This is a genomic window from Mycolicibacter sinensis (genome assembly GCF_001667945.1).
Lineage (GTDB): Bacteria > Actinomycetota > Actinomycetes > Mycobacteriales > Mycobacteriaceae > Mycobacterium > Mycobacterium sinense_B.
The window spans coordinates 1-45,690 of record NZ_LZJK01000138.1 but is presented as its reverse complement, the minus strand read 5'-3'; the positions used below and the strand labels follow the sequence as shown (position 1 = coordinate 45,690).

Annotated in this window: 43 protein-coding genes, 2 tRNA genes and 2 pseudogenes; 26 read left to right on the top strand and 21 right to left on the bottom strand. The window is 68.2% G+C overall.

Translation table 11 applies throughout. The features are described from left to right. Positions 1 to 196 (bottom strand): annotated as a pseudogene (locus A5694_RS22830) (DoxX family membrane protein); the annotation flags it as partial. Between the two features lie 69 nt (positions 197 to 265). On the opposite strand from A5694_RS22830, the gene A5694_RS25335 reads away from it, so the two are divergent. Continuing rightward, positions 266 to 442 carry a hypothetical protein gene (locus tag A5694_RS25335; protein ID WP_428844286.1) on the top strand — a complete coding sequence of 59 codons (177 nt, stop codon included), beginning with the start codon at positions 266 to 268 and terminating at the stop codon, positions 440 to 442. Between the two features lie 20 nt (positions 443 to 462). On the opposite strand, the gene A5694_RS17975 is transcribed toward A5694_RS25335, so the two are convergent. Then, positions 463 to 801 (bottom strand): PH domain-containing protein, encoded by a 339-nt coding sequence (locus A5694_RS17975; protein ID WP_064923656.1) that lies wholly within the window; start codon positions 799 to 801, stop codon positions 463 to 465. Between the two features lie 155 nt (positions 802 to 956). Between A5694_RS17975 and A5694_RS17970 the strand changes: the two genes are divergently transcribed. The 6 genes from A5694_RS17970 to A5694_RS17945 all read left to right on the top strand — a co-directional run bounded on the left by A5694_RS17970 (position 957) and on the right by A5694_RS17945 (position 7,634). Further along, the gene (locus tag A5694_RS17970) at positions 957 to 1,586 is read left to right on the top strand and encodes a TetR/AcrR family transcriptional regulator (RefSeq protein WP_064923646.1); all 630 of its coding nucleotides are present in this window, start codon (positions 957 to 959) and stop codon (positions 1,584 to 1,586) included. Between the two features lie 9 nt (positions 1,587 to 1,595). Continuing rightward, positions 1,596 to 2,453 (top strand): metal-dependent hydrolase, encoded by an 858-nt coding sequence (locus A5694_RS17965; RefSeq protein WP_064923644.1) that lies wholly within the window; start codon positions 1,596 to 1,598, stop codon positions 2,451 to 2,453. 207 nt (positions 2,454 to 2,660) lie between these two features. Continuing rightward, a complete protein-coding gene (locus tag A5694_RS17960) occupies positions 2,661 to 4,526 on the top strand; it encodes an acetolactate synthase large subunit (protein ID WP_064923642.1) in 1,866 nt (621 codons plus the stop codon). Beyond that, positions 4,526 to 5,038, top strand: a complete 513-nt coding sequence (gene ilvN / locus A5694_RS17955; protein ID WP_064923640.1) for an acetolactate synthase small subunit — start codon at positions 4,526 to 4,528, stop codon at positions 5,036 to 5,038. The genes A5694_RS17960 and ilvN overlap by 1 nt, the downstream gene beginning before the upstream one ends. A 61-nt stretch (positions 5,039 to 5,099) precedes the next feature. After that, positions 5,100 to 6,101 carry a ketol-acid reductoisomerase gene (gene ilvC / locus A5694_RS17950; RefSeq protein ID WP_185746655.1) on the top strand — a complete coding sequence of 334 codons (1,002 nt, stop codon included), beginning with the start codon at positions 5,100 to 5,102 and terminating at the stop codon, positions 6,099 to 6,101. Positions 6,102 to 6,179: 78 nt separating this feature from the next. Further along, positions 6,180 to 7,634, top strand: coding sequence for a biotin carboxylase (locus tag A5694_RS17945; RefSeq protein WP_064923636.1), 1,455 nt, complete (start codon positions 6,180 to 6,182; stop codon positions 7,632 to 7,634). Positions 7,635 to 7,715: 81 nt separating this feature from the next. Here the strand turns inward: A5694_RS17945 and A5694_RS17940 are convergent, their stop codons facing one another. Then, entirely contained in the window at positions 7,716 to 9,368 is a 1,653-nt protein-coding gene (locus A5694_RS17940; RefSeq protein WP_064923634.1) for a hypothetical protein, read from the bottom strand. A 262-nt stretch (positions 9,369 to 9,630) separates the two neighbouring features. Between A5694_RS17940 and serA the strand changes: the two genes are divergently transcribed. After that, positions 9,631 to 11,217, top strand: coding sequence for a phosphoglycerate dehydrogenase (gene serA / locus A5694_RS17935; RefSeq protein WP_064923654.1), 1,587 nt, complete (start codon positions 9,631 to 9,633; stop codon positions 11,215 to 11,217). Then, complete coding sequence (locus tag A5694_RS17930; RefSeq protein ID WP_064923632.1) at positions 11,214 to 12,230, top strand: 3-isopropylmalate dehydrogenase; 1,017 nt, start codon at positions 11,214 to 11,216, stop codon at positions 12,228 to 12,230. The genes serA and A5694_RS17930 overlap by 4 nt, the downstream gene beginning before the upstream one ends. On the opposite strand, the gene A5694_RS17925 is transcribed toward A5694_RS17930, so the two are convergent. The 4 genes from A5694_RS17925 to A5694_RS17910 are packed head-to-tail and all read right to left on the bottom strand — an operon-like array spanning position 12,227 to position 15,574. Continuing rightward, a complete protein-coding gene (locus A5694_RS17925) occupies positions 12,227 to 13,414 on the bottom strand; it encodes an MFS transporter (RefSeq protein ID WP_064923630.1) in 1,188 nt (395 codons plus the stop codon). The two genes, A5694_RS17930 and A5694_RS17925, sit on opposite strands and share 4 nt — an antisense overlap. Continuing rightward, a complete protein-coding gene (locus A5694_RS17920) occupies positions 13,411 to 14,094 on the bottom strand; it encodes a GntR family transcriptional regulator (protein WP_064923628.1) in 684 nt (227 codons plus the stop codon). The genes A5694_RS17925 and A5694_RS17920 overlap by 4 nt, the downstream gene beginning before the upstream one ends. Next, positions 14,091 to 14,810, bottom strand: coding sequence for a maleate cis-trans isomerase family protein (locus tag A5694_RS17915; RefSeq protein WP_064923626.1), 720 nt, complete (start codon positions 14,808 to 14,810; stop codon positions 14,091 to 14,093). Before A5694_RS17915 ends, A5694_RS17920 begins: the two co-directional genes overlap by 4 nt. Then, positions 14,807 to 15,574, bottom strand: a complete 768-nt coding sequence (locus A5694_RS17910) for a maleate cis-trans isomerase family protein (protein ID WP_064923624.1) — start codon at positions 15,572 to 15,574, stop codon at positions 14,807 to 14,809. Before A5694_RS17910 ends, A5694_RS17915 begins: the two co-directional genes overlap by 4 nt. An 81-nt stretch (positions 15,575 to 15,655) precedes the next feature. On the opposite strand from A5694_RS17910, the gene A5694_RS17905 reads away from it, so the two are divergent. Further along, a complete protein-coding gene (locus A5694_RS17905; RefSeq protein ID WP_064923622.1) occupies positions 15,656 to 16,636 on the top strand; it encodes a D-2-hydroxyacid dehydrogenase in 981 nt (326 codons plus the stop codon). A 12-nt stretch (positions 16,637 to 16,648) separates the two neighbouring features. After that, positions 16,649 to 18,022, top strand: a complete 1,374-nt coding sequence (locus tag A5694_RS17900) for an amidase (protein ID WP_064923620.1) — start codon at positions 16,649 to 16,651, stop codon at positions 18,020 to 18,022. Between the two features lie 14 nt (positions 18,023 to 18,036). Here the strand turns inward: A5694_RS17900 and A5694_RS17895 are convergent, their stop codons facing one another. The 6 genes from A5694_RS17895 to A5694_RS17870 form a co-directional block, all read right to left on the bottom strand. Beyond that, positions 18,037 to 18,528: a DUF3830 family protein gene (locus A5694_RS17895; RefSeq protein ID WP_064923618.1), complete on the bottom strand. Its 492-nt coding sequence runs from the start codon at positions 18,526 to 18,528 to the stop codon at positions 18,037 to 18,039. 10 nt (positions 18,529 to 18,538) lie between these two features. After that, a complete protein-coding gene (gene thpD, locus A5694_RS17890; protein ID WP_064923616.1) occupies positions 18,539 to 19,429 on the bottom strand; it encodes an ectoine hydroxylase in 891 nt (296 codons plus the stop codon). Beyond that, positions 19,429 to 19,833 (bottom strand): ectoine synthase, encoded by a 405-nt coding sequence (locus A5694_RS17885; RefSeq protein WP_064923614.1) that lies wholly within the window; start codon positions 19,831 to 19,833, stop codon positions 19,429 to 19,431. Before A5694_RS17885 ends, thpD begins: the two co-directional genes overlap by 1 nt. Further along, positions 19,830 to 21,107 (bottom strand): diaminobutyrate--2-oxoglutarate transaminase, encoded by a 1,278-nt coding sequence (gene ectB / locus A5694_RS17880; protein ID WP_064923612.1) that lies wholly within the window; start codon positions 21,105 to 21,107, stop codon positions 19,830 to 19,832. The genes A5694_RS17885 and ectB overlap by 4 nt, the downstream gene beginning before the upstream one ends. Positions 21,108 to 21,255: 148 nt before the next feature. After that, positions 21,256 to 21,804, bottom strand: coding sequence for a diaminobutyrate acetyltransferase (ectA, locus tag A5694_RS17875; protein WP_064923610.1), 549 nt, complete (start codon positions 21,802 to 21,804; stop codon positions 21,256 to 21,258). Positions 21,805 to 21,829: 25 nt separating this feature from the next. Next, on the bottom strand, positions 21,830 to 23,104 hold the full coding sequence (locus tag A5694_RS17870) for an MFS transporter (RefSeq protein ID WP_082952734.1): 1,275 nt from the start codon (positions 23,102 to 23,104) through the stop codon (positions 21,830 to 21,832). A gap of 43 nt (positions 23,105 to 23,147) precedes the next feature. On the opposite strand from A5694_RS17870, the gene A5694_RS17865 reads away from it, so the two are divergent. The 4 genes from A5694_RS17865 to A5694_RS17850 all read left to right on the top strand — a co-directional run bounded on the left by A5694_RS17865 (position 23,148) and on the right by A5694_RS17850 (position 25,730). Next, positions 23,148 to 23,945: a fumarylacetoacetate hydrolase family protein gene (locus A5694_RS17865; protein WP_064923608.1), complete on the top strand. Its 798-nt coding sequence runs from the start codon at positions 23,148 to 23,150 to the stop codon at positions 23,943 to 23,945. Further along, positions 23,942 to 25,405: a glutamate--tRNA ligase gene (gltX, locus tag A5694_RS17860; protein ID WP_064923606.1), complete on the top strand. Its 1,464-nt coding sequence runs from the start codon at positions 23,942 to 23,944 to the stop codon at positions 25,403 to 25,405. Before A5694_RS17865 ends, gltX begins: the two co-directional genes overlap by 4 nt. Before the next feature lie 107 nt (positions 25,406 to 25,512). Further along, positions 25,513 to 25,584, top strand: a tRNA-Gln gene (locus A5694_RS17855). 73 nt (positions 25,585 to 25,657) lie between these two features. Next, positions 25,658 to 25,730, top strand: a tRNA-Glu gene (locus A5694_RS17850). Between the two features lie 62 nt (positions 25,731 to 25,792). Here the strand turns inward: A5694_RS17850 and A5694_RS17845 are convergent. After that, positions 25,793 to 26,293 (bottom strand): pyridoxamine 5'-phosphate oxidase family protein, encoded by a 501-nt coding sequence (locus tag A5694_RS17845; protein WP_064923604.1) that lies wholly within the window; start codon positions 26,291 to 26,293, stop codon positions 25,793 to 25,795. A 20-nt stretch (positions 26,294 to 26,313) separates the two neighbouring features. Next, on the bottom strand, positions 26,314 to 27,015 hold the full coding sequence (locus A5694_RS17840) for an IclR family transcriptional regulator (protein WP_064923602.1): 702 nt from the start codon (positions 27,013 to 27,015) through the stop codon (positions 26,314 to 26,316). A 30-nt stretch (positions 27,016 to 27,045) separates the two neighbouring features. On the opposite strand from A5694_RS17840, the gene leuC reads away from it, so the two are divergent. From leuC to A5694_RS17825, 3 genes are all read left to right on the top strand, one after another. Further along, entirely contained in the window at positions 27,046 to 28,464 is a 1,419-nt protein-coding gene (gene leuC / locus A5694_RS17835; RefSeq protein WP_064923600.1) for a 3-isopropylmalate dehydratase large subunit, read from the top strand. Between the two features lie 21 nt (positions 28,465 to 28,485). Beyond that, entirely contained in the window at positions 28,486 to 29,082 is a 597-nt protein-coding gene (leuD, locus tag A5694_RS17830; RefSeq protein WP_064923598.1) for a 3-isopropylmalate dehydratase small subunit, read from the top strand. 197 nt (positions 29,083 to 29,279) lie between these two features. Then, a complete protein-coding gene (locus A5694_RS17825; protein ID WP_064923597.1) occupies positions 29,280 to 29,954 on the top strand; it encodes an HU family DNA-binding protein in 675 nt (224 codons plus the stop codon). Positions 29,955 to 30,001: 47 nt separating this feature from the next. Here A5694_RS17825 and A5694_RS17820 read toward each other — a convergent pair whose 3' ends face one another. The 3 genes from A5694_RS17820 to cofC are packed head-to-tail and all read right to left on the bottom strand — an operon-like array spanning position 30,002 to position 33,854. Beyond that, entirely contained in the window at positions 30,002 to 30,934 is a 933-nt protein-coding gene (locus A5694_RS17820; RefSeq protein WP_064923595.1) for an NUDIX hydrolase, read from the bottom strand. A 41-nt stretch (positions 30,935 to 30,975) separates the two neighbouring features. Then, positions 30,976 to 33,180 (bottom strand): RNA degradosome polyphosphate kinase, encoded by a 2,205-nt coding sequence (locus A5694_RS17815; protein ID WP_064923593.1) that lies wholly within the window; start codon positions 33,178 to 33,180, stop codon positions 30,976 to 30,978. Then, positions 33,177 to 33,854 carry a 2-phospho-L-lactate guanylyltransferase gene (gene cofC, locus A5694_RS17810; protein WP_064923591.1) on the bottom strand — a complete coding sequence of 226 codons (678 nt, stop codon included), beginning with the start codon at positions 33,852 to 33,854 and terminating at the stop codon, positions 33,177 to 33,179. Before cofC ends, A5694_RS17815 begins: the two co-directional genes overlap by 4 nt. Before the next feature lie 93 nt (positions 33,855 to 33,947). On the opposite strand from cofC, the gene A5694_RS17805 reads away from it, so the two are divergent. The 4 genes from A5694_RS17805 (at position 33,948) to A5694_RS17790 (ending at position 39,696) form a co-directional block, all read left to right on the top strand. Then, positions 33,948 to 34,946, top strand: coding sequence for an NAD(P)H-dependent glycerol-3-phosphate dehydrogenase (locus A5694_RS17805; protein WP_064923650.1), 999 nt, complete (start codon positions 33,948 to 33,950; stop codon positions 34,944 to 34,946). 36 nt (positions 34,947 to 34,982) lie between these two features. Continuing rightward, a complete protein-coding gene (locus A5694_RS17800) occupies positions 34,983 to 36,101 on the top strand; it encodes a D-alanine--D-alanine ligase family protein (RefSeq protein ID WP_064923589.1) in 1,119 nt (372 codons plus the stop codon). A gap of 242 nt (positions 36,102 to 36,343) precedes the next feature. Further along, positions 36,344 to 38,509: a hypothetical protein gene (locus A5694_RS24180; RefSeq protein ID WP_064923587.1), complete on the top strand. Its 2,166-nt coding sequence runs from the start codon at positions 36,344 to 36,346 to the stop codon at positions 38,507 to 38,509. Between the two features lie 41 nt (positions 38,510 to 38,550). Continuing rightward, positions 38,551 to 39,696 (top strand): cytochrome P450, encoded by a 1,146-nt coding sequence (locus tag A5694_RS17790; protein ID WP_082952732.1) that lies wholly within the window; start codon positions 38,551 to 38,553, stop codon positions 39,694 to 39,696. On the opposite strand, the gene A5694_RS17785 is transcribed toward A5694_RS17790, so the two are convergent. Both A5694_RS17785 and A5694_RS17780 read right to left on the bottom strand, forming a co-directional pair. Beyond that, entirely contained in the window at positions 39,680 to 41,005 is a 1,326-nt protein-coding gene (locus A5694_RS17785) for a TetR/AcrR family transcriptional regulator (RefSeq protein ID WP_064923583.1), read from the bottom strand. The two genes, A5694_RS17790 and A5694_RS17785, sit on opposite strands and share 17 nt — an antisense overlap. A 36-nt stretch (positions 41,006 to 41,041) precedes the next feature. Then, the gene (locus A5694_RS17780) at positions 41,042 to 41,575 is read right to left on the bottom strand and encodes a DUF3515 domain-containing protein (RefSeq protein ID WP_064923580.1); all 534 of its coding nucleotides are present in this window, start codon (positions 41,573 to 41,575) and stop codon (positions 41,042 to 41,044) included. Between A5694_RS17780 and A5694_RS17775 the strand changes: the two genes are divergently transcribed. Next, positions 41,574 to 42,584 (top strand): thiamine-phosphate kinase, encoded by a 1,011-nt coding sequence (locus A5694_RS17775; RefSeq protein WP_064923578.1) that lies wholly within the window; start codon positions 41,574 to 41,576, stop codon positions 42,582 to 42,584. The genes A5694_RS17780 and A5694_RS17775 overlap by 2 nt on opposite strands. A gap of 6 nt (positions 42,585 to 42,590) precedes the next feature. Beyond that, on the top strand, positions 42,591 to 43,271 hold the full coding sequence (locus A5694_RS17770; RefSeq protein ID WP_064923576.1) for a uracil-DNA glycosylase: 681 nt from the start codon (positions 42,591 to 42,593) through the stop codon (positions 43,269 to 43,271). A gap of 115 nt (positions 43,272 to 43,386) precedes the next feature. Here A5694_RS17770 and rpmB read toward each other — a convergent pair whose 3' ends face one another. After that, complete coding sequence (gene rpmB, locus A5694_RS17765; RefSeq protein ID WP_064923574.1) at positions 43,387 to 43,578, bottom strand: 50S ribosomal protein L28; 192 nt, start codon at positions 43,576 to 43,578, stop codon at positions 43,387 to 43,389. A gap of 199 nt (positions 43,579 to 43,777) precedes the next feature. Between rpmB and A5694_RS17760 the strand changes: the two genes are divergently transcribed. Both A5694_RS17760 and A5694_RS17755 read left to right on the top strand, forming a co-directional pair. Then, positions 43,778 to 45,430 (top strand): DAK2 domain-containing protein, encoded by a 1,653-nt coding sequence (locus tag A5694_RS17760; RefSeq protein WP_064923648.1) that lies wholly within the window; start codon positions 43,778 to 43,780, stop codon positions 45,428 to 45,430. A 2-nt stretch (positions 45,431 to 45,432) separates the two neighbouring features. Further along, a pseudogene (locus tag A5694_RS17755) lies at positions 45,433 to 45,690 on the top strand (ATP-dependent DNA helicase RecG); the annotation flags it as partial.

Below are 45,690 nucleotides of genomic sequence, written 5' to 3'. Positions count from 1 at the left end.
GGTGGTACTCGTGGCCGTCCGGCAGGAAGAAGTCGAAGCGCCCTTGGCTCTGCGCCGACACGCCGGCGAGCACGCCGTTGATCAGATACGCCAGTGCGCCGGCAGCGGCCAGCGGGGTGAACAGTCCGAGCACCAGCAGCAGCCCCGCGGCGATCTGCCCGCCGCCGGCGGCGTAGGTCAGGATGTCGGCGTGCTCGCCGGCGTGTCGGCGCAGAGCCAAGGGCGCTTCGACTTCTTCCTGCCGGACGGCCACGAGTACCACCTCATGCTCATTGTGGTGGCGGTGGCGATCGTGCTGGTCGGGCCCGGCCGGTACGGGCTCGACGGTGACCGCGGCTGGGCCCGGCGCCCGTTCATCGGATCAGTTGCGGCGCTGCTGCTCGGAATCGCCGGCGGCGCGGCGATGTGGGTGTTCCTCAACGGAGCCAACCCACTCGGCTGACCGGCGCATAAAGCTGCTGATCAGCGATACGGGTTGGGTACCCGCCCACCGCTGGCTTCGGTGAGCAGCGGCAAAGTCGCGAAGCTGACCGCCGGCAGGCGCAGTTGCTCACCGTTGTGCAGGTGCGCGCGCGCCCAGGATCCCCGGCTGAACCCCAGTCCTGCGATGGCGTCCCATTTGACCGAGCGGCTGCCGAGCAGCGTGCGCACCGTGATCTGCTGCGCGTCGGCGACCGTCCGCCACCGCACGATCAGCGCCGAGAGCAGCACCGGCAGTACCAGCAGCGGCGCGGTCAGTGGCCAGGTCAGCACCGGAATGAGCAGACCCAGCGCCAGGAAGCCGACGGCGAAGTGTGCCATCGGCGAAACGCGGATGACCAGCGGCGCCGGATCGGGGGAGTGGGAGGCCACCCTCGCATGATGTCACCGCCGGTACCGGCGCGCGCGGACCGGCAGCCTCCGGACCGCGCAGAAAAAATATTGACTACTTATTTTAAGTGGGGCAGGATGGGCCCATGGCGCCCACCAGAGCCCGCCGCACTCAGGCCGAGCGGACCGCGGAGACCCGCCGGGCCCTGCTGGACGCGACGCTCGACGCACTGGTCGAGGTCGGCTTCAAGGGCACCACGACCACCGAGGTCGCCCGGCGCGCCGGGGTGTCGGTGGGGGCGCTGCAAGGTCATTTCCCGACGAAGATCGGGCTGCTGACCGCTGCCATCGAATTCGCGCTGAACCGCCGCATCGAGGAGTTCGAGGTCTTGATGGCCGGGCTGGATCCCTGCGCCGATAAGCTGGACGAGGCCTTTGACCTGCTGTGGTCGATGTTTTCCGGCCCGGCTTTTACCGCAACGCACGAACTGTGGGTGGCGGCTCGCACCGATCCGGACCTGGCGCCGGCGGTCATTGACACCGATCGGCAGTTCGCCGAAGCCTGCGAGCGGGTCTACGCCCAACTGCTGGCCCCGGCCGGTGGCGCCACGCCGCACTCGCGCATCGGCCTGCAGATGGCGTTCGCGCTGATGAACGGTCTGGCGATGTCGCGCTCGATCGACGGCTATGAACCGTTGGCCGCCAACGACATCCTCGACACCTTCAAGGCGCTGGCCCGACCGCTGGTGGCCGACCCAGCAGACCAACAAACATAAGGGGACGTCATGACCGCCGACACGAACGGCCACCACCCCGCGGTCCGCCCGCGCCGTATCCGGTTCAACTACCCGGTCGCCTCGCTGGATCGGCACTACGTCGCCGGAGACCTGGTGATGAGCCACGTCATCGCCCACCTGTCGGCGGTGTTCCCCGAGGGCGAGGACTTCTTCGTGCGCTCGGTGCGCCACTTCGCCGACCAGATCACCGACCCGGAACTGAAGGAACGGGTGAAAGGCTTTATCGGCCAAGAGGTTTCGCATGGCCGCGAGCATCGCGAGCTCAACGATCGGCTGGCCCAGATGGGCTACCCCACCGCCCGCGTGGATCGGATGGTCCGTCGGCAGCTGAAGTTCGTCGAGCGGCGATTGTCGCCGCTGACCTGCCTGGCCATGACCGCGGCCGACGAGCATTTCACCGCGGTGTTCGCCGAGACCCTGCTCAGCGATGAACGCGCCCAGGCCCTGCTCGGGGACTCCGAGGTGCGGTCGATGCTGCTGTGGCACGCCGTCGAGGAATCCGAGCACCGGTCGGTTGCCTTTGACGTTTACCGGGCGGTCGGCGGCAGCGAGAAGCGGCGCATCCGGGTGATGCGGGTCATCCGGCTCACCTTCCCGCTGAGCGTCGTCATCTACTCGCTGATCTCGCTGTTCTCTGACCGCGCTGCCTATCACCCGGTGCGGCTCGTCCGCAGCTTTGCCGCACTGCGGCATTCGCCGTTTCTGACCCGTGCGGTGTTCCGCCGGCTCGGTGACTACACCAGGTACGGGTTCCATCCCGACGACCATGACAACACCGCGCTGTTGGCGCACTGGACGACAGCGCTCTTCGGCGAGCAGGGATCGCTTGTCGACCACCTGCATTGAGCACCCCAATGGACTCATTTGACGCCCGGTCGGTCCAGCGACTACCGTCATCCGCTATGGACAACGGCATGCTCGTAGTAGCCCCCTGCGCGTTGGTTGTTGCCTGAGCTTTCAACCACCAACGCGCAACCCTCGTGCAGCAGCTGAGCTGGCGGGGGTTTTTTGTTGCCACCAGTCCAGATCATCAGAGGAATTGAAGAGGAAACCGTGAGCGCACCCACCACGCGACCGCCGCAGCGGTCGGCCGCAACCGACGGGCCGCAGCCGGCCAACGGGGCTCCTTCCGCCGACAAGGCCCGGACCGCAGCCAAGCGCGTCGCCCCCGAGCAGATGACCGGCGCCCAGTCGGTGATCCGCTCGCTGGAGGAGCTCGACGTCGACGTCATCTTCGGCATCCCGGGTGGCGCGGTGCTGCCGGTCTATGACCCGCTGTTCGACTCGAAGAAGCTGCGCCACGTGCTGGTTCGCCACGAGCAGGGGGCCGGGCACGCCGCCAGCGGTTACGCGCACGCCACCGGGCGGGTGGGGGTGTGCATGGCCACCTCGGGTCCTGGTGCCACCAACCTGGTCACCCCGCTGGCCGACGCACAGATGGACTCCATCCCGGTGGTGGCCATCACCGGGCAGGTCGGCCGTCAGCTGATCGGCACCGACGCCTTCCAAGAGGCCGACATCTCCGGCATCACCATGCCGATCACCAAGCACAACTTCCTGGTTCGCAACGGCGACGACATTCCCCGGGTGATCGCCGAGGCGTTCCACATCGCGGCAAGCGGACGGCCTGGAGCAGTTCTGGTCGATATCCCCAAGGACATTCTGCAGGGTCAGTGCACCTTCGCCTGGCCGCCGAAACTGGACCTGCCCGGCTACAAGCCCACCACCAAACCGCACAACCGGCAGATCCGCGAGGCCGCCAAGCTGATCGCCGCGGCGCGCCGGCCGGTGCTCTACGTCGGCGGTGGGGTGATCCGCGGCGAGGCGTGCGCACAGCTGGCGGAGCTGGCCGAGCTGACCGGCATCCCGGTGGTCACCACCTTGATGGCCCGCGGCGCCTTCCCGGACAGTCACCGCCAGCACCTGGGCATGCCCGGCATGCACGGCACCGTCGCGGCGGTTGCCGGCCTGCAGCGTTCGGATCTGCTGATCACCCTGGGCGCCCGCTTCGATGACCGGGTCACCGGCCAGCTGGACTCGTTCGCCCCGGACGCCAAGGTGATTCACGCCGACATCGACCCGGCGGAGATCGGCAAGAACCGGCACGCCGATGTGCCGATCGTGGGCGACGTCAAGGCCGTCATCACCGAGCTGATCGGCGCCCTGCGTCACGAGAAGCTGTCGCTGGATCTGGCCGAGTGGTGGTCCTACCTCGACGACGTGCGTGCCACCTACCCACTGAGCTACGGGCCGCAGAGCGACGGCAGCCTGTCCCCGGAGTATGTGATCGAGACGCTGGGCCGCATCGCCGGTCCCGATGCGGTGTATGTCGCCGGTGTGGGCCAGCACCAGATGTGGGCCGCGCAGTTCGTCCACTACGAAAAGCCGCGCACCTGGCTGAATTCCGGCGGCTTGGGCACCATGGGCTTCGCGATCCCGGCGGCGATGGGCGCCAAGGCGGGCCGCCCGGACGCCGAGGTGTGGGCGATCGACGGCGACGGCTGTTTTCAGATGACCAACCAGGAACTGGCCACCTGCGCCATCGAAGGCATGCCGATCAAGGTCGCGCTGATCAACAACGGCAACCTGGGCATGGTGCGCCAGTGGCAGACCCTGTTCTACGGGGAGCGCTACTCGCAGACCGACCTGGCCACCCACTCGCACCGCATTCCCGACTTCGTGATGCTGGCCGAGGCGCTGGGTTGCGTCGGATTGCGTTGCGAGCGAGAGGAAGACGTCGAAGACGTGATCAACCAGGCGCGGGCGATCACCGACCGCCCGGTGGTGATCGACTTCCATGTCGGCGCGGACGCACAGGTGTGGCCGATGGTGGCCGCCGGCACCAGCAACGACGAGATCCAGGCCGCTCGCGGTATCCGGCCGCTGTTCGACGACGCCGACAACGAGGGGCACGCCTGATGGCCGCAGAATGGAAGACTCACACCCTGTCGGTGCTGGTCGAGGACAAGCCGGGTGTGCTGGCGCGGGTGGCGGCGCTGTTCTCCCGGCGCGGCTTCAACATCGAGTCGCTGGCCGTCGGCGCCACCGAGACCAAGAACATGTCGCGGATGACGATCGTCGTCTCGGTGGAGGACACCCCGCTGGAGCAGATCACCAAGCAGCTCAACAAGCTGATCAACGTCATCAAGATCGTCGAGCAGGAGGACGACAACTCGGTCTCCCGTGAGATCGCGCTGATCAAAGTCCGCGCCGACGCGACGACCCGCGGCCAGATCGTCGAGGCGGTGAACCTGTTCCGCGCCAGGGTGATCGACGTCTCGCCGGAGTCGCTGATCGTCGAGGCCACCGGCACCCCGGCCAAGTTCGAGGCGCTGCTGCGGGTGCTGGAGCCCTACGGTATCCGCGAGATCGTCCAATCGGGTCTCGTATCGTTGTCCCGCGGTCCGCGCGGCATCGGCACGGCTAAGTAACAACCCGCAAATACTTCATCGAAGAACGAACAGAAAGAAGTGACACAAAGTGGCAGTTGAGATGTTCTACGACGACGACGCCGACCTGTCGATCATCCAGGGCCGCAAGGTCGGCGTGATCGGCTACGGCAGCCAGGGGCACGCGCACTCGCTGAGCCTGCGCGACTCCGGCGTGCAGGTGAAGGTCGGCCTCAAGGAAGGCTCCAAGTCGCGGGCCAAGGTTACCGAGCAGGGCCTGGAGGTCGACACCCCGGCCGAGGTCGCCAAGTGGGCCGACGTGATCATGCTGCTGGCGCCCGACACCGCGCAGGCCGAGATCTTCACAAACGACATCGAGCCCAACCTGAAGGCCGGTGACGCGCTGTTCTTCGGCCACGGCCTCAACATCCACTTCGGGCTGATCAAGCCGGCTGATGACATCACCGTCGGGATGGTCGCGCCCAAGGGGCCGGGCCACCTGGTGCGCCGTCAGTTCGTCGACGGCAAGGGCGTGCCCTCGCTGATCGCGGTCGCCCAGGACCCGCGCGGTGAAGGGGAGGCGCTGGCGCTGTCGTACGCCAAGGGCATCGGCGGCACCCGGGCCGGCGTGATCAAGACCACCTTCAAGGAGGAGACCGAGACCGACCTGTTCGGTGAGCAGGCCGTATTGTGCGGCGGCACCGAGGAGTTGGTCAAGGCCGGCTTCGAGGTGATGGTCGAGGCCGGTTACGCCCCGGAGATGGCCTACTTCGAGGTGCTGCACGAGCTCAAGCTGATCGTCGACCTGATGTATGAGGGTGGCATCGCCCGGATGAACTACTCGGTTTCCGACACCGCGGAGTTCGGCGGCTACCTGTCCGGCCCGCGGGTGATCGACGCCGACACCAAGCAGCGGATGCGCGACATCCTCTCCGACATCCAGGACGGCACCTTCGTCAAGCGCCTGGTGGCCAACGTCGAGGGCGGCAACAAGGAACTCGAGGGGCTGCGCAAGGCCAACGCCGAGCACCCGATCGAGGTCACCGGCAAGAAGCTGCGCGACCTGATGAGCTGGGTGGACCGGCCCATCACCGAAACGGCCTAGTCAGTTCCAGATTGCAGCCACGCAGGCAATGTCCGAGAGGACGCCTGCGTGGCTTCAATTTCGGTGCAGACTTGTGGGATGGAACCGCGCCGTCGGCTGCACGGGCTCTCGGATATCCGCGCGTACTTTCACACCAACACCGTCCCGCTGTACTTCATATCGCCGACCCCGTTCAATCTGCTCGGCATCGACCGCTGGGTGCGCAACTTCTTCTACCTGACCTACTTCGACTCGTTCGAAGGCGAGCACCCGCGGGTGTTCGTCCCCCGGCGGCGCGACCGGATGGACTTCGACTCCATGCAGGACGTGTGCAATTACCTGCTGCGTGATCCGGAGACCCTCGAGTTCATCGCGCGCCAAGGGCCCGGCGGCAAGGCCTGCTTCGTGATGCTCGACGAGGCCACCCAGGCTCTGGCCCACGAAGTGGAGCTGGAGGTCATGCAGCCGGGATGGGAGCTGCGACATCGCCTGAGTTCCAAGATCGTCATGACGCGCCTGGCCCAGCAGGCGGGCGTGTCGAGCGTGCCCAATGTGATCGGACGGGCCGGTTCCTATGACGACCTGTTGACGCTGGCCCGCGGTGCCGGGCTGGGGGAGAACCTCGTCGTCCAGGCCGCCTACGGCGACGCCGGCACGACAACATATTTTCTGCGCGGCCAACGCGACTGGGACCGGCACGCCGAGGCGCTGGTCGGCCAGGAACTCAAGGTGATGAAGCGCATCCGCAATGTCGAGGTGTGCTTGGAGGGCGCGCTGACCCGGCACGGCACCGTGGTCGGACCGGCCATGACCAGCCTGGTCGGCTATTCAGAGCTGACCCCCTACAAGGGCGGGTGGTGCGGCAATGACGTGTGGCGTGGGGCGCTGACCCCGGCGCAGACGCACGCCGCGCGGGAGATGGTGCGCAAGCTCGGCGACTGCCTGGGCCGCGAGCGATACCGCGGCTACTTCGAGGTGGACCTGCTGCGCGACCTGGACTCCGACGAGCTGTATCTCGGCGAGGTGAATCCCCGCCTGAGCGGAGTGAGCCCGATGACGAACCTGACCACCGAGGCCTACGCCGACGTGCCGTTGTTCCTGTTCCATCTGCTCGAATACCTGGACGTGGATTACGAACTCGACGTCGACGAGCTCAACTCGCGCTGGGAGCGCGGCTACGGCGACAACGACGTCTGGGGCCAGCTGATGATCTGGGAGACCTCCTCGCACGTCGAGCTGCTGACCGCGACGCCACGTACCGGGATCTGGCGTCTCGACGACGACGGGCGGGTGTCGTTTGCCCGTCCGGCCAACGACTGGGCGTCGCTGATGGACGAGTCGGAGGCGTTCTACATGCGCATCGCCGCGCCCGGCGACGTGCGTTGCAAGGGCGCCGAACTCGGAGTGCTGGTCACCCGCGGGCACCTGCAGACCAAAGACTATCGGCTCACCGAGCGGTGCCGGCGCTGGGTGGCGGGCCTCAAGGCCCACTTCCGCTCGACCCGGCTGTCGCCGGGGGAGCCGACCGTGCCGCGGCTCGTCGCCCGGGCCTGACTCACGGCTTGCGCCATATAGGGAAAAAGAAAACCCCACCTGACAGCCGCGACAGGTGGGGTTTTCGGTCGGCCGCGGCCTTTAGGCGAAATCGCCCAAGTCGAGGCCGGCGAGGATGTCGCCCGGGTTGAAGACGGCGGTGGCGTCGAAGTTGCCGAACATCCAACTCAGGTCCATGTTGCCGAACGGCGTCACCAGGACATCGGAGATGGTCGCCGGACCGTCGCCGACACCGGGGATGGCCTGGTAGATGTTCGTCCAGCCGAACAGGTCGGTGATGGAGTACACCGTGCCGTCGGCGGGCAGGCCGGCGGTCACACCATCGGCGAACTCGCCGTCGGTGATGGTGAACTGGGTGGTCTCGATCATGCCGAACAGGTTCGCGACGTTCACCACTGTGTCAACCGAGCCGAGCAGGTTGCCGTCGGCGCCGTACACCTCGAGGTCCTGGGGCGCCAACGGCACGCCGGCAAGCTCGCCGCCACCGATCGCCAGCAACGGCGCAACACCGAACATCGGGTTGATGGCGGTGAAGCCGTCGTCGCCCGGGGTGAAGGTGATCCCGTTGATGGTGAAGGCGTTTTCGCCGAGGTTCCCGGCGCCGCCGTCGAGGCCGGTCAGCGCCGCCCCCGGGTCCAGGGGCTTGGTGGCGTCGAAGCCGGCGAACATCGAACTCAGGTCGGTCTTGCCCCACGGCGTCACCAAGGTGTCGGTGATGGTGGCTTTGCCGCCGTCGGCGCCGGGCACCGCGGTGTAGATGTTCTGGATGCCACCACCGAGGTTGACGACGGAGTAGACGGCGCCCTTGACCGGAAGGTCAGCGGCGTCGGCACCCTCGGCCAGTTTGCTGCTGGCGACGGTGAACTGGGTGGCTTCGATGCCCAGCAGGTTGAGGGTGTTGACGTTGGTCTTCACCGTCCCGGCCAGCTCGTCGCCGTCGTACACGTCGAAGTTCTGGGTGTACAGCGGGAGCTGGATGGTGCCGAGGACGGCCATGCCGCCGCCGAGGTTCATCAACGGCGCGATGCCGAAGAGCTCGTTGGCCTCTTTGAATCCGTCGGCCCCGGGGTCGAAGGTCACGCCGTCGATGGTGAAGGCGTTGTCGCTGGATTCGCCGGCGCCGCCGGCCAGGCCGGCGAAGGCATCGCCGGGGTTGAGCCCATGAGTGGCGTCATAGCCGCCGAAGAGCCAGTCCAGGTTCATGTTGCCCAGCGGCGTCACCAGCACGTCGGTGACAGTGCCGGGGCCGCCGTCGGCGCCCGGCGTGGCGATGTAGACGTTCTGGAAGCCGCCACCGAGGTCGGTGATGCTGTAGACCGTCCCGACGGCCGGGAGCCCCGCGGCGCCGGCACCGCCGTCGGCGTCGATGACCCGCAGCTGGACGGATTCGATGCCCAACAGGTTCTGCACGTTGACGTTGGTGTTGACGGTGCCCAGCTCGGTGCCGTCCTTGCCGTAGACATCGAACTCCTGGCGGGCAAGCCCGGAAGAGGTCAGCGCCTTACTGATCGACGCGCCGCCGATGCCCAACAGCGGCGAAAGCTGAGACAGCGGGCTGATCGGCGTGTATCCGTCGCCGCCCGGATCGAAGGTGAAGTCCCCGATGGTGAAGGCGTTGTCGGTGACGGTGCTACCGGTGCCAGTGTCGGCGACGGCAATGGCCGTCGTCAAAAATGCGCTGGTCAGCAGACCACCGCCAGCAGCGCCGGCGGCCCAAAGAATGCGACGGTGCATTCGGAACTCCTCTTCCGGGTCTTTTCAGAAAATTGAATACATTGCCTGGGTGCAACCTGAGCGAACGTAACATACCGACGAGTAACTTACAAGTGTTCTGAGAAAGTTGCGTCCGCGTCGAACATTCGCCCGCACGCTGCATCGCTACCGAGACGGACGGTTTCGCCCGGCTGGGCCAGGCCCATCGCCGCGCCTGTCTAATGGTGGGCGGCCCGCTGCGCCCGACTTCGTCGCGCTGGCGATGGCCCACTACGCTGGCCGGGTGACTCTGCCCGTGGTTTTGATCGCTGACAAACTCGCCCAATCCACCGTGGCCGCCCTGGGTGACCAGGTCGAGGTGCGCTGGGTCGACGGCCCGGACCGGGAGAAGCTGCTGGCGGCGGTACCGGATGCGGACGCCTTGCTGGTGCGCTCGGCCACCACCGTCGATGCCGAGGTGCTGGCGGCCGGCACCAAGCTCAAGATCGTGGCGCGTGCCGGGGTCGGCCTGGACAACGTCGACGTCGACGCCGCCACCGCGCGCGGAGTGCTGGTGGTCAACGCTCCGACGTCGAACATCCACAGCGCCGCCGAGCATGCGATCGCGCTGATGCTCGCCGCCGCCCGTCAGATCCCGGCTGCGGACGCCTCACTGCACAACCGCGAGTGGAAGCGCTCGTCGTTCTCCGGCACCGAGATCTTCGACCACACCGTCGGCGTGGTCGGCTTGGGCCGCATCGGCCAGCTTGTCGCCCAGCGCCTGGCCGCGTTCGGTGCGCATATCATCGCCTACGACCCCTACGTGTCGGCGGCTCGGGCCGCGCAGCTGGGCATCGAGCTGCTCAGCCTCGACGAGCTGCTGGCGCGCGCCGACTTCATCTCGGTGCACCTGCCGAAGACGCCCGAGACCGCGGGCCTGATCGGCAAGGAGGCGCTGGCGAAGACGAAGCCCGGGGTCATCATCGTCAACGCGGCCCGTGGCGGGTTGATCGACGAGGCGGCGCTGGCCGAGGCGATCACCAGCGGCCATGTCCGAGCCGCCGGACTGGACGTGTTCGCCACCGAACCGTGCACCGACTCCCCGTTGTTCGACCTGCCGCAGGTCGTGGTGACCCCGCACCTGGGCGCCTCGACCGCCGAGGCCCAGGACCGGGCCGGCACCGACGTCGCCAAGAGCGTAAAGCTGGCGCTGGCTGGGGAATTCGTGCCCGACGCGGTCAACGTCGGCGGTGGCGCGGTCAGTGAGGAAGTAGCGCCCTGGCTGGACCTGGTGCGCAAACTCGGGCTGTTGGCCGGTGCACTCTCCGACGGTCTGCCGGTGTCGCTGTCGGTGCAGGTGCGCGGTGAGCTGGCATCCGAAGACGTTGGAGTGCTGCGGCTTTCGGCCCTGCGTGGGCTCTTCTCGGCCGTCATCGAGGATCCGGTGACGTTCGTCAACGCGCCGGCGCTGGCTGCCGAGCGGGGAGTGGACGCCGAAATCGGCAGCGCCACCGAAAGTCCCAACCACCGTAGCGTCGTCGAGCTCAGGGCGGTGACCGCCGACGGGGCGGTCGTCACCGTGGCCGGCACCCTGTCCGGCCCGCATCAGGTGGAGAAGATCGTCGAGATCAACGGCCGGCACTTCGACTTGCGGGCCGAGGGTGTCAACCTGATCATCAACTACTCCGACCAGCCCGGCGCGCTGGGCAAGATCGGCACCCTGTTGGGTTCTGCCGGGATCAACATCCATGCCGCACAACTCTCCGAGGACGCCGAGGGGCCGGCGGCGACGATCCTGCTGCGGGTCGACCGCCAGGTGCCCGCAGATGTGTGCTCGGCGATCAGCGCGGCCGTCGGCGCCAACAAGATCGAGGAGGTTGACCTGGCATGAGCGTCAAACTCGCGGTCATCCCCGGCGACGGTATCGGCCCGGAGGTCATCACCGAAGCGGTGAAAGTGCTCGACGCGGTGCTGCCGGGTACGGAGAAGACCACCTACGACCTCGGGGCAAAGCGCTATCACGCCACCGGTGAGGTGCTGCCGGATTCGGTGCTCGACGAACTCCGCGGCCACGACGTGATCCTGCTCGGTGCGATCGGTGATCCCTCGGTGCCGTCGGGGGTGCTGGAGCGCGGTCTGTTGCTGCACGCCCGGTTCGCGCTGGACCACCACGTCAACCTGCGACCCAGCCGGCTCTACCCGGGGGTCGCCAGCCCGCTGGCCGATCCGCCCGCGATCGACTTCGTGGTGGTGCGTGAAGGCACCGAAGGGCCCTACACCGGCAACGGTGGCGCGCTTCGCGTCGGCACCGCGCATGAGGTCGCCACCGAGGTCAGCGTCAACACCGCGTTCGGCGTGGCCCGGGTGGTGCGGTTCGCGTTCGAGAAGGCCCGCGCGCGGCGCAAGCACCTGACCCTGGTGCACAAGAACAATGTGCTGACCTACGCCGGATCGCTGTGGACGCGCACGGTGGCCGAGATCGGCAAGGAGTACCCGGACGTCGAGACCGCCTATACCCACGTGGACGCCGCCACCATCTACCTGGTCAACGATCCCGGCCGGTTCGACGTGATCGTCAGCGACAACCTGTTCGGCGACATCATCACCGACCTGGCCGGCGCCGTGTGCGGTGGGATCGGGTTGGCGGCCAGCGGCAACATCGACGCCACCGGAACCAACCCGTCGATGTTCGAGCCGGTGCACGGCAGCGCCCCGGACATCGCCGGGCAGGGCGTCGCCGACCCGACTGCGGCGGTGATGTCGGTGGCCATGCTGCTGAGCCACATCGGCGAGCACGCTGCCGCGGCCCGGGTCGACAAGGCTGTCGAGCAGCACCTGGCCACCCGCGGCAGCCAGAAGCTGTCGACGGCCGCCACCGGCGACCGGATTCTGGGCCTGCTCTAGTCCGGATCGGCCGGCACGACCGGCAGCGCGGCCAGCGGGAACAGCGCGCAGACCGCGAACGCCACGGGGTAGCCGGCCACGCCGATCAGGGTGCCGAACAACGGTGGCGCCAGCCCGCCCGCGAAGTGTTGACTGGTGTTCTGGGCGCCCAAGGCCCGCCCACTCCAGAACGGGCCGGCGATCTCGGCGATCGCCGTGAAGGCCAATCCGTTGTCCGACACCGTGATCACCGACGCCACCACGATGAGCGCCACACTGATCGGCGATCCGGCCCAGGCGGTCACCGCCAGGGCCAGCATGGTCAGCGCAGCGGCGACGGCGATGGTGCGCACCGGCCGCAACCGGGACCCGACCCGGTCCGACCAGCGTCCGGCACCGATCCGGCCGGCTGCTCCCAGCAGTTGGCTGACGGTGACCAGGGCGCCGGCCGCGCCCGCCGACCAGCCCCGCTCGGACATCAGCCAGACCAGCATGAACGTCCACACCATCACCTGCGGCACCACCAGCAGCACCGACATCGCGTGGATCCGCCACAGCAGCGCCGAGCCGCGGTAGGGGTTGGCCAGGTGTTCGGCCGGTGCTTCGTCGCGCGGTGGACGGGGCGGGTCACTGACCCCCACGGCGCAGGCCAGCGCCGCCGCCGCGCACACCGCGGCCGGGAACAGCAGCGCCACGCCGATGCCGTGGTGTTCGGCCAGGCGCGGAATCACCAACGCGCCCAGTCCGACTCCCAAGGGCTGCGCGGTCTGTCGGATACCCATCGCCAGACCCCGCTGATGCGCGGGAAACCATCCCACCACCAGCCGGCCGCTGGCGGTGTTACTGCTGGCCGCGGCCATCCCGCCCAGCAGCAGGAATGCGCCGGTGGCGGTCAGCGAGCCCCCCGACGATGCGCTCGCCGCCCCGAATGTCGCCAGCGCGGTCAGCGCCGAGCCGGCCACCAGCACCAGCCGCTCACCGAGCCGGTCCACCAGGTAGCCCCAGGCGATCAGCGTCGCCACCAGGCCGAAACTCGGCAGCGACGACAGCAGCCCGGCCCGGGCGAGATCCAGCCCGCGGTCGCTGTGCAGAACGGGGATAAGAAACGCGACACCATTGATGAACACGTTGGCGCACATGGTCGCCGTCAGCGCCAAGCCCAGGATCGACCAGCGACGCGCGCTACCTATCGCGTCGGTCGTCATCTGGTGATCGTCGCACGCCGCGCCAGCAGCCGGCGGACCGCATCGTCCATGTGCTCCTCGATCAGCCGGACCGCGGCGGCCTCGTCGCCGGCGCCGATGGCCTTGCGCAACACCACATGTTCGGTGACCTGCTCGCGCAGGTCGGGGTAGGCCTCTTCCAGTTCGCCCAGCAGGATCCGGGTCTCCGACAACAGGGTGCGCATCGCCCGGTGCAGGCGAGGGCTGCCCGCGCACTCGACGAGCACCTCGTGGAACTCCTGGTCGGCATCGGCCGCCGCGGCCCCGTCGTGCCGGGCGGCGGCAACGCGCATGGCCTCCACCGGTGGGCGTAGTCGGGCGGCGGCAGCCCCGGGATCGCGGCGCAGCACCTCGCTCACGGCGGCCCGTTCAATGGTTTTGCGGGCCTGGTAGACATCGCGCACGTCGTCGTCGGTGAGTTCGACGACGAAGATGCCGCGGTTGCGTTCGCTGCGTAACAGGCCCTCGGCGACCAGCCGCTGCATCGCTTCGCGCAACGGACCGCGGGACACCTCGAACTGTGCGGCCAGGCTCGCCTCGCCGAGCTGCTGGCCCGGCGCCAGCCGGCCGCGGGTGATCGCCTCGCGCAGCCGCTCGGCGATCAACTCCGGCGTTGAGGGTCTGCTCAACGGCTCGAATGCTGCGTCTTGTGAAAGTGTCATCGGCCTTCCTCGAACAATGCGCCGAGTCCCGTTGCGTGCCGGGCTATCCCGGCGATGCGCAAACCCTCCCAAATCGTCACTGCGTTGGCGGTCAGCACCGGCTTGCCGAGCAGCCGCTCAAGCTCATCCACCTGGCCGATGGTGTGCATGGCGGTGTCGGGGATCAACAGCGCCTCCGCCCGGGCGGTGTCGTTGCGCAGCGCGAGGTCTCGGATCTGGGATCGGGTGAGGCGGCCGACCTCCGCTGCGGTGGGAATCCCGGCATCGCCCATCGCCTCGATGGTGATGCCGTGGGCGGCAATGAATCCCGCGAACAGCCCGGCGATGTCACGCGGATAGCTGGCGGCAACCGCAACGCGGCGGCAACCCAGTGCGGCCAGGGCGTGCACGAAGCCGAACGACGTGCTGGATGCGGGCACACCGGCTTCCGCCGCCAGCCGGTCGACCTGGTGCGCGGCGCCCTCGGGCCCGAACACGAAACTGCCTGAGGTGCAGGCCCAGACCACAGCGGCCGGTCGTTGCGGCGCCAGTAGCGCCGCGCCGTGGGCGAGCTTGGCCGGGCTGCCCAGATCCATCAGCTCCGCTACGGCGTGCAGGTCGGTGCCGTAGACGTGCGCGACGGGCAGATCCAGCTGCAGCAGCCGGGCGGCTTGGCCGTAATCGGCCTCCGCGGCATGTCCGGGGTAGATAAAGCCCACGCAGCGCACGCCGCTCATTGCGGGGCTCCGGTGAAGACGTCCCGCAGCCACCGGCCGGGGCCCATCATCGGTAGGTTCATCCGGCCCAGGCACGCCCACATCGTCAGTTGGTTCGCGGTCAGGATCGGCTTGCCGAGCATCTCCTCCAGCGGCGCGATGATGTCGTAGGTGCGTAAGTTGGTGCAGCTGACGAAGATCGCCTGGGCTTCGGGGCGGTCGGCGGCAATGATGCGCTCGGCCACGGTCCGGTAGTTGACCTTCCAGATGCCGCCGCCCAGGCCCAGGTGATCCGAGTGCAGCACCGCCACTCCGAGCTGGTTCAAGAACACCCGCAGCAGCTCGGTGAGCTCGGCATCGTAGGGAGTCAGCACACACACCCGGGAGATCTCCAGGGCGATGATCGCTTCGGCCAGTGCCCCCGAGGTGGTGACTGCAGCCTTGGCGCCCGCCGCCTCGATCGCGGCGACCAGGGTCTTCTCGTAGTCGACACCGTGGATGAAGCTGCCCGACGAGCACAGGTAGGCGACCACCTCGGGTTCGACGTGCAGCACGTCGCGGGTGGCGGCCTGTAAATGGTTGGTATCCGAGACCAGTTCGGCCATCGCCCGGCTCACCGGGACGGGTTCGTAATGGGTGCGCGCCAGGTGCAGCGCCACCTCGGCGGGGATCCAGCGCCACAGCTCACGCTCGATCGCCAGATCGAAGGGCGCGATGATGCCGACATCGCGCTGATCGACCGGCCCGTCGAAGTCCGGCAATTCCGGAAACAGGGACAGATCCATGGGTTTCCCCATACTGACGTTCCACCCCCAGGCGAGCCCTGGATTGTTGACAATCATACGATTTGTTTTTACCGTGTCAATGTGGACGCGCGTCCGGTGGTGACCGTCCAGCACGCTGAGTCGGTTCCCGCCCAACTCGATTCGATCGGCGCAGACGCGGAGCTGCGCATGGTCCCGTCGTCGCGGCTGGGCGAAGCGATCAGCGGCTGTGATGTGCTGTTCGTGTACGACTTCTCTTCTCCCGCACTGGAATCGGTGTGGCCGGCCGCCGGTGCGTTGCGCTGGGTCCAGGTCGCCGCGATCGGGGTGGACGCAGTCCTGTTCGACGACCTGATCGACAGCGACGTCGTGGTGACCAACTCCCGCGGGATCTTCGAAGAGCCCATCGCCGAATACGTGCTGGGCCAGATCCTGGCCTTCGCCAAGGACTTCCGGCGTTCGGAGGACGCTCAGCGTGCGCAGCGGTGGCAACACTTCGACACCGAGCCGATCGCCGGTGCGTCGGTCACCATCGTCGGCCCCGGGCCGGTGGGCCGGGCCATCGCGCGGCTACTGCGTGCGGTCGGTATGACGGTGTGCGGCGTCGGGCGCGCACCGCGCGAGGACCCTGACTTCGGCGCGATCACCACCGACTTGGCGGCCGCGGCCGCCGATGCCGACTATGTGGTGCTGGCTGCGCCACTGACGCCGCAGTCCCGGGGCATGGTCGACGCCGGCGTGCTGGCTGCCATGCGCCCGACCGCGCGGCTGATCAACGTCGGTCGCGGCGAGCTGGTGGACACCGACGCCCTGGTGTCGGCCCTGCAGACCGGCGCCCTGGCCGGTGCGGCGCTCGACGTGGTCGACCCCGAGCCGCTGCCGGCGGACCACCCGCTGTGGAGCGCTCCGGGTGTGCGATTGACCCCGCACCACAGTGGCGATATCACGGGTTGGCGAATCGCCTTGCAACAACAGTTCATCGCCAACTTCCGGCGGTACGTGTCCGGTCAGCCGCTGCACAACGTCGTCGACAAACGCCGCGGCTACGCGCCGTCACCGGCCACGCCGAGTGGAACCGGTTGAGGAGGCGCGCACATGACTCACCCCACCGATCTGACGGCGCTGCAACTGGTCGCGGCCTACACCTCCGGTGAACTGTCCCCGGTTGAAGCAACCGCGGCCGCGATCTCGGCGATCGCCGAGCGTGATGGCGACGTCAACGCCTTCTGCCTGGTCGATGAGCAGGCCGCATTGTCCGCGGCGCGCAAGTCCGAAGCGCGCTGGAGCGGCAACTACACCAAGGGTCTGCTCGACGGGGTGCCGGTCGCCGTCAAAGACGTGTTCCGGACCGCCGGATGGCCCACCTTGCGCGGTTCGCTGCTCGCCGACGCCGCCGGGCCGTGGCCGGACGACAGTCCGGCGGTCGGGAAGATGCGGGACGACGGGATGGTGCTGCTGGGTAAGACCACCACCCCGGAGTTGGCGTGGAAGGGCGTCACCGACAGCCCGCGGACCGGTGTCACCCGCAATCCGGTAGACATCACCCGCACCGCGGGCGGGTCGTCGGGCGGCAGCGCCGCCGCGGTCGCCTCCGGAATGGCGCCGTTGGCGATCGGCACCGACGGCGGGGGCAGCATCCGCATCCCGGCGAGTTTCTGCGGCGTCGTCGGGTTCAAGCCCACCCACGGGCGGGTCCCGATGTATCCGATCAGTCCGTTCGGGCCGCTGGCACACGCCGGGCCGATCACCCGGACCGTCGAAGACGCCGCCGTGCTGATGGACATCATCGCGTTGCCCGATCACCGCGACCCCACGTCGTTGCCGCCGACGCTGACGACCTACCGCGGCGAAGTCCGGCGGGAGGTGGTCGGTCTGGACGTCGCCTACTCGCCGACGCTGGGCTACGTCGACGTCGACCCGCAGATCGAGGCGACGGTAGCCGCGGCGGTGCAGGCGCTGGCCGACGCCGGGCTGAACGTCCTGGTCGCCGATCCCGGCTTCGCCGACCCCATCGATGCGTTCGAGGTGCTGTGGGCGACCGGGGCGGCCGGCAGCCTGCGCGGCCACGAGAAGGACCGCGGACTGGTCGATCCGGGCCTGGCCGAGATGTGGGAACGCGGCCTGGCGGTTTCAGCGGTCGACTATCTGGCCGCGCGTCAGGTCAGCGTCGACCTGGGACTGGTCATGGGGCGCTTCCATGAACGCCACAATCTGCTGATCACACCGACCACCCCGATCCCGGCCTTCACCGCCGGGCACGACGTGCCGATCGATTCGGGCCTGCGCTGGTGGGCTCAGTGGACGCCGTTCACCTACCCGTTCAACATGACTCAGCAACCGGCGCTGAGTATCCCGATCGGTACCACCGCCGAAGGCCTGCCGATCGGCATGCAGATCATCGGGCCGCGGCACAGCGACGATCTGGTGCTGGCAGCCGGGCTGTTCGCCGAGCGGGTACTGGGCTTCTAGACCGCGGGAGGGAACTAAGCTCGCGCGAACGCCAACTGTTCGCCCACCGCGCCGGCCATCCACAGGTCATTGCACGCGGCCGCCATCTCGGTCAAACCCTCTTCGATCGTCGCGAACACATTGCCGGGTACCCAGCCGACGTCGCCGTTGAGCAGCAGGTTGTTGCGGCCGTAGAAGATCGCCAGATCGGTCGCGCCCAGCGGTGAATTCCCTTGCTCCCCTTCGTCGTAACCGTAGGCGGGGTTGCCGATATCGCCGGCGTCGAAGCTGAAGAAGCAGACGTCGCCGGGGATCGGCGTCACCGTGGTGTTCTCCCGGCCCGGCGTGCCCAGCGGCGGCAACAGCGTGTAGACCTCATTGCGGGCGTACTTGCCGTGGTAGGCCTGGCCGGCCACCGGCAACGCATCCCAGACCAGGGCGCAGGTCCGGGGAGCCGCCTCCTCGAGCAGTCGCGCGCGGCATGACACACCACGGCTGGTCAGCGTGATGGACAGGAAACGTGCCACATCGACCGTTCTACACCGGGTCGAAGGTCCGGCTGGCGATGAAGGTCGGCCGCGGAGCCGCGGCGCCGAACGGCTCCACCAGGGTGTTCTCCACGCTGTTGTAGACGATGAAGACGTTCGAGCGCGGATACGGCGTGATGTTGCTGCTCGAACCGTGCATGCAATTGCTGTCGAAGAAGACCGCCGACCCCGCCGGGCCGGTGATCTGACGGATGCCGTGCTGGTCGGCCATCCACGTCAGGCTGTCGTCATCGGGTGTGCCGACCTCTTGTTGCTTCAGCGAGGAGCGGTAGTGATCCGGTGGGGTCTCGTCCGGGCATGAGACGAACCAGCGGTGCGAGCCCGGCATGATCATCAGCGAACCGTTGCTGTCCAGGTTCTCGGTGAGCGCCACCGAGACGCTGATCGCGCGCGGGGTGGGCATCCCGTCCTCGGCGTGCCAGGTCTCGAAGTCGGAGTGCCAGTAGAACTCCCGGCCGTTGAAGCCCGGCTTGAAATTGACCCGGCTCTGGTGCACGTACACCTCGGAGCCGAGCAACTGGCGGACCGGGCCGACCAGGCGCGGGTCGGCGACGAGCGCGGCGAACGCCGGACTGATCCGGTGCACCTCGAAGATCGACCGGATCTGCCCGCTGTCGCGTTCGCAGATCGAGCGCTCGTCGGCCGCCAGCACCGGGTCGGCGCGCAGGCGGTCGAGCTCGTTGCGCAGGTCGGCGACGACGTCGGCATCCACCAGCTGGTCGACGGCCAGGAATCCGTCGGCGTCGAACGCCTCGACGCTGGCGGCGGCCAGGGGCCCGCTGTTGGCCTCCGTTGCCCACACCACCGGGTCACGCCGCGGCTCGATGCCGATTGTGACGTTGTTGCGGGTGGGGTAGTGGTCGGTGACAGCGGTCGTCACTACGCGGTCTCCTGGGTTTCCTCGGTGAGCAGGGGGTAGGCGCCGGTCTCGTCATGCACCTCCTGACCGGTGACCGGCGGGTCGAATACGCACACCATGCGCAAGTCGGTGTGAGCCGTCACGCGGTGGTGTTCGTGCCCGTCGAGCAGGTACAGGGTGCCGTCGCGAAGTGGGTGCACCTCGCCGGTCTCCTCGTTGACCAGCTCGCCTTCGCCGCCGACGCAGTACACCGCCTCGACGTGGTTGGCGTACCACATCGAGGTTTCGGTACCGGCGTACAGGATGGTCTCGTGCATGGAGAACCGCTGCCCGTCCCGGGCCAGCAGCAGCCGCTGGCTGTTCCAGGTCTTGGCCTGCACGTCGCGGTCGGTGCCTTTGATTTCGGCAAGGGTACGGACGATCATCGATTGGCTCCTGAGGTAGTGCCGGCGAGTTCTCGGGTGGCGACGGCCTCGATCGACTGGGCGGCGATCGTCAGGCCTTCGGCCAGATCGTCGTCGTCGATAACCAACGGTGGCATCAGTTTTACCACCTCGCCTTCCGGTCCCGAGGTCTCCAACAGCAGCCCGCGAGCGAACGCCTCCTTCTGCACCGCACCGGCCAGCTCGGGTTGGTCGAACGCCACACCGCGGATCAGCCCGCGGCCGCGGGTCTCGACCCCCTCGAAGGGCTCGATCACTTCGCGCAGCGCCTGGTCGATCTGTTCGCCCTTGCGGATCACCTGCTTTTCCAGCAGGTTGTCGGTCCAGAAGTTCAGCGCTGCAGCGGCCGTCACGAACGACGGGTTCTGGCCGCGGAAGGTGCCGTTGTGCTCGCCGGGCTCCCACACGTCGAGCTCCGGCTTGAACAGCGTCATTGCCATCGGCAGCCCGTAGCCGCTGATGGACTTGGACATGCAGACGATGTCGGGCACGATGTCGGCCGCCTCGAAGCTGAAGAACGGCCCGGTGCGCCCGCAGCCCATCTGTACGTCGTCGACGATCAGCAGCAGGTCGTGCCGTTTGCAGAGTTCGGCCAGCCCGTGCAGCCACTCCAACCGCGCCACGTTGATGCCGCCTTCACCCTGCACCGTCTCGACGATCACCGCGGCGGGCTCGTTGAGGCCGCTGCCGCTGTCCTGTAGCAGGCGCTCGAACCAGATGAAGTCGGGGGTGACGCCGTCGAGGTAGTTGTCGTAGGGCATCGGGGTGGCGTGCACCAGCGGGATGCCGGCGCCGCCGCGTTTCATTGAATTGCCGGTGACGCTCAACGAGCCCAGCGTCATGCCGTGGAAGGCATTGGTGAAGCTGATGATGCTTTCCTTGCCGGTGACCTTGCGGGCCAGCTTCAGCGCCGACTCCACCGCGTTGGTTCCGGTGGGGCCGGGGAACTGGACCTTGTAGTCCAGCCCGCGCGGCTTGAGGATCACCTCGTTGAACCGCTCCAGGAACTCGCCCTTGGCCACGGTGTGCATGTCGAGGCTGTGCACCACCCGGTCCGAACTCAGGTACTCCAGCAGTGGCGCCCGCAGGTCCGGGTGATTATGGCCGTAGTTCAGCGCCCCCGCGCCGGCGAAGAAGTCCACGTATTCGTTGCCGTCGACGTCCCACATCCGGGAGCCTTTGGCCCGGTCGAACGTCACCGGCCACGACCGGCAATAACTCCGTACATCGGATTCAAGGGTTTCGAAAATACTCATGGTTTCCTCCGTCCGTCGGTCACATACAACGGAACGGAACGACAGGTCGACTTCCAACTCGTGCCGCGGGTGATCTCGGCTCGACCCACCACCCCGCTCGATGCCCCCGGCCAGGTCTGCCGGGGCTCTCGTTTGCGCGGTCGTGACCTTACCGAGACCGTTTTGTGATCTCAAGCTTGCCATGCTGTCGCCAGCTTGGCGTGTCTACCCGCAGCGGCCCGATCCGAAACAGCTCTTCGGCCAGGTGTGACTCGGGGAACAAACCGGCCCCGAACAGCTCGGAGCACTCCAGGGTGGCGTCCCAGCGGCGGGCGAAGGCGCTGAAGAGCCGCCGGCTGGCTTCGTTGTCCGGTGTGATCGACGTCTCAAGATGCGTGCCGCCGTCGGCCACCAGGGCGGTCGCCAGATGATCGAGCATCCGTCCGGCCAGTCCCATGCCGCGGTGCGCGTCGTTCACCGCGACCTGCCAGACCATCAGTGTTCCCGGCTGCTCCGGACGGCGGTAGCCGGTGACGAAGCCGGCCGGCTCGCCGCCGACCTCGGCGATCACCGAGCTGGCGGCGAAGTCGCGGCACCACAACAGGTAGGCATAAGGCGCGTTGACGTCGAGGGTGGCGCTGTCGACGGCCATCTGCCACAGGGCCGGGCCGTCCGCCACAGTCGGCGTCCGTAGCTGGATATCAGCCGGGTCAGTCATCCCATCGACGGTACGTGGGGGCGGCTCATCGATTTACCGACGGGTCCGGTGGTGCCTCGGGCGGTACCCGCAACGTCTTCAGCGCCTCGAGCACCGAGCGGCCCCGCGGCTCGGCGCTGACCGGCACCAGCCGCCACGCGGCCAGCGGGAACAGGCCGCACAGCGCGAAGGCGAAGGGATAACCGACGGCGCCGATCAGCGCACCGAACACCGGGGGAGCGATTCCGGCGGTGAGCCGCTGGGTGGTGTTCTGGGTGCCGAGCGCGCGCCCGCTCCAATACGGGCCGGCGATCTCGGCGACCGCGGTCGACGACAGCCCGTTGTCCAGCACGCTGATCACTGCCGCAACCACCATCGCGGCCTCGGCCAGGTGCGAGTGCAGATGATCGGCCACCCCGAGCGCCACCATGGACACCACACCGGCGACGGCGAGGCTGCGGATCGGTCGCAGCCGCGACCTCACCCGATCGGACCATCGGCCGGCCAGCACCCGCCCGGCCGCACCGAGCAACTGCGACACGGTCACCAGAGCGCCGGCGGCGGCGATCGACCAGTCGGTGTCGACGATCAGCCACACCAGCATGAAGGTGGCCAGCACAGCTTGCGGAATCATCAACAGCGCCGAGGACAGATGGATACGCCACAGCACCTTCGAGCCGCTGTAGGGGTTGGCCAACTCCGTGCCGGTCGCCGCGGATCGGGGTCTGCGGGGCGGATCGACCACCCCGATGGCGCACGCCACCGCCGCCACCGCGCACAGTGTCGCCGGGAACATCAGTGCCCGGGCCAGGCCGTGCTCGGCCAGTTCCGGAATTACCTCGGCCCCCAAGGCGATTCCCAGTGGCTGCGCAGTCTGCCGGATCCCCATCACCAGACCGCGCTGGTGCGGTGGGAACCAACCGGTCACCAGCCGGCCGCTGGCGCTGTTGGCGCTGGCGGCGGCCATACCGCCCAGAAACAGAAACGCGCCCACCCCGATCAGCGAGTGCATCGACGCGGCCCCGAAGGTGGCCAGCGCGGTCAGTGCGGATCCGACCGACAACACGATCCGCTCACCGATGCGGTCCAGCAGGGCGCCCCAGGCGAACAGGGTCAGCACCATGCCGAAGCTGGGCATCGACGCCAACAGACCCGCCGCTGCCAGGTTGGTGTCGCGCTTGGTCTCCAGCATCGGGATGACGAAGGCGATGCCGTTGATGAACACGAACGAGCACAGCGTCGCCGCCAACGCGACGATCATTACTGACCAGCGTGCCGCGGTGCTGATCGGCTGCGTGGACACTTGGTCATGGTTCCACATGCCGGCCCCGGTCGGGGTGCCGGCGAACACTAGGCTTGGGCGAATGCGCCTAGGCCGAATTGCCAGCCCGGACGGCGTCGCCTTCGTCAGCTTGGAAGGCGATCCGGACCGGCCCGATGACCTGACCGCGATGACAGCCCGCGAGATCGCCGAGCACCCGTTCGGCACACCGGAGTTCACCGGCCGGTCCTGGCCGCTGGCCGACGTGCGCCTGCTGGCCCCGATCCTGGCCAGCAAGGTGGTCTGCATCGGCAAGAACTACGCGGCCCACATCGCCGAGATGGGTGGCGCACCACCGGCCAACCCGACCATGTTCCTCAAGCCCAACACCGCGATCGTGGGGCCGAACGTGCCGATTCAGCTGCCCGCCGACGCCTCCCCGGTGCACTACGAGGGCGAGCTGGCGGTGGTGATCTCGCGGCCGTGCAAGGACGTTCCGGCGGCGCGGGCTCGCGACAACATCCTGGGCTACACCATCGGCAACGATGTCTCGGCCCGCGACCAGCAGCAGGCCGATGGGCAGTGGACCCGGGCCAAGGGCCACGACACCTTCTGTCCGGTCGGGCCGTGGATCGTCACCGACCTCGACCCGGCCGACCTGGCGATCCGCACCGAGGTCAACGGGGTGCTCAAGCAGGACAGCCGCACGTCGCTGATGATGCATGACGTCGGCGCCATCGTGGAGTGGATCTCGGCGGTGATGACCCTGCTGCCCGGCGACCTCATCCTCACCGGCACCCCCGACGGCGTCGGCCCGATCGAACACGGTGACACCGTGTCCGTCTCCGTCGAGGGCATCGGAACCCTCACCAATCCGGTTATCCGCAAAGGAAAGTCGTGACTGCACCTGCTGTTCGCGTCCGGTTCTGCCCGTCTCCGACCGGCACGCCGCACGTCGGCCTCATCCGCACCGCGCTGTTCAACTGGGCCTACGCCCGACACACCGGCGGCACCTTGGTGTTCCGGGTCGAGGACACCGACGCGCAACGCGACAGCGAGGAAAGTTATCTGGCGCTGCTCGACGCCCTGCGCTGGCTGCACCTGGACTGGGACGAGGGCCCCGAGGTGGGGGGCCCCTACGGCCCCTACCGGCAGTCGCAACGCGCCGACATCCACCGGGACGTGGTGGCACAGCTGCTGGCGGCGGGCGAGGCCTACGAGGCGTTCTCGACGCCGCAGGAGGTCGAGGCCCGCCATATCGCCGCCGGTCGCAATCCGAAACTGGGCTACGACAATTTCGACCGGGACCTCACCGACGAACAGCGCGCCGGTTATCTGGCCGAGGGCCGCAAGCCCGTCGTGCGGCTGCGGATGCCCGATGTCGAGCTGGGCTGGCACGACCTGGTGCGTGGGCCGACGAGCTTTCCGGCCGGCACCGTCCCCGACTTCGCGCTGACCCGGGCCAACGGGGATCCGCTGTACACATTGGTCAACCCGGTTGACGACGCCATGATGAAGATCACCCACGTGCTGCGCGGCGAGGACCTGCTGCCGTCCACGCCGCGCCAGATCGCGCTCTACCAGGCATTGATGCGTATCGGAGTGGCTGACCGGATTCCGGAATTCGCGCACCTGCCAACCGTTTTGGGTGAAGGAACGAAAAAGCTGTCCAAGCGCGACCCACAGTCGAACCTGTTCGCGCACCGCGACCGCGGCTTCATCCCGGAGGGGCTGCTGAACTACCTGGCGCTGCTGGGCTGGTCCATCGCCGACGACCGCGACGTGTTCAGTCTTGACGAGATGGTCGCGGCCTTCGATGTGGTGAACGTCAATTCCAACCCGGCGCGATTCGACCAGAAGAAGGCCGACGCGCTCAACGCCGAGCACATCCGGATGCTGGACCCGCAGGATTTCGCCACGCGCCTGCGTGCCTACTTCGACACCCACGGTCATGACACCGGACTCGATGACGCCGCCTTCGCGACGGCCGCGGCACTGGTGCAGACCCGCATCGTGGTGCTGGGTGACGCCTGGGCACTGCTGAAGTTCTTCAACGACGACTGCTACGCGCTGGACCCGCGCGCCGCCGGCAAGGAGTTGGGCCCCGACGCCGCCCCGGTGCTGGACGCGGCTATCGCCGCGCTGGCCGGTGTGGCGGACTGGACCACCGAGGCCATCGAGGCCGCGCTGAAGGCCGCGCTGCTGGACGGCCTGGAGCTCAAACCGCGTAAGGCCTTCGGCCCGGTCCGGGTCGCCGTCACCGGCGGATTGGTCAGCCCGCCGCTGTTCGAGTCACTGGAGCTGCTGGGTTCCGAGCGCAGCCTGGCGCGGTTACGGGCCGCCCGCGACGGCGTGGGGTGAGCGCGATGAGTACTTCTCGGTAGAAGTTTGGTAGTCTGCACGTCGGCCCACAGCGGCTGGCCCGAAGTGCCCAACCGGCACTCTGACCAGCGGTAATGGTCTGCCAATGGGGTATGGTGTAATTGGCAACACAGCTGATTCTGGTTCAGCCATTCTAGGTTCGAGTCCTGGTACCCCAGCAAAGCCGGTCCGCCGCAAGCGATTAGGCGGTCCGATCGGGTTGGGCTATGCTGACAACCCGGAAATGTTCTAGCCCCCGTCGTCTAGCGGCCTAGGACGCCGCCCTCTCACGGCGGTAGCGTGGGTTCGAATCCCATCGGGGGTACAAGTCAAAGGCCCGCACCTGGAACGAAGGTGCGGGCCTTGTGGGTTTCGGGGCGGACGGGCTCAGGTGCCCGCCGGTGCGGTGGATCCGGCCAGGGGCATTGCGGGCAATCCCAGCTTGCGGTGGTCCCAGGACCGGGTGCGCTGTGTGACGATGCGCACAGCCACCCGGTTGTTCATCATCGCGTCGACGCCCGGCTTCATCTCGTCGGTGTAGGGACCGGTGTAGCGCTCCCAGACGCTGACGCCCACCCGGAAGAGAGTGTCCGGGTCGTCGATGATCTCCGCGACGCCTTCGAATGACACCCCGCGCAGGGTGTCGTAGGTCTGGCCGTCCTCCAGCAGGAAGCTGACCCGCGGGTCACGGCGCAGGTTGACCGCCTTCTGCGACTTGGCCTTGGTCTCGAGCCAGATTTCGCCGTCGAGGACCGCGTACCACATCGCGGTCAGGTGCGGCTGGCCGTCGGGGCCGATGGTGGCCAGCGTCCCGGTGCGGTGGCTGGTGACGAAGTCGGCGACCTCGGCGTCGGTCATGACGATCTGCGCGCGCTGCTTGGTTCCCATCCCAGCAGTTTGGCAGGCGGCTATAACCGGGCGGTGAGCGCGTCGGCGGCCGCAAGGAGGGCCGCCGCCCAGCGCGCCCCGGGGCGCCGCCCCATCCGGTCGATCGGGCCGGACACCGAGATGGCCGCCACTACCGTGCCGCGTTGGTCGCGCACCGGTGCTGAGACGCTGGCCACTCCGGGTTCGCGTTCGGCGACGCTCTGCGCCCAGCCCCGGCGGCGCACGTCGGCCAGGGCGCGGCCGGTGAACTTGGCCTCCGCCAGCACTTCCTGCTGCAGCGCCGGTTCGGCGTAGGCCAGCAGTACCTTGGCTGCCGAGCCGGCGGTCATCGGCAGCCGGGCGCCGACCGGAACGGTGTCACGCAGCCCCGCAGGCGGTTCCACTGCCGCTACACAGACCCGCGCGGAGCCCTCGCGGCGATACAGCTGCGCGCTCTCGCCGGTGATCTCTCGCAGGCGCGGCAGCACGGCCGCACCGGCCGCCCGTAGCGGATCGTCGGCGCGGGCCGCCAGTTCACTGACCGCGGGACCGATCTGCCAGCGGCCGTCATCGTCGCGCCCGAGCAGCCGGTGTGCCTCCAGACCGGCGGCGAGCCGGTGGGCGGTGGCGCGGGGCAGGCCGGTGCGATCGCACAGTTCGGCGAGCCCACACGGCGATTCAGCGACCGTGTGCAGCACCACCAGGGCTTTGTCCAGAACGCCGATGCCGCTATGCTGTCCCATATACAGATACTAACGTCTCAGAATGTGAGAATGGTAATGACGCAGCAGCCTCGCACCCTGGCCGAGAAGGTCTGGGCTGACCACGTCGTGGTCTCCGGCGGCGGAACCGAACCCGACTTGATCTACATCGATCTGCACCTCGTGCACGAGGTCACCAGTCCGCAGGCGTTCGAGGGCCTGCGGTTGGCCGGCCGTGGCGTGCGGCGCCCGGACCTGACCATCGCCACCGAGGACCACAACGTGCCCACGGTCGACATCGACAAGCCGATCGCCGACCCGGTGTCGCGCACCCAGGTTGAGACGCTGCGGCGCAACTGCGCCGAGTTCGGCATCCGGTTGCATCCGATGGGCGACGTCGACCAGGGGATCGTGCACATCATCGGCCCGCAGCTGGGGCTCACCCAGCCGGGCACCACCGTGGTCTGCGGCGACAGTCACACCTCCACCCACGGTGCATTCGGTGCGCTGGCGATGGGCATCGGGACCTCGGAGGTCGAACACGTGCTGGCCACCCAGACGTTGCCATTGCGGCCGTTCAAGACGATGGCGGTCAATGTCGAGGGCCGGCTGGCTGAGGGGGTGACGGCCAAGGACATCATCCTGGCGGTGATCGCCCAGATCGGAACCGGCGGCGGCCAGGGCTATGTCATCGAGTACCGGGGCAGCGCCATCGAGGCGCTGTCCATGGAGGCGCGGATGACGATCTGCAACATGAGCATTGAGGCGGGCGCCCGAGCCGGCATGGTGGCTCCCGATGCCACCACCTACGAGTATCTGCGGGGGCGCCCGCATGCGCCCTCCGGAGCGGACTGGGATGCCGCCGTGGCCTACTGGGACAGCCTGCGCACCGACTCAGGCGCGGTATTCGACGCCGAGGTCTTCTTGGACGCATCCGCGCTGACCCCGTTCGTCACCTGGGGCACCAACCCCGGCCAGGGCGTGCCGCTGGGTGCGGCGGTTCCCGATCCGGAGACGATCGCCGACGAGGCCGAGCGGCGCGCCGCCGAGAAGGCGTTGGCCTACATGGACCTTCGCCCGGGGACGCCGATGCGCGACATCGCGGTCGACACGGTGTTCGTCGGATCGTGTACCAACGGGCGCATCGAGGACCTGCGCGCGGTGGCCGACGTGCTGCGTGGGCGGCGGGTCTCCGAAGGGGTACGGATGCTCGTCGTGCCCGGATCGATGCGGGTTCGTAACCAAGCCGAAGCAGAAGGCCTCGCCGAGGTTTTCACCGCCGCGGGCGCCGAGTGGCGTCAGCCCGGCTGTTCGATGTGCCTGGGAATGAACCCCGATCAGCTCGCTGAAGGCCAGCGCTGCGCGTCGACTTCCAACCGTAATTTCGAGGGCCGGCAGGGCAAGGGAGGGCGGACGCACCTGGTGTCTCCGGCGGTGGCTGCCGCCACCGCGGTCCGCGGGACGCTGTCGGCACCCGCCGACTTGAACTGACCGCCATAAAGGAGTTTAGTCATGGAAGCTTTCCACACTCATACCGGAATCGGAGTCCCGCTGCGACGGTCCAATGTCGACACCGACCAAATCATTCCGGCGGTCTATTTGAAGCGCATCACCCGTACCGGATTCGAGGACGGACTGTTCGCCACCTGGCGCACCGATCCGTCCTTCGTCCTGAATCTCAAGCCGTTCGACCAAGGTTCGGTGCTGGTTGCCGGGCCGGACTTCGGCACCGGTTCCTCCCGGGAGCACGCGGTGTGGGCCCTGCTTGATTACGGCTTCCGGGTGGTGATCTCCTCACGCTTCGCCGACATCTTCCGCGGCAACGCCGGCAAGGCGGGGTTGCTGGCCGCCCAGGTGGCCCAGGACGACGTGGAACTGCTCTGGAAACTCATCGAGCAGAGCCCGGGACTGGAAATCACTGTCAATCTTCAAGATCGGAATATCACCGCCGGAACGGCGGTGGTGGCGTTCACTATTGACGACTACACCGCCTGGCGACTGTCCGAGGGGCTCGACGATATAGGCCTTACGCTGCGGAAACTCGATGAAATCGATTCCTTCGAGGCAGCCCGCCCGGGCTGGAAACCGCGGACCGTGCCGGCCTCTTGACGCCGCGTTGACGGTCTCCGGAGGCCTATTTCTGGGCGATTGAACGCCCCCGTCAGCGCCCAAGGGCGGTAACCGGATTGCGGAAATGGCCGATAATCTCATCTGAAATTGCGCGTGGCTCTTGGATATCAGTGGTATCAGGGTTTACCGTGTGCTCTAGTCGGCTCAAGTAGGGCCACTGGTTTCGGAGGGATTGGATGAACAAAGCAGAGCTCATCGAGGTGCTCACAAAGGAATTGGACACCGACCGCCGGTCGGCTACCGATGCCGTGGAGCATTTCGTCAATGCCATTGTGCGCGCCGTCCACAAGGGTGAGAGCGTCACCATCACCGGGTTCGGCGTGTTTGAGCGCCGTCGTCGCGCCGCGCGCGTGGCCCGCAATCCCCGCACCGGTGAGACGGTCAAGGTGAAGCCGACGTCTGTCCCCGCTTTCCGCCCGGGCGCCCAGTTCAAGGCGATTGTCTCTGGCGCGCAGCGGGTCCCGTCCGAGGGCCTCGCGGTCAAGCGCGGCGCCGGCGCCGGTACCACGGCGGCCAAGAAGGCGGCCAAGAAGTCGCCGGCTAAGAAGGCCACCAAGGCCGCCGCGAAGAAGACCGCGGCTAAGGCTCCGGCCAAGAAGGCGGCGACCAAGGCTCCGGCCAAGAAGGCCGCCGCCAAGAAGACCGCGACCAAGGCGCCGGCGAAGAAGGTCACCGCCAAGAAGACCGCGACCAAGGCGCCGGCGAAGAAGGTCACCGCCAAGAAGGCCGCGACCAAGGCGCCGGCCCGCAAGGCCGCGACCAAGGCTCCGGCCAAGAAGGCCGCCGCCAAGAAGACGGCAGCCAAGAAGGCTCCGGCCAAGAAGGCCACGGCACGCAAAGGCCGTAAGTAACAACGCATCGCCGGGCGCCGCGGGGAGCCCCCGCGGCGCCCGGTCGTTTACACCAGGGCGTGCGCCGCCAGCGGGCTGCCGAGGTGGTCGGCGGCGATCAACCGGCCGCCCGACACCGATAGCACCCAGGTACTGCCCTTGCGATTGCGCGACTTGTCCGGGGTGACGCCGTCACGGGCACACCACCACGCGATCAGGTCCGGAATCACCTTGCCCTGGGTGCAGATAACCGGTGTGCCGCCCAGCCGGGCGATCTCCAGCACCCGGCGGCGGCCCTTTTTCGGGGTGTGGTTGTACGCTTCCTCGGTCAGCGTCGGCTCGTTGTGCACGGCCACGCCGAGTTCGGCGGCCAGTGGTTCGACGGTCTGATGACAGCGCACCCGATCGGCCGCGTACACGTCGGTGGCGCCGAAGGCCAGCAGTTGAGCGGTGAGTGCCTCGGCCTGCGCGCGCCCCTTCTTGTCCAGCGGCCGCAGGGTGTCATCGCCGGTGAACCGGGACCGGCGCCCGGCGGTGCCGTGCCGCACCACCAACACCGTTTGGGTGTCTGCGGGAGCCTTGGCGAACCGCCGCAATATCTTCCGGTCGTAGGGGTAGTGCAGTTCCTTCAGCGCCGCGCTGACCGGCAGCCAGACCAGGTCGTCGACCTCGTGGTTGGGCACGAAATCGCCACCCAGCGCCCGTGCACTCCAGTAGCGCACCTTCTTGACGCCCTGGGCGACCGGATAGCTGACCGACCCCAGCCGGCGACCCAGGTGGGCATGCTGGCCGGTCTCCTCGAGGATCTCCCGTACCGCCGTCACCGGTTCGGTCTCCCCGGGATCGACCTTGCCCTTGGGCAGTGACCAGTCGTCGTAGCGGGGCCGGTGGATAAGCGCCACCTCGACGGTCTTTCGCCGCGTCCGCCACAGCACCGCACCGGCGGCGTAGACGATCTTGTCCGCCGGCACCGAGCCGTTCGACGAGGTCTTTGTGGACACTTCACTCCTGCAGGTCAATTCGGGCCTCGTGGACGGGGTGCTCAGGGATTGCGATGTCGTTCCATCAACGACACCTGGTGGTCGCGCACCGTCGCGCCGTCCTGCGGTGCTGCGGTCCACTGCCCGTCCGGGCCGAGTTCCCAACAGCGGGTGGCCGGGTGCATCGCAGAGTCGAATACATCACGCAGTTGAGCGGTCAGGCGCGGATCCTTCACCTGCACCATCACTTCGACCCGCCGGTCCAAGTTGCGGTGCATCATGTCGGCGCTGCCGATCCAGAATTCGTCGATGGCGCGGCACTCGATGATGCGGGAATGCTCCAGGAAACGGCCGAGAATCGACCGAACGACGATGTTTTCCGAAAAGCCCTCGACTCCGGGCCGCAGTGCGCAGATCCCGCGTACCACCAATTCGACCTGCACGCCGGCCCTCGAGGCACGGTAGAGCGCATCGACCACCTGCTCATCGACCAGTGAGTTGAGCTTCAGCCGGATCCGGCCCCCTCCGCCGCTGCTGCGATGCGCGGCGGTCTCGCGTTCGATGCGTTCGATGATCCCGGACCGCACGCCGTGCGGGGCCACCAACAGATTGCGGTACTCCATCTTCCGCGAATAGCCGGTCAATGAGTTGAACAGGTCGGTCAGATCGGCGCCGATGTCCGGGTCGGCGGTCAGCAACCCGATGTCCTCGTAGAGGCGCGCGGTCTTGCTGTTGTAGTTGCCGGTGCCGATATGGCAGTACCGCCGAATCACCGAGCCCTCACGGCGCACCACCAGCGCGACCTTGCAGTGCGTCTTGAGCCCGATCAGCCCGTACACCACATGCACGCCCGCCTGTTCCAGCTTGCGAGCCCACTTGATATTGGCCTGCTCGTCGAACCGGGCCTTGATCTCGACCAGAGCCACCACCTGTTTTCCGGCTTCGGCGGCGTCGATCAACGCGGTGACGATCGGCGAGTCGCCGGAGGTGCGGTACAGCGTCTGCTTGATCGCCAGCACTCCGGGGTCCGCAGCGGCCTGTTCGACGAACCGCTGGACGCTGGTGGAGAACGAATCGTAGGGGTGGTGCACCAGCACGTCGCCTTCCCGCAGGGTGGCGAAAATGCTTTTGGGGGTTTCCCGTTCGGCGAACGCCGGGTGAGTCGCCGGCACGAAGGTGCGGTCCTTGAGGTCAGGGCGGTCCTGGCGGTAGACCTGCCACAGCGACGACAGATCCAACAGTCCGGGTACCTCGATGACGTCGCCGGGATCCACGTCGAGTTCCCGCAGCAGCAGCTCTAACATGCTCTCGGTCATGTCGTCGGCGACCTCGAGGCGCACCGGCGACCCGAATCGGCGTCGCGCCAATTCCCGTTCCAGGGCCTGCAGCAGGTCCTCGTCGCGGTCCTCCTCGACCTCGAAATCAGCGTTGCGGGTGATGCGGAAAGCGTGATGCTCGACGATCTCCATGCCGGGGAACAGCACCGGCAGGAATGCCGCGATCAGCTCCTCCATCGGCAGCAACCGGATCTCACCGGGCCCCTCGCCGCCGGGATCGAGTTCGACGAAACGGTCGACGTTGTCGGGAACCTTCACCCGCGCGAAGTGATTCCCGCCGTCCTCAGGGCGCTTGACCGTCACCGCCAGATTCAGGCTGAGCCCGCTGACGAACGGGAACGGGTGCGCCGGGTCGACCGCCAACGGCGTCAGGACCGGGAACACCTGCTCGTGGAAGTACACCGATAACTGGTCACGTTCGCCCGGTTGCAGATCGGCCCACGTGACGATGTGGATGCCTTCGTCAGCCAACGCCGGCCGCACCGATTCGAGAAAAACCCGCGCGTGGCGGGTGGCGATCTGCTGGGTCTGCTCACCGATCCGGCGCAGTTGCTCGCGCGGCGTCAGGCCGTCGGCCGAGCGCACCGACAGGCCCATCTCGTCGCGGCGCTTGAGACCGGCGACCCGGACCATATAGAACTCATCGAGATTGGAGGCGAAGATCGCCAGGAACTTGGCCCGCTCCAACAGCGGCAGCGAGGTGTCGGCCGCCAGAGCCAACACCCTGGCGTTGAAGTCCAGCCAGCTCAGCTCCCGGTTGAGGTAGCGGTGCGCGGGCAGTTCATCGCCGTCCTCGGTCAGCGGCGCCGCGGTGGCGGCCGGTGGCGCGGTCGGGGTGGCGTCATTCGGGCGCCAGTCGGTCTCGTCGCCGCGCGCCTCGGTCAGTTGGCCGACCTCGATTTCATCCACTCCGAAATCATTACTCATCAATGGGTGGTGCTGCCACCGATCGCCGATTGCGCGAGCGCACGCGTGGTCGCCGGGCCGACCCCCAGACGCCGTGCCACCGCCAGGTCCTCGGGTGTGTCGATGTCACAGCGCAGGCCGGGCCACGCTCCGGTCAGCTCCAATGCGCCGGACTGCCGATGCCGCGCCGAGGAATCCCGACCGAATCGCGGGTCCAGCGGGCTGCCGAACGCGAACAGCGCCGCGGTGCCCATCCCGTGCCGGTCGGCCACGAAGCTGCGCCGGTAGGCGCGGGCGGCGGCGATCGCCTCGTCGAGTTCGTAGGACTGCAGTGCCGGCAGATCACCTTGCAGGGCAACGATATTCGGCACCGATCCAGCCACCGCCCGTTCGGCGGCGGCGAGGGCGTTGTTCAGCGGGTCACCGTGGCCGGTCGGGGTCGGATCCTCCAGCACGTCAGCGCCCAGCTCGGCCGCTGCCGCGGCGGCGGCCTCGTCGGGGGTGACCACGGTGATGTGCTCCAGCCCCTGGGCGGCCGACGCCGCGGTGATGGTGTCGACCAGCATGGCCAGCACCACGGCCTCGCGCAGCGGTGCGGGAAAGGCCGGCGCCAGCCGGGTCTTGGCGACGGTGAGCCGTTTGACGGCGATGATCAGGCCGATACCGGCTTCCTCGGCCATGGAGTTCACAACCGACATCCTGCCAGCGTCGGTACCGGGTTAGGGTGATGCGCCTAAGGGAGGTGGTGTGAGGTGAGCGGCACCGAGGGCGCTGAGGGCACGGTCGCGGTGATGGGAGCGGGAGCCTGGGGCACCGCGCTGGCCAAGGTGCTCGCCGACGCCGGTAGCCAGGTCAGGCTGTGGGCGCGCCGATCCGATGTCGCCGCTCAGATCAACGAGACCCGCTGCAACCCCGATTATCTGCCCGGCGTCACGGTGCCGGACGGGGTACGCGCCACCACCGACCCGGCCGAGGCACTGACGGGGTTGACCACGGTGGTGCTGGCCGTGCCGGCGCAGACCATGCGGACCAACCTGGAGGCCTGGACGGCGCAGCTGGCCGACGGCGCCACCCTGGTCAGTGTCGCCAAGGGCATCGAACTGGGCACGCTGATGCGGATGAGCCAGGTGATCGCCGCGGTAACCGGCGTCGACCCCGGACAGGTCGCCGTGATCTCCGGGCCCAACCTGGCGGCGGAGATCGCCGCCGAACAGCCCGCCGCAACGGTGGTCGCCTGCACCGACTCCGGTCGGGCGGTGGCGCTGCAGCGCATGCTCAACACCGGCTACTTCCGCCCCTACACCAACGCCGACGTGATCGGCACCGAGATCGGCGGCGCCTGCAAGAACGTCATCGCCCTGGCGTGCGGCATGGCGGCCGGGGTGGGCCTGGGCGAGAACACCGCGGCGGCGATCATCACCCGGGGACTGGCCGAGATCATCCGGCTGGGCGTCGCGCTCGGGGCCAAGGGCGCCACGCTGGCCGGTCTGGCCGGGGTGGGTGACCTGGTGGCGACCTGCACCTCACCGCAGTCGCGCAACCGGTCGTTCGGTGAGCGGCTCGGCCGGGGCGAGGCGATGCCGCCGCTACCGGGGTCCCAAGGACTGCCCAGCACCACCGACGGTCACGTCGTCGAGGGTGTCACGTCGTGTCAGTCGGTGCTGGCGCTGGCCTCGAGCTACGACGTGGAGATGCCGCTGACCGACGCCGTGCATCGGGTCTGCCACACCGGCTTGTCGGTCAACGAGGCGGTGGCGTTGCTGTTGGGACGTCGCACCAAACCGGAGTGAGCGGCCCGGGCCGGACCGCCCGGTACCCTCTGGCGTGTGAATTCCCACGAACGCACCCGGGTGGCCGTCGTGTTCGGCGGCCGCAGCAGCGAGCACGCGATCTCGTGCGTGTCGGCGGGAAGCATCCTGCGCAATCTCGATCCGCAGCGTTTCGAGGTCGTTGCCGTCGGGATCACCCCGGAGGGTTCCTGGGTGCTCACCGACGGCGACCCGGATAGTTGGGTGATCAGCGGCCGCCAGCTGCCTGCGGTGAGCAAGGCCTCCGGTGCCGAACTGACCCTGCCCGCCGACCCGCAGCGGGCCGGCCAACTGGTCGCCTTGTCATCCCCGGCGGCGCCCACGGCGCTGCTGCAGTCGGTCGACGTGGTGTTTCCGGTGCTGCACGGCCCCTACGGCGAGGACGGCACGGTGCAGGGGCTGCTCGAGCTGGCCGGGGTGCCCTACGTCGGCGCCGGGGTGCTGGCCAGCGCCGCCGGCATGGACAAGGAGTTCACCAAGAAGCTGCTGGCGGCTGAGGGCCTGCCGATCGGGCCGTACGCGGTGCTGCGGGCCAACCAGGCGACGCCGTCGATCGAGGACCGGGAGCGGTTGGGGTTGCCGGTGTTCGTCAAACCGGCGCGCGGCGGGTCGTCGATCGGGGTCAGTCGGGTGACGTCGTACGACGAGCTTCCCGCGGCCATCGCCGAGGCGCGCCGCCACGATCCCAAGGTCATCATCGAGGCCGCCATCGTCGGGCGCGAACTCGAGTGCGGGGTGCTGGAATTCCCCGACGGCACAGTGGCCGCCAGCACGGTGGGGGAGATCCGGGTGGTGCGCGGCTCTGCCGACTACGACGACCCCTTCTACGACTTCGCCACCAAGTACCTCGACGACGCCGCGGAACTCGACGTGCCCGCCAAGATTGACGACGACGTCGCGGATACGGTGCGGCAGTTGGCAATTCGCGCCTTCGCCGCGCTGGACTGCCAGGGCCTGGCCCGGGTGGACTTCTTCCACACCGACAACGGTCCGGTGATCAACGAGATCAACACCATGCCCGGATTCACCACGATTTCGATGTATCCGCGAATGTGGGCGGCCAGCGGCGTCGACTACCCGACACTGCTGGCGACGATGGTCGACACCGCGCTGGCCCGCGGGGTGGGGCTGCGCTGACGGCACGCGGGCCTATCACATCCCACACTGATCTTTGACACAGCTTTCGCATCAGCTGGGTCGGTCGGAACCTGAGTGAGCGCGGCGATTCTGCCTTGACCGGCTGTGCTCGATGACGTTTTGCCAGCACAACGCGATTCTGACGACGTGTCTCAAATTTCTGACGCAGAGTCTTGTCGGTAGCCCTACTCTCAAGTAAGTTCGCGTGGGTGCGTTCCTGACTTCTCGGTAAGGAGAGAGCAGTGCAGCTAGCCGCCCGTACGTTTCGCTACATCCCGTTGGCCGCCGCCACAGCCGGAGGACTGCTGACCGCGGCAGTTTTGCAGGCGGCCGCTGCAACCGCCGACACCGTCGGTGACACCGCTGAACTCAGCGGCAACGCCTTTACCGTCGGCGGCCTCACCTTCGACCCCGGCAGTGACGGGTACGAGCCGGTGAACCCGTTTGTCGGTATCGCCCCATTGCTCAAGATCGGCTTCAGCTCACTCCTGAGTTCCGATGGCAGCGCGGCGGGGACACAAGACCTCGTGGTATACGACGGCAGCGGTGCCGAATTGGGCATGGCACACGCCTCGGTGAACGCCTCGGACCTGCTGGGCATTGACAGCGCGCAGTTCACCGTCCAGACCGTCACGCCGCCGGTCGCAGATATCCAGGCTGCCCTCACCGGCAGTGGCCTCGACTTCGCCGGTGCGGGGATCAGTGTCAGCGACCTGGCGAACGCCTTGGCAGCCACCCCCGCCTTCGGCTCCCAAATCCCATACGGCACCGGCGATATCAGCAGCGACGACGTCCTTATCGCTCTCCTGGGCACGAACATCGACCTCAACGGCGCCGGCATCACCGACGCCGACATCGCCGCGGTATTGAACGGTATCGACACCTCGGCCCTGCCAGATGCCGGGACCGTCTTCAGCATCACCAATTTCGGCTCGGGGTGGGCGAATGTCTATGCAGCCGTTCCCAATGCCGACGGCACCGGTGTTGCGAGCATCACCGACACCCTGGTGACACCCTTCGGAAATCTCGACATCCCGACGACGTTTGATGCCGTGGCCGCCATGGATCCGGGAGCCGCCTTCGCGGACTTGGACGCCACCACTCACAACGCAGACATCGGTGACGACGCATTCACCCTCGGCGGCATCACTTTCGACCCGGGCGGCGAAGGGTTCGCCCCGGTATTCCCGCTCTTCGCGGTGGCGCCGCTGATGGAGATCGGCGGCGGCCAAGTCGTCGGCGGCGGCACCAGCCTGCATCTGGCAACTCAGGACTTCACCGTCTATGACAACAGCGGGTCCGGCATCGGGTCGGTCACCACCGCGGTGAACGTCCAGAACCTGTTGGGCATCGAGAGCACCCAGCTCACCGTCATCGACGGTGCGCCGGCCGACGGTGCCGGCTCGGCCGCGCTGCCAACTGACGGCACGGTATACAGCGTCACCGACTTCGGTTCGGGCTTCGCCAACGTCTACATCGCCACCCCGAACGCCGACGGCACCGCCGCGGCCACCATCACCGACAAGGTGGTGACGCCGTGGGGCAATTTCGAGCTTCCGACCGGTTACGACGCCATTGCCCTAATGGACCCCGGGGCCGCCCTGGCGGGTCTTGGCGTCGCGGCTGAAGCCAGCGGACTCAGCGACAACGCGTTCACGATCGGCGGTGTCACCTTCGACCCCGGCAGCGCCGGGTTCGACCCGATCAACGAGACGTCGGGGATCGCGCCGTTGCTGCAGATCGGCGGCGGGACGCTCGGGGGCGCAACGCACTTCGCCAACCAGGCCCTCGAGGCGTACGGCGACAGCGGCGATCTCGGATCGGTGGTCACCGCGGTGGAGACCGCGAGCCTGCTCGGTCTCGTCGACACCACGACGCTCACGGTCGACGGGTACGACCTGCCCGCCGGCGACCTGGTCGCCGCGCTGGAAAACAGCGACATCGACTTCACGAGCCTGGGCTTCACCGCCGCCGACCTGGTCACTGTGCTGGAAAACTATGGCAACACGTTCAACTCCTTCGTCCTCGGTACCGGCCAGCTCACCGATATGGATCTCATCGGCCCACTGTTCTGGGGCGGTCTCTACGGCTCCGGCATCGACCCGCAGGCGGTCGCCGATGTCATCAACGGTGCGGTCGCCGCCTACGCCTCTGACCTGCCGGAGTTGGGCACGGTCTACAGCGTCATCGACTTCGGCGGCGGCTTCGAGAACGTGTACTGGGCCCTTCCGAACGAGGACGGCGACGCCGCGGCCAGCATCCACGACATGCTGGTGACGCCGTTCGGCAACCTCGACCTGTCGAGCATGTTCGACGCCGTCGCCGCTCTGGACCCGGGCGACGCCGCCGCCGGGATCTCTGACGCCGGCGCGGCCTTCGACATCTTCGACCCGGGCACCTGGTTCTGACCATCGGCACCACTCCTACGTTTGCCGCGGCGGACCTGCCGGTGGCCGAGTCCCGTGATGCCGCATGGGAACTCGTCGGCCGGTGCCCTCTGGCTGTGGTCGACGACGGCTATGCCGTTACCGGCCGCGCGCTGGTCGAAGAGGTGCTGAAGGACCCGGTGATGTTCTCGTCGAAGACGGCGTTCGGCGTGTTGAGCTGCCCGGTGCCGCTGGTACCGCTGGCCCTCGACCCGCCGGAGCAGACGCGCTATCGGCGCATCCTGCAGCCGTTGTTCAGTCCACGCATGATCACACCGCACGAACCCGAGTTGCGCCGGCGCGCCGCCGGCCTCATCGAACCGATCGCCGAACGCGGCCACTGCGACTTTATCGCCGAGGTTGCCGCAGTCTTCGCCGCTGACGCCTTCTTCACCGTCGTCGGGCTTCCGTCAGACATGCGCCACCAGTTCGTCGAATGGAAGGATGGAGTCCTTGGGCGGGCCGCTCCGTCGGCGTCGGTGACATCCGACGCCGAAGCCGCCCGCAACGGGCTGCAGGCCGCGGCCGAACTGTTCGACTGCCTCGCGGGGTTGGTGCGGCAGCGTCGTGTCCGACTCGGCAACAGCGACGACGTGCTCACCCGGCTGCTGAAGCTGTCCGGCCCGGACGCGTTGACCGACGATGACGTGATCGGCGTGTGCTTCCTGCTGGTGCTGGCCGGTGTGGACACCGTCAAAGACGCGTTGGGTTTTGGAATGCAACGGTTGGCGGAAAACGCCGACAAGCGCCAAGAACTCGTCGACGATCCGTCGCTGATCGCCGCCGCAACCGAGGAGCTGCTGCGGTTGGATCCGCCGTCCCCGTTCGTCCCGCGGGTGACCACGGCGACCGCCACGCTGGGAACCACGACCTGGCCGGCCGGCACCATGATCAGCAGCTATCTGGCGGTAGCCAACCGCGATGAGGCCGACTTTCCCGACCCGCAGACCATCGACTTCCACCGCAGCACCAACCGCCATACCAGTTTTGGCCTGGGCCCGCACCGCTGCTTGGGCGCGCACCTGGCCCGGCTGGAGATGCAGATCATCTACCGGGAGTGGCATAAACGCATCCCGCGCTACCACATCACACCCGGCGCGACGCCGCGGGTGCGCTGGCCCAGCGGCAACGTCGGCCTGGACTGCCTGCCTCTCACCCTGGAGGCGTGAAAGCGGCGCGCAGCAGGGTGCGGCGCAGCACGGTCATCATCAGGGCCGCGGTGTCGGCGTCGTTGCGCTCCGGGTGATGCGACAACGAAAGGTCGGTCAGCCTGCCCAGCACCGCAAGGAAAACCGCAGCGGACACTGTCATGTCCAGGCCAGCCGGCAGTTGGACACGCTCGACCAAAGTCACTGTGGCCCTATGGAAGCTCTCATTGCCGGCTCGGTACCTGTCGACGGGCAACTGCTGCGCCAAGGTGCCGTCGTACCAAGTGCGGGTGACTCCCGCGTAGGCACGCTGGAAGGTGACGAACCGTGTCAGCCAATCCTGAAGCGACTCCGCGCCGATGCCGGTGTGGGCGAGTGCGCGAAGCTCGTCGGCGAGTGACCGGCCCTTGGCGATGGCTTGGTCACTGAGTTCGGCGAGGATGGCCACCTTGGTGCTGAAGTAGCGATACAGCGTGGCCCGGCTGGTATCTGCCGCCGCGGCGATGTCACGCATGGAGGTTGAGTGGTAGCCGTGAGCGAAGAACAGCGCCGAGGCGGCCACCAGAATCTCTTGGCGCACCGGCGGCCCGGCGCCCGGATCTGCCTGCGCTACAACGGCGTCAGTCACTTCGGGCGCCGTGCGGGGACCGGCGTCCGGCATCGGGGGTGCCGCCACTGTTTCCAATACCTCGTCGGGTGTCTCGGGGAAGAGCAGCAGCTGCAGGGCGATGGCGAGCGACGCCGAGGTACGCGTGCTGGAGCACAGGCCGAACATGGCGCGAAAGCGATACAGATTGACCATGTGCACTATTCGGATCAGCACATCGGCCGCGTCGTCGGGTTCAATGCCGCAGACTCCCGCGTCGTGCAGTTTGGCGCTGATCGTCGCTGCGTACTCAACGGAGATTCGCCCGGCGTCGATTTGGGGGCTTCCCTCGACCGGGCCGATTCCGGGTAGCTCCAAAAACACCATCGCGTACCTGTCGTACATGTCGGCCCACTCCAGCAGCCACTGATGCAGGTTGCGCAGGCCGTCGGCGTCGGGTGCGAGCCGCCCGAGGCGCCGGCCGTGGGCGAGTACGTCCGGTTCGCATTGGCGGTAGAGCTCGCCGAAGATGTCGTCTTTGCTGTGGAAGTACTGGTAGATGGCGGCGCGGGAACTGCCCACTTCTTCGGCGATCGCATCGATCGACGTGCCGTGGTAGCCGCGCGCGACGAAAAGGCGCCCGGCGCACTCCAGAATTCGACGGCGCGTGCCCAGGCCTCGGTAACCGACCGCGACATTGTCCGGCGCGTAACCGGGACGGTAGACCGGCTCAGAACCTGGCACCCGAGCTACCTTATCGGCCGCGGTTTAAGGTGGCGGCTAACGTGCCGGACCCGGCCGGATCGGCACTGCGTCCAGATTCTCGGCGATCAGATCGGACAGCTCCTGAATCGGCGCGGGCCCGGAACCGCGGGGCAGGGTCAGCGCCAGATAGACCTTGCGATCGACGGCATACCAGGTGGCGCGTTCTCCTTCGCGGACCTCGAACCACTGCACGCGATCGACCACCTGGATGGGCGAGCCGACCACGAAGTCGGCCGGCCGGTCCAGTCCGCAGCGCAGCACCACCGTCTCCTCGGCGCCGGCTGTCCAGGCCGCCGCGCCTTCGGGTGCCGGTGGGGCGATCTCGGCGCGCCGATAGTCGCCCAGCTGCTCGGGCAGCGCGTCGAGCACGGCGTGGCAGGCCGCGTCGCCGGCGTGCGGGGCCGGCACCACCGCAAGCCGGATCGGTTCAGCCGGTTGCCCGCCCGGCCGGTGGGCGGCCGCCACCGCCAGCGCGGCGCTCACCGCGGCGACGGCGACGACCAGGGCGGCGATCAGCGCGAACCGCGGCGGCCCGTCGGCGTCGGTCATGGCCCCGTCCTTTCGGTCGCCCCTAGACTCGGTGGCTGTGCGCGGTAGCGAGCCCACGCTGGGTCAGCTTGGAGAGTTTCCCATGATCGACCGGCTGGTGGCCGGTCGCCGTCAGCCCAGTGCGACCGAAGTGGGCCCCGGCGACGACGCGGCGGTGGTGCGGTGCGCCGATGGCCGGACCGTCGTCTCCACCGACATGCTGGTGGAAGGCCGGCATTTCCGGCTGGACTGGTCGGCTCCGCACGACATCGGGCGCAAGGCGATCGCGCAGAATGCCGCCGACATCGAGGCGATGGGCGCCCGCCCCACCGCGTTCGTCGTGGCATTCGGCGCCCCCGCGGCCACGCGGGCCGCCGATGCCGCCGCCGTGGCGGACGGCATGTGGGCCGAAGCTGGGCGGTTCGGTGCTGGGGTGGTCGGCGGTGACCTGGTCGAGGCCGATTCCTGGATCGTGTCGGTGACGGTCCTCGGCGATCTGGCCGGCCGCGCGCCGGTGCTGCGGTCCGGGGCGCGGCCCGGCGCGACGGTAGCGGTGGCCGGCGAGCTGGGCCGGTCGGCGGCGGGCTTTCGGCTGTTGCGCGACGGTGTGGCCGATTTCGAGGCGCTGCGCCGCCGCCACCTCGTCCCGGAGCCGCCCTACGGGCAGGGCGTGGTGGCCGCTGACGCCGGCGCGCAGGCCATGACCGACGTCTCCGACGGTCTGCTGGCCGACCTGGGCCATGTGGCCACCGCATCGCAGGTGACGATCGAGGTGTTCACCGCGGCGCTGGCCGCCGATCAGCAGGCGCTGGCACCGGTCGCCACTGCGGTTGGCGCCGAGGCGTGGTCATGGGTGCTGGGCGGGGGAGAGGACCATGCGCTGGTCGCGGCGTTTCCCGGCGCGGTTCCGGCCGGCTGGCGGGTGATCGGGCAGGTGCTCGACGGACCGGCCCGGGTGCTGGTCGACGGGGCGCCGTGGGAGGGGGATGCGGGCTGGCAGTCATACGGTTCCGGCGCCCCGTTACGTTGAGACACCATGAGCGCGCGTCCACTTCCTGAACTCGTCGAGAGCGGTTGGGCCGCGGCCCTGGCGCCGGTGACCGAGCAGGTGGCCTTGATGGGCAAGTTCCTGCGTGAAGAGATCGCAGCCGGGCGCGGCTACCTTCCGGACGGGCCCAATGTGTTGCGAGCCTTCACCTTTCCGTTCGACGCCGTGCGGGTGCTGATCGTCGGGCAGGATCCCTATCCGACACCCGGGCACGCGGTGGGACTGAGTTTCTCGGTGGCTCCGCAGGTGCGGCCGCTGCCGCGCAGCCTGGAGAACATCTTCACCGAGTACACCGCCGACCTCGGCTACCCCAGGCCCGCCAACGGCGATCTTTCCGCGTGGGCGCAGCGCGGTGTGCTGCTGCTCAACAGGGTGCTCACGGTGCGGCCAGGCAATCCGGCGTCACACCGCGGCAAGGGGTGGGAGGCGGTCACCGAGTGCGCGATCCGCGCGCTGGTAGCCCGTGAGCAGCCGATGGTGGCGATTCTGTGGGGGCGCGACGCGGGGACGCTGAAGCCGATGCTGGCCGACAAGTGTGTCGCGATCGAGTCACCGCACCCCTCGCCGCTGTCGGCGTCGCGGGGGTTCTTCGGTTCGCGGCCGTTCAGCCGCGCCAACGAGCTGCTGACCCAGCTGGGCGCCGAGCCGATCGACTGGCGGCTTCCCTAGACCACCGAAACGTCCTCACGCATTCCTACCGACGCCGACTCGATATGGCGCCCGGCGCCCGCCGGTAAAGCCCGTCGGCGTTCTCAGGGCTGCAATGACACAACCGCGCGACTATTTAGCCGCGCACGACCTTGCCGGCCTTGATGCACGAGGTGCAGGCGTTCAGGCGCTGCTTGTTGCCGCCGGGACGGGCGGCGTGCACGGTCTGAATGTTCGGGTCCCACCGGCGGCTGGTCCGACGGTGCGAGTGCGACACCGACTTGCCGAAGCCGGGGCCCTTTCCGCAGATATCGCACACGGCAGCCATATGTGACACTCCTCAAAACGTCTGCTTGAGGGCCAACAACCTAACGAGCGGGTGGCCCGACAACCTGATCAGGATACCCGGCAGGCCGGGCAACCACCAAAACGGCCCGCTGCAGCCCGCGAAGCGGTGTGACCTGTGGCGTCGCCCGCAATGATTAGGCTTGCAGCCACCGAAGGTGGCGGCAGGAAGGTGCGTGCAGGTGGGCAACCCCGAACGTCGGCTGGATGCGGCCACCTTGCGGGACTGGGCGCACACCGCTGTCGGCGATCTGATCACCCACACCGACGAGATCAACCAGCTCAACGTCTTCCCGGTCGCCGATTCCGACACCGGCACCAACATGCTGTTCACCATGCGCTCGGCCCTGGCCGAGGCCAACACCGAGGCCGCCTCCGGTGAGGTGGCCCGCGTCGCGGCCGCGCTGTCGGCAGGTGCCCTGCACGGCGCACGCGGCAACTCCGGGGTGATCCTGTCGCAGATCTTGCGCGGCTTGGCGGACGTGACCGCCGCCGACGGCACCCGTGCAGCCGACGTCGACGCCGCGCTGTTGGGTGCCGGCCTGCGGCACGGGGTCGAGCTGGTGATCACCTCGATGGGCGGCCGGGAAGTGCCGGGAACCATCGTGTCGGTGCTGCACGCCGCGGCGGTGGCCATCGAGCAGTGCGCGGCGCACGGCGCCGGGTTGGGTGCGGCGATCACGGCCGCCACGGACGCCGCGGCCGAGGCATTGGAGCAGACCACCGAACAGCTCGATGTACTGGCGCAAGCCGGGGTGGTCGATGCCGGCGGCCGCGGCCTGCTGGTGTTGCTCGACGCGTTGCGGTCGACGATCACCGGGCAGGCACCCGTTCGGCAGGTTTATCAGCCGTCCCCGCGGCCCCGCCCGCCGGAAGCGGTCACCGAGGCGCCCGGGCCGCAATTCGAGGTGATGTACCTGCTCGGCGAGTGCGGCCCCGACGACACCGACGCGTTGCGCGAACGGCTGACCCAGCTCGGTGATTCGGTGGCGATCGCGACCTCGGGGGTGGTCGGCGGCTATTCGGTGCACGTGCACACCGACGACGCCGGTGCCGCCGTGGAGGCGGGCCTGGCGTTCGGCCGGCCGCGGCGGATCCAGATCTCGGCGCTGGGCGGGGCCACCGGCCTGCCGCCGGGCAGTTGGGCCCGGGAGCGTGCGGTGCTCGCCGTGGTCGACGGTGAAGGGGCGCAGGAGCTATTCGCCTCCGAGGGCGCCTGCGTGCTGCGGCCGGACCCGCACAGCGCCGACCCCGCGACCATGGTCACCGCCCAGCAGCTGCTGCGCGCGGTGGTCGACACCGGCGCCGCCCAGGTGATGCTGCTGCCCAACGGGTACGTCGCCGCCGAGGAGCTGGTTGCCGGGTGCACGGCGGCCATCGGCTGGGGCATCGACGTGGTGCCGGTCCCGTCCGGCTCGATGGTGCAGGGGTTGTCGGCGCTGGCGGTCCACGATCCGGGCCGGCCGGTGGTCGACGACGGCTACACCATGGCGCGGGCGGCAGGCAGCACCCGGCACGGTTCGGTGCGGGTCGCCACCGAGCAGGCGCTGACGTGGGCCGGCACCTGCCGGCCCGGTGACGGGCTGGCCATCGCCGGTGACGAGGTGCTGATCGTGGCCGGCGATGTCGGCGCGGCGGCGATCGGCCTGATCGACCTGTTGCTGGCGGCCGGCGGTGAGCTGGTCACGGTGCTGGTTGGAGCCGGTCCCGACGGTGCGGACAGCGATGTCGTCGACGTGCTCGAGGCCCATGTACATGATCAGCATCCCGGAATAGAACTGGCGACCTACCTCACCGGGCATCGGGGCGACGCCCTGCTGATCGGGGTCGAGTAGCGATGGCCACGTTGCGTGACCGGCTGGATTTCGTCATCGGCTCCGACGCTGCGGCAAAGCTCGACGATGCGTTCGGCATCCGCACCGTCGGCGAGCTGTTGCGGCACTACCCGCGCAGCTACGTCGAAGGCGCCGGAGTCCGCCGGGCCGCCGATAGCCGCCCCGTCGAAGGCGACCACATCACCGTCGTCGACACCATCGGCTCGGCCGTGCTCAAGGACATGCAGCGCCGTAAGGGCAAATTCCTCGTCGTCACCGTC

Coding starts and splice junctions, on each gene's coding strand:
- A5694_RS17870 (WP_082952734.1), bottom strand. CDS start 23,104: ATGTGGAACCATGACCAAGTGTCCACGCAGCCGATCAGCACCGCGGCA.
- A5694_RS25335 (WP_428844286.1), top strand. CDS start 266: ATGCTCATTGTGGTGGCGGTGGCGATCGTGCTGGTCGGGCCCGGCCGG.
- ilvC (WP_185746655.1), top strand. CDS start 5,100: ATGTTCTACGACGACGACGCCGACCTGTCGATCATCCAGGGCCGCAAG.
- A5694_RS17780 (WP_064923580.1), bottom strand. CDS start 41,575: ATGACCGACGCCGACGGGCCGCCGCGGTTCGCGCTGATCGCCGCCCTG.
- A5694_RS17770 (WP_064923576.1), top strand. CDS start 42,591: ATGAGCGCGCGTCCACTTCCTGAACTCGTCGAGAGCGGTTGGGCCGCG.
- cofC (WP_064923591.1), bottom strand. CDS start 33,854: ATGTCGGTTGTGAACTCCATGGCCGAGGAAGCCGGTATCGGCCTGATC.
- A5694_RS17885 (WP_064923614.1), bottom strand. CDS start 19,833: ATGATCGTCCGTACCCTTGCCGAAATCAAAGGCACCGACCGCGACGTG.
- A5694_RS17865 (WP_064923608.1), top strand. CDS start 23,148: ATGCGCCTAGGCCGAATTGCCAGCCCGGACGGCGTCGCCTTCGTCAGC.
- A5694_RS17915 (WP_064923626.1), bottom strand. CDS start 14,810: ATGAGCGGCGTGCGCTGCGTGGGCTTTATCTACCCCGGACATGCCGCG.
- A5694_RS17930 (WP_064923632.1), top strand. CDS start 11,214: ATGAGCGTCAAACTCGCGGTCATCCCCGGCGACGGTATCGGCCCGGAG.
- A5694_RS17940 (WP_064923634.1), bottom strand. CDS start 9,368: ATGCACCGTCGCATTCTTTGGGCCGCCGGCGCTGCTGGCGGTGGTCTG.
- A5694_RS17825 (WP_064923597.1), top strand. CDS start 29,280: ATGAACAAAGCAGAGCTCATCGAGGTGCTCACAAAGGAATTGGACACC.
- leuC (WP_064923600.1), top strand. CDS start 27,046: ATGGTAATGACGCAGCAGCCTCGCACCCTGGCCGAGAAGGTCTGGGCT.
- A5694_RS17970 (WP_064923646.1), top strand. CDS start 957: ATGGCGCCCACCAGAGCCCGCCGCACTCAGGCCGAGCGGACCGCGGAG.
- leuD (WP_064923598.1), top strand. CDS start 28,486: ATGGAAGCTTTCCACACTCATACCGGAATCGGAGTCCCGCTGCGACGG.
- A5694_RS17900 (WP_064923620.1), top strand. CDS start 16,649: ATGACTCACCCCACCGATCTGACGGCGCTGCAACTGGTCGCGGCCTAC.
- A5694_RS17910 (WP_064923624.1), bottom strand. CDS start 15,574: ATGGATCTGTCCCTGTTTCCGGAATTGCCGGACTTCGACGGGCCGGTC.
- A5694_RS17925 (WP_064923630.1), bottom strand. CDS start 13,414: ATGACGACCGACGCGATAGGTAGCGCGCGTCGCTGGTCGATCCTGGGC.
- A5694_RS17805 (WP_064923650.1), top strand. CDS start 33,948: ATGGGAGCGGGAGCCTGGGGCACCGCGCTGGCCAAGGTGCTCGCCGAC.
- A5694_RS17840 (WP_064923602.1), bottom strand. CDS start 27,015: ATGGGACAGCATAGCGGCATCGGCGTTCTGGACAAAGCCCTGGTGGTG.
- ilvN (WP_064923640.1), top strand. CDS start 4,526: ATGGCCGCAGAATGGAAGACTCACACCCTGTCGGTGCTGGTCGAGGAC.
- A5694_RS17945 (WP_064923636.1), top strand. CDS start 6,180: ATGGAACCGCGCCGTCGGCTGCACGGGCTCTCGGATATCCGCGCGTAC.
- A5694_RS17965 (WP_064923644.1), top strand. CDS start 1,596: ATGACCGCCGACACGAACGGCCACCACCCCGCGGTCCGCCCGCGCCGT.
- A5694_RS17845 (WP_064923604.1), bottom strand. CDS start 26,293: ATGGGAACCAAGCAGCGCGCGCAGATCGTCATGACCGACGCCGAGGTC.
- A5694_RS17920 (WP_064923628.1), bottom strand. CDS start 14,094: ATGACACTTTCACAAGACGCAGCATTCGAGCCGTTGAGCAGACCCTCA.
- ectA (WP_064923610.1), bottom strand. CDS start 21,804: ATGACTGACCCGGCTGATATCCAGCTACGGACGCCGACTGTGGCGGAC.
- A5694_RS17975 (WP_064923656.1), bottom strand. CDS start 801: ATGGCACACTTCGCCGTCGGCTTCCTGGCGCTGGGTCTGCTCATTCCG.
- A5694_RS17775 (WP_064923578.1), top strand. CDS start 41,574: ATGGCCCCGTCCTTTCGGTCGCCCCTAGACTCGGTGGCTGTGCGCGGT.
- ectB (WP_064923612.1), bottom strand. CDS start 21,107: ATGAGTATTTTCGAAACCCTTGAATCCGATGTACGGAGTTATTGCCGG.
- rpmB (WP_064923574.1), bottom strand. CDS start 43,578: ATGGCTGCCGTGTGCGATATCTGCGGAAAGGGCCCCGGCTTCGGCAAG.